General features: G+C 64.7%; 48 protein-coding genes and 2 pseudogenes (1 of these 50 running past the window's edge). 18 read left to right on the top strand and 32 right to left on the bottom strand.

Going from position 1 to position 57671, the window contains the following annotated elements; all coding sequences use genetic code 11:
• Nucleotides 1-92 precede the first annotated feature (92 nt).
• From FXB38_RS22155 to FXB38_RS22190, 8 genes are all read right to left on the bottom strand, one after another.
• Complete coding sequence (locus FXB38_RS22155; protein ID WP_148753102.1) at nucleotides 93-548, bottom strand: MarR family winged helix-turn-helix transcriptional regulator; 456 nt, start codon at nucleotides 546-548, stop codon at nucleotides 93-95.
• A gap of 14 nt (nucleotides 549-562) precedes the next feature.
• Nucleotides 563-1267, bottom strand: a complete 705-nt coding sequence (locus tag FXB38_RS22160) for an ABC transporter ATP-binding protein (RefSeq protein ID WP_148753103.1) — start codon at nucleotides 1265-1267, stop codon at nucleotides 563-565.
• Nucleotides 1264-2055 carry an ABC transporter ATP-binding protein gene (locus FXB38_RS22165; RefSeq protein ID WP_148753104.1) on the bottom strand — a complete coding sequence of 264 codons (792 nt, stop codon included), beginning with the start codon at nucleotides 2053-2055 and terminating at the stop codon, nucleotides 1264-1266. Before FXB38_RS22165 ends, FXB38_RS22160 begins: the two co-directional genes overlap by 4 nt.
• On the bottom strand, nucleotides 2052-3941 hold the full coding sequence (locus tag FXB38_RS22170; protein ID WP_148753105.1) for an ABC transporter permease: 1890 nt from the start codon (nucleotides 3939-3941) through the stop codon (nucleotides 2052-2054). Before FXB38_RS22170 ends, FXB38_RS22165 begins: the two co-directional genes overlap by 4 nt.
• 187 nt (nucleotides 3942-4128) lie before the next feature.
• The gene (locus tag FXB38_RS22175; RefSeq protein ID WP_148753106.1) at nucleotides 4129-5331 is read right to left on the bottom strand and encodes an ABC transporter substrate-binding protein; all 1203 of its coding nucleotides are present in this window, start codon (nucleotides 5329-5331) and stop codon (nucleotides 4129-4131) included.
• Between the two features lie 23 nt (nucleotides 5332-5354).
• Complete coding sequence (locus FXB38_RS22180; protein WP_148753107.1) at nucleotides 5355-5939, bottom strand: amino acid synthesis family protein; 585 nt, start codon at nucleotides 5937-5939, stop codon at nucleotides 5355-5357.
• 15 nt (nucleotides 5940-5954) lie between these two features.
• Complete coding sequence (locus FXB38_RS22185; protein WP_148753108.1) at nucleotides 5955-6851, bottom strand: UPF0280 family protein; 897 nt, start codon at nucleotides 6849-6851, stop codon at nucleotides 5955-5957.
• Nucleotides 6848-8305 (bottom strand): 6-hydroxynicotinate reductase, encoded by a 1458-nt coding sequence (locus FXB38_RS22190; protein WP_187435056.1) that lies wholly within the window; start codon nucleotides 8303-8305, stop codon nucleotides 6848-6850. Before FXB38_RS22190 ends, FXB38_RS22185 begins: the two co-directional genes overlap by 4 nt.
• A 238-nt stretch (nucleotides 8306-8543) precedes the next feature.
• On the opposite strand from FXB38_RS22190, the gene FXB38_RS22195 reads away from it, so the two are divergent.
• Both FXB38_RS22195 and FXB38_RS22200 read left to right on the top strand, forming a co-directional pair.
• Nucleotides 8544-9026, top strand: coding sequence for a (2Fe-2S)-binding protein (locus FXB38_RS22195; protein ID WP_148753110.1), 483 nt, complete (start codon nucleotides 8544-8546; stop codon nucleotides 9024-9026).
• Complete coding sequence (locus FXB38_RS22200) at nucleotides 9026-12538, top strand: molybdopterin cofactor-binding domain-containing protein (protein WP_148753111.1); 3513 nt, start codon at nucleotides 9026-9028, stop codon at nucleotides 12536-12538. Before FXB38_RS22195 ends, FXB38_RS22200 begins: the two co-directional genes overlap by 1 nt.
• Here FXB38_RS22200 and FXB38_RS22205 read toward each other — a convergent pair.
• A complete protein-coding gene (locus FXB38_RS22205; RefSeq protein ID WP_148753112.1) occupies nucleotides 12535-13503 on the bottom strand; it encodes a catechol 2,3-dioxygenase in 969 nt (322 codons plus the stop codon). The two genes, FXB38_RS22200 and FXB38_RS22205, sit on opposite strands and share 4 nt — an antisense overlap.
• Nucleotides 13504-13943: 440 nt before the next feature.
• Here FXB38_RS22205 and FXB38_RS22210 point away from each other — a divergent pair, with 440 nt between their 5' ends.
• The 4 genes from FXB38_RS22210 to FXB38_RS22225 all read left to right on the top strand — a co-directional run bounded on the left by FXB38_RS22210 (nucleotide 13944) and on the right by FXB38_RS22225 (nucleotide 17719).
• On the top strand, nucleotides 13944-15683 hold the full coding sequence (locus FXB38_RS22210) for an ATP-binding protein (protein WP_148753113.1): 1740 nt from the start codon (nucleotides 13944-13946) through the stop codon (nucleotides 15681-15683).
• Between the two features lie 210 nt (nucleotides 15684-15893).
• A complete protein-coding gene (locus FXB38_RS22215) occupies nucleotides 15894-16472 on the top strand; it encodes a peroxidase-related enzyme (protein ID WP_148753114.1) in 579 nt (192 codons plus the stop codon).
• Nucleotides 16469-16948 (top strand): MgtC/SapB family protein, encoded by a 480-nt coding sequence (locus FXB38_RS22220; protein WP_148753115.1) that lies wholly within the window; start codon nucleotides 16469-16471, stop codon nucleotides 16946-16948. Before FXB38_RS22215 ends, FXB38_RS22220 begins: the two co-directional genes overlap by 4 nt.
• A 111-nt stretch (nucleotides 16949-17059) precedes the next feature.
• Complete coding sequence (locus tag FXB38_RS22225) at nucleotides 17060-17719, top strand: flavin reductase family protein (RefSeq protein ID WP_148753180.1); 660 nt, start codon at nucleotides 17060-17062, stop codon at nucleotides 17717-17719.
• Nucleotides 17720-17729: 10 nt separating this feature from the next.
• On the opposite strand, the gene FXB38_RS22230 is transcribed toward FXB38_RS22225, so the two are convergent.
• The 3 genes from FXB38_RS22230 to FXB38_RS22240 all read right to left on the bottom strand — a co-directional run bounded on the left by FXB38_RS22230 (nucleotide 17730) and on the right by FXB38_RS22240 (nucleotide 19666).
• Nucleotides 17730-18461 carry a Crp/Fnr family transcriptional regulator gene (locus FXB38_RS22230; RefSeq protein WP_148753116.1) on the bottom strand — a complete coding sequence of 244 codons (732 nt, stop codon included), beginning with the start codon at nucleotides 18459-18461 and terminating at the stop codon, nucleotides 17730-17732.
• 260 nt (nucleotides 18462-18721) lie between these two features.
• Complete coding sequence (locus FXB38_RS42900) at nucleotides 18722-18865, bottom strand: hypothetical protein (RefSeq protein ID WP_187435057.1); 144 nt, start codon at nucleotides 18863-18865, stop codon at nucleotides 18722-18724.
• 171 nt (nucleotides 18866-19036) lie between these two features.
• The gene (locus FXB38_RS22240; protein ID WP_148753118.1) at nucleotides 19037-19666 is read right to left on the bottom strand and encodes a ParB-like protein; all 630 of its coding nucleotides are present in this window, start codon (nucleotides 19664-19666) and stop codon (nucleotides 19037-19039) included.
• A 314-nt stretch (nucleotides 19667-19980) separates the two neighbouring features.
• On the opposite strand from FXB38_RS22240, the gene FXB38_RS22245 reads away from it, so the two are divergent.
• The 6 genes from FXB38_RS22245 to FXB38_RS22270 all read left to right on the top strand — a co-directional run bounded on the left by FXB38_RS22245 (nucleotide 19981) and on the right by FXB38_RS22270 (nucleotide 24800).
• Nucleotides 19981-20325, top strand: a complete 345-nt coding sequence (locus tag FXB38_RS22245; RefSeq protein ID WP_148753119.1) for a hypothetical protein — start codon at nucleotides 19981-19983, stop codon at nucleotides 20323-20325.
• Between the two features lie 265 nt (nucleotides 20326-20590).
• Entirely contained in the window at nucleotides 20591-20878 is a 288-nt protein-coding gene (locus FXB38_RS22250) for an acyl carrier protein (RefSeq protein ID WP_007592476.1), read from the top strand.
• A gap of 10 nt (nucleotides 20879-20888) precedes the next feature.
• Nucleotides 20889-21359: a 3-hydroxyacyl-ACP dehydratase FabZ family protein gene (locus tag FXB38_RS22255; protein WP_148753120.1), complete on the top strand. Its 471-nt coding sequence runs from the start codon at nucleotides 20889-20891 to the stop codon at nucleotides 21357-21359.
• Entirely contained in the window at nucleotides 21356-22558 is a 1203-nt protein-coding gene (locus FXB38_RS22260) for a beta-ketoacyl-ACP synthase (protein WP_148753121.1), read from the top strand. Before FXB38_RS22255 ends, FXB38_RS22260 begins: the two co-directional genes overlap by 4 nt.
• A 20-nt stretch (nucleotides 22559-22578) precedes the next feature.
• Nucleotides 22579-23856, top strand: a complete 1278-nt coding sequence (locus FXB38_RS22265; RefSeq protein WP_148753122.1) for a beta-ketoacyl-ACP synthase — start codon at nucleotides 22579-22581, stop codon at nucleotides 23854-23856.
• Nucleotides 23857-23864: 8 nt separating this feature from the next.
• Complete coding sequence (locus FXB38_RS22270) at nucleotides 23865-24800, top strand: lipid A biosynthesis lauroyl acyltransferase (RefSeq protein ID WP_148753123.1); 936 nt, start codon at nucleotides 23865-23867, stop codon at nucleotides 24798-24800.
• 3 nt (nucleotides 24801-24803) lie between these two features.
• Here the strand turns inward: FXB38_RS22270 and FXB38_RS22275 are convergent, their stop codons facing one another.
• Nucleotides 24804-26507 carry a winged helix-turn-helix domain-containing protein gene (locus tag FXB38_RS22275; protein ID WP_148753124.1) on the bottom strand — a complete coding sequence of 568 codons (1704 nt, stop codon included), beginning with the start codon at nucleotides 26505-26507 and terminating at the stop codon, nucleotides 24804-24806.
• Nucleotides 26508-26693: 186 nt separating this feature from the next.
• Between FXB38_RS22275 and FXB38_RS22280 the strand changes: the two genes are divergently transcribed.
• Both FXB38_RS22280 and FXB38_RS22285 read left to right on the top strand, forming a co-directional pair.
• A complete protein-coding gene (locus tag FXB38_RS22280) occupies nucleotides 26694-31538 on the top strand; it encodes a beta strand repeat-containing protein (RefSeq protein ID WP_148753125.1) in 4845 nt (1614 codons plus the stop codon).
• 30 nt (nucleotides 31539-31568) lie between these two features.
• Nucleotides 31569-31916: pseudogene (locus FXB38_RS22285) on the top strand (autotransporter outer membrane beta-barrel domain-containing protein); the annotation flags it as partial.
• Nucleotides 31917-32090: 174 nt separating this feature from the next.
• Here FXB38_RS22285 and FXB38_RS22290 read toward each other — a convergent pair.
• The 12 genes and pseudogenes from FXB38_RS22290 to FXB38_RS22345 all read right to left on the bottom strand — a co-directional run bounded on the left by FXB38_RS22290 (nucleotide 32091) and on the right by FXB38_RS22345 (nucleotide 46288).
• On the bottom strand, nucleotides 32091-33215 hold the full coding sequence (locus FXB38_RS22290) for a polyamine ABC transporter substrate-binding protein (protein ID WP_148753127.1): 1125 nt from the start codon (nucleotides 33213-33215) through the stop codon (nucleotides 32091-32093).
• A gap of 7 nt (nucleotides 33216-33222) precedes the next feature.
• Nucleotides 33223-34401, bottom strand: a complete 1179-nt coding sequence (locus FXB38_RS22295) for an aminotransferase (protein ID WP_148753128.1) — start codon at nucleotides 34399-34401, stop codon at nucleotides 33223-33225.
• A 7-nt stretch (nucleotides 34402-34408) separates the two neighbouring features.
• The gene (locus FXB38_RS22300; protein ID WP_148753129.1) at nucleotides 34409-34735 is read right to left on the bottom strand and encodes a rhodanese-like domain-containing protein; all 327 of its coding nucleotides are present in this window, start codon (nucleotides 34733-34735) and stop codon (nucleotides 34409-34411) included.
• A 171-nt stretch (nucleotides 34736-34906) separates the two neighbouring features.
• Nucleotides 34907-36835 carry a potassium transporter Kup gene (locus tag FXB38_RS22305; RefSeq protein ID WP_148753130.1) on the bottom strand — a complete coding sequence of 643 codons (1929 nt, stop codon included), beginning with the start codon at nucleotides 36833-36835 and terminating at the stop codon, nucleotides 34907-34909.
• A 155-nt stretch (nucleotides 36836-36990) separates the two neighbouring features.
• Nucleotides 36991-38889, bottom strand: a complete 1899-nt coding sequence (locus FXB38_RS22310) for a potassium transporter Kup (protein WP_148753131.1) — start codon at nucleotides 38887-38889, stop codon at nucleotides 36991-36993.
• A 173-nt stretch (nucleotides 38890-39062) separates the two neighbouring features.
• On the bottom strand, nucleotides 39063-39890 hold the full coding sequence (locus FXB38_RS22315) for an OmpA/MotB family protein (protein ID WP_148753132.1): 828 nt from the start codon (nucleotides 39888-39890) through the stop codon (nucleotides 39063-39065).
• A gap of 23 nt (nucleotides 39891-39913) precedes the next feature.
• Entirely contained in the window at nucleotides 39914-40687 is a 774-nt protein-coding gene (locus FXB38_RS22320) for a motility protein A (protein ID WP_148753133.1), read from the bottom strand.
• A 213-nt stretch (nucleotides 40688-40900) separates the two neighbouring features.
• A complete protein-coding gene (locus FXB38_RS22325; RefSeq protein ID WP_148753134.1) occupies nucleotides 40901-41725 on the bottom strand; it encodes an SDR family NAD(P)-dependent oxidoreductase in 825 nt (274 codons plus the stop codon).
• A gap of 15 nt (nucleotides 41726-41740) precedes the next feature.
• Nucleotides 41741-42460, bottom strand: a complete 720-nt coding sequence (locus FXB38_RS22330; protein WP_187435058.1) for an RraA family protein — start codon at nucleotides 42458-42460, stop codon at nucleotides 41741-41743.
• Nucleotides 42461-42580: 120 nt separating this feature from the next.
• Nucleotides 42581-43462, bottom strand: coding sequence for a CDP-alcohol phosphatidyltransferase family protein (locus tag FXB38_RS22335; protein ID WP_148753181.1), 882 nt, complete (start codon nucleotides 43460-43462; stop codon nucleotides 42581-42583).
• Between the two features lie 87 nt (nucleotides 43463-43549).
• A pseudogene (locus tag FXB38_RS22340) lies at nucleotides 43550-44275 on the bottom strand (phosphatidylserine decarboxylase); the annotation flags it as partial.
• A 57-nt stretch (nucleotides 44276-44332) separates the two neighbouring features.
• Entirely contained in the window at nucleotides 44333-46288 is a 1956-nt protein-coding gene (locus FXB38_RS22345; protein WP_148753137.1) for an ABCB family ABC transporter ATP-binding protein/permease, read from the bottom strand.
• Between the two features lie 200 nt (nucleotides 46289-46488).
• Between FXB38_RS22345 and FXB38_RS22350 the strand changes: the two genes are divergently transcribed.
• Nucleotides 46489-47094: an LOG family protein gene (locus tag FXB38_RS22350; RefSeq protein ID WP_187435059.1), complete on the top strand. Its 606-nt coding sequence runs from the start codon at nucleotides 46489-46491 to the stop codon at nucleotides 47092-47094.
• Nucleotides 47095-47097: 3 nt separating this feature from the next.
• On the opposite strand, the gene FXB38_RS22355 is transcribed toward FXB38_RS22350, so the two are convergent.
• From FXB38_RS22355 to cysS, 4 genes are all read right to left on the bottom strand, one after another.
• Complete coding sequence (locus FXB38_RS22355) at nucleotides 47098-47475, bottom strand: VOC family protein (RefSeq protein ID WP_148753139.1); 378 nt, start codon at nucleotides 47473-47475, stop codon at nucleotides 47098-47100.
• 124 nt (nucleotides 47476-47599) lie between these two features.
• Nucleotides 47600-49198 (bottom strand): citramalate synthase, encoded by a 1599-nt coding sequence (cimA, locus tag FXB38_RS22360; protein ID WP_148753140.1) that lies wholly within the window; start codon nucleotides 49196-49198, stop codon nucleotides 47600-47602.
• A complete protein-coding gene (locus FXB38_RS22365; RefSeq protein WP_148753141.1) occupies nucleotides 49195-49704 on the bottom strand; it encodes a GNAT family N-acetyltransferase in 510 nt (169 codons plus the stop codon). The genes cimA and FXB38_RS22365 overlap by 4 nt, the downstream gene beginning before the upstream one ends.
• Nucleotides 49704-51101, bottom strand: a complete 1398-nt coding sequence (gene cysS, locus FXB38_RS22370; RefSeq protein WP_148753142.1) for a cysteine--tRNA ligase — start codon at nucleotides 51099-51101, stop codon at nucleotides 49704-49706. Before cysS ends, FXB38_RS22365 begins: the two co-directional genes overlap by 1 nt.
• Nucleotides 51102-51391: 290 nt before the next feature.
• Between cysS and FXB38_RS22375 the strand changes: the two genes are divergently transcribed.
• Nucleotides 51392-51697, top strand: coding sequence for a hypothetical protein (locus tag FXB38_RS22375; protein WP_148753143.1), 306 nt, complete (start codon nucleotides 51392-51394; stop codon nucleotides 51695-51697).
• Nucleotides 51698-51839: 142 nt separating this feature from the next.
• Complete coding sequence (locus tag FXB38_RS22380) at nucleotides 51840-53027, top strand: DUF2865 domain-containing protein (protein ID WP_148753144.1); 1188 nt, start codon at nucleotides 51840-51842, stop codon at nucleotides 53025-53027.
• Between the two features lie 135 nt (nucleotides 53028-53162).
• Here the strand turns inward: FXB38_RS22380 and FXB38_RS22390 are convergent, their stop codons facing one another.
• The 3 genes from FXB38_RS22390 to FXB38_RS22400 are packed head-to-tail and all read right to left on the bottom strand — an operon-like array spanning nucleotide 53163 to nucleotide 56691.
• Complete coding sequence (locus FXB38_RS22390) at nucleotides 53163-54920, bottom strand: NAD+ synthase (RefSeq protein ID WP_148753145.1); 1758 nt, start codon at nucleotides 54918-54920, stop codon at nucleotides 53163-53165.
• Nucleotides 54921-54944: 24 nt separating this feature from the next.
• Entirely contained in the window at nucleotides 54945-55298 is a 354-nt protein-coding gene (locus FXB38_RS22395) for a diacylglycerol kinase (RefSeq protein WP_148753146.1), read from the bottom strand.
• 4 nt (nucleotides 55299-55302) lie between these two features.
• Nucleotides 55303-56691: a class II 3-deoxy-7-phosphoheptulonate synthase gene (locus tag FXB38_RS22400; RefSeq protein WP_148753147.1), complete on the bottom strand. Its 1389-nt coding sequence runs from the start codon at nucleotides 56689-56691 to the stop codon at nucleotides 55303-55305.
• Nucleotides 56692-56872: 181 nt separating this feature from the next.
• Here FXB38_RS22400 and FXB38_RS22405 point away from each other — a divergent pair, with 181 nt between their 5' ends.
• Nucleotides 56873-57671, top strand: partial view of an alpha/beta hydrolase family protein gene (locus FXB38_RS22405; protein ID WP_148753148.1) — the 5' portion only. 98 nt of this gene lie beyond the right edge of the window; 799 of the gene's 897 nt are visible here — the first part of the coding sequence; the start codon lies at nucleotides 56873-56875; its stop codon lies beyond the right edge, outside the window.

A 57671-nucleotide genomic window follows, 5' to 3' on the forward strand; every position in this document is an offset into this window, starting at 1 on the left:
AGTCTCGAAGCGTGCCCACCACCGCGCCTGCAAAGCGATGAAGGATGGTGGGCACAGCGCTTTGCGCCTTTGCCCACCCTACGAGACCGGCTTCACCTCAGCTTATTGAGAAGCCCCATCAGCAGCTCGCGCTCTTTCGCGTCCAGCGGCGCCAGCGTCTCGCGGGTGATCGCAATCGCATTCGGCGCTAGCTTTTCCGCAAGCTGCTGACCGGCGCGCGTCAGGCTCACAAGCAGGCGCCGCCCATCCTCGGGATCCTGGCTCGTCTCGGTCAAGCCGCGGACCGTGAGGCGATCGATCACGCCCTTGATGGTCGCGACGTCCATTGCCGTGAGCCGTCCGAGCTGGTTCTGCGAGCACGGCCCGGTCTCGGCGAGCTTTGACAGCGCCGCCCATTGCGTCGGCGTCAGATTGGTGCCGATGTCGCGGGAGAAAATCGAGCTGTGGCGCTGCCAGACCTGGCGCAGGATGAAGCCGACCTGTTCGTCGAGCACGTAAGGCGGCTTGCCCTGCTTCAGGCTCTTCTTTGCCGTAACGCTTTTCGCCATCCGCTCCCCGCCTCTCACAACGACAGATGCGCGTCGCGGATATCCGGACGCGCATCGAGCTCGGCCATGGTCCCGCCAAAGCAGATGCGGCCGCGCTCGATGATATAGGCGCGATCGGAAATCAACCGCGCAAAGTGCAAATTCTGCTCGGAGACGACGATGCTGACGCCCTCCTTCTTCATGGTCAGGATGGCATCGACCATCTGCTCCACGATTTTCGGCGACAGGCCTTCCGAGGGCTCGTCGAGCAGCACCAGCGACGGATTGCCCATCAGCGTGCGTGCGATCGTCAGCATCTGCTGCTCGCCACCGCTCATGCGGCCACCGGGACGCCCCTTCATCTCGCCGAGATTCGGAAACAGCGTGAACAGCTTTTCGCGGGTCCAGTACGGCGCATTCGGGCGCTTCGGCTGGCGACCGACTTCGAGATTCTCTTCCACCGTCAGATCGGTGAAGATGCGCCGCTCTTCCGGCACATAGCCGAGGCCTTCGCGCACGATCTCATGCGTCGGACATGCCGAGACGTCCTTGCCCTCGAACATGATGCGGCCGGTGCGTTGCGCGACGAGTCCGACGATCGAGCGGAACGTGGTCGACTTGCCGGCGCCATTACGCCCGAGCAGCGCCACGACCTCGCCCTCGCCGACCTCGAAACCAATGTCGAACAGGATATGCGCCGGGCCGTAATGGCTGTTGAGGTCTTGCACCGTGAGCTTCATATGGAGGCCCCCTCGCGATGCCCGGCCTCGTAGAGCAGACCTTCGCCGAGATAGATCGCCTGCACCTGCGGATTGCCGCGCACCTCGGCCGGCGAGCCCTCGGCGATCAACGTGCCACGATTGAGCACGATGATGCGGTCGGCATGCTCGAACACCACGTCCATGTCGTGCTCGGTGAAGAGCACGCCAATCGATTTTTCTCGCGCGATTTGCGCGGTGAGCCGCATCAGCTCGACGCGCTCGCGCGGCGCCATGCCGGCGGTCGGCTCGTCCATCAAGAGCAGTTTCGGCTGGTTGGCAAGCGCGACCGCAAGCTCGAGGCGCTTGAGGTCGCCATAGGCAAGCTCGCCGCAGGGTCGATCCGCATAGCCGCTCATCCCGACCAGCTCGAGCAGCCGCCCGGCCTCGCCGCGGTCGACATTCGGCGCCGAGCCCCAGAGATTGAACAGCTGCTTGCCGTGCGAGATCAGCGCGACCTGGACGTTCTCGCGTACGGTCATGGTGGCGAAAGTGGCCGTGATCTGGAAGGTGCGTCCAACGCCCATGCGCCAGATGTCGCGCGGCCTCTTGCCGGTGGTTTCCTCGCCGAGCAGGCGGACATGGCCGGTATCAGGCTTGTTCTGGCCGTTGAGCATATCGAAGCAGGTGCTCTTGCCCGCACCGTTCGGGCCGATCAACGCCAGAATTTCGCCGGCACGCAGAGAGAACGAGACGCCGCGCACGGCGTGGATGCCGCCGTAGGATTTGGTCAGGCCTTCGACCGCGAGAAGTGGGGGTGCGGCGCTCATTCGGTGGACTCGATCGGCTTGGCAAGCAGGGAAGATCCCGGCGGCGATGACTTCCTGCGCCGCTGCGCCAGCAGCTCCAGCATGCCGACAATGCCCTTGGGGAAGACGACGACGATCAGCACGATGAAGCCGCCGAGCACCAGTTTTGACAGATCGGTCTGGCTCACCAGCCAGATGTTCAGCGCCTTGTAGACGATGGCGCCGATCACCCCGCCCGACACCGTCTCGACGCCGCCGAGCAGCACCATGACCAGCGCATCGACCGACAGCGAGATGCCGAGATTATCCGGGAAGACGCTGCCCTTGAGGTAGGCGAACAGCGCACCGCCGATGCCGGCGGTGGTGCCCGCAATCACGAACGCGGTCCACTGGATGCGCTTGGCGTTGATGCCGACCGCCTCGCTGCGCAGCACCGAGTCGCGCGTGGCGCGGAGCGCATAGCCGAATGGCGAGAACACCGCGATCCGGAGCGCAATGGTCACGAGCGCCGCGACACCGAGTGCCAGCCAGTAGAAATGCGACGGGCTCGCCGCCCATTTCTCCGGCCAGATGCTCAAAATACCGTTGTCGCCGCCGGTCACACTCACCCACTGGAACGCGATCGACCACACGATCTGTGCAAAGGCGAGTGTCAGCATGGCGAAATAGACGCCGGAGAGCTGCACCGCGAAGAAGCCGAATACCGCGGCGCCCATGCAGCCGAGCAGCGGTCCGAGCAAGAGACAGACGATCATCGGCAGCCCCGCCATCTTGGCGAGGAAGGCGACGCCATACGCGCCGAGGCCGAAATAGGCCGCATGGCCAAACGACGCAAGCCCGCCGACCGACATCAGGAAGTGCAGGCTGACGGCGAAGATCACGAAGATCGCGATCTCGGAGCCGACGGTGAGTGCGTAATTGCCGGCGAACAGCGGCAACGTCGCCGCGATGACGAGGGCTGCGAGCGCCGCCAGCCGCTCGTTCGACGTCAGCGGCCGCCAGGGATTGACGGTGAGACCCGGCGTCTTGCGCGCGGGCGCCTCGGGCTTGCCGAACAGGCCCCACGGACGGACGATCAGCACCACCGCCATCACCAGGAAGACCAGGATGATCGAGATCTTCGGGAAGATGAGGATGCCGAAGGCGTTCAGTTCGGACACGAGCACGGCCGCAACGAAGGCGCCGATGATGCTGCCAAGCCCACCGATCACGACCACGACGAAGACCTCGACGATGATGCGCAAATCCATGGCGTGATGCACGGCATCGCGCGGGATCTGGAGCGCGCCGCCCAACGCAGCCAGGAAGACGCCGACCGCGAACACTGAGGTGAACAGCCATTTCTGGTTGACGCCGAGCGCTGCGACCATGTCGCGGTCCTGCGTCGCCGCGCGCACCAGCACGCCCCAGCGCGTGCGCTGGAACAGCAGCCAGAGAATGCCGAGCACGACCGGCCCGAGCGCGATCAGGAACAGATCATAGCTCGGGATGTTCTGGCCGAAGAAATCGACCGCGCCCTTGAAGCCCGGCGCGCGGCGGCCGACGAGATCGTCGGGTCCCCAGATCAGCACCACGAGGTCTTCGACCATCAGGGTCAGGCCAAATGTACCGAGCAGCTGGAACAGTTCGGGCGCATGATAGATCCGCCGGAGCAGCACCATCTCGACAAGGACGCCGATCAGCGCCACGGCGAGCGCTGCCACGAGCACCCCGCCCCAGAAGCCGAACGCGCCTGAGAAGCGCTCGGTCAGCGTGAAGGCGATGTAGGCGCCGATCATGTAGAAGGCGCCATGCGCGAAATTCACGATCCGCGTCACGCCAAAGATGATCGACAGGCCCGAGGCCACCAGGAACAGCGACGCTGCGCTAGCGAGACCGGTCAGAAACTGTACGACGTAAAAGGCCATCGGCGGTCCGGGTTGGGTCTGAATTCACCTCTCCCCGCTCTTGCGGGGAGAGGTCGGATCGCCCTCGGCGATGCGAAGCATCGTCCGGTGCGATCCGGGTGAGGGGCTCTCTCCACCAGCGGGGGCGTGGAGAGAGCCCCTCACCCCAGCCCTCTCCCCGCGAAGAGCGGGGCGAGGGAGAAGATCATCAATCCTTCGGACGCAGCTTCTCGACTTCGGCATCACCAGGCAGATAGTCCGAGCCCTTCTTGTAGGAGAAGTCGACCATCACGCCCTTGCCGTCCTTCTGCGCGGTCTTGCCGACGAAGGCGCCAAGGGTCGACTGGTGGTCGATCTTGCGGAAGGTGATCTCGCCGAACGGCGACGGCATCGAAAGACCTTCGGCCGCTGCGATCATCTTGTCGGTATCGGTCGAGCCGGCCTTGGCGAGGATGGCGGCAGCCGCCTTGATGGTCTGGTAGCCGACGATCGAGCCGAGGCGCGGATAGTCGTTGTACTTGGTCTGGTAGGCCTTCAGGAACGCGTCATGCTCGGGCGTCTTGATCGAGTACCAGGGATAGCCGGTGACGATCCAGCCCTCGGGCGTCTCCTCCTTCAGCGGGTCGAGATATTCGGGCTCGCCGGTCAGGAACGACACGACCTCGCGTCCCTTGAAGAGCCCGCGGGTATTGCCTTCACGCACGAGCTTGACGAGGTCCGGGCCGAAAGTGACGTTGAGGATGGCTTCCGGATTGGCCTGCGCCACCGCCTGCACCACCGGGCCGGCGTCGATCTTGCCCTGCGGCGGCCACTGCTCGTCGACCCACTGGATATCGGGGCGCTTCTCCGACATCAGCTTCTTGAACACCGCGACCGCCGACTGGCCGTATTCGTAGTTCGGCGCGATGGTCGCCCAGCGTTTGGCCGGCAGCTTGCTGGCGGCTTCCACCAGCATCGCGGCCTGCATGTAGTTGGAGGGACGCAGGCGGAAGGTGTACTTGTTGCCCTTGGCCCAGGTCACGGCGTCCGTCAGCGGCTCGGCCGCGAGGAAGAACACTTTCTTCTGGTTGGCGAAGTCGCTGACCGCGAGGCCGATGTTTGACAGGAACGTGCCCGTCAGCATCGCGACGCCCTCGCTGGAGACGAGCTCGTTGGCCGCGGTCTGCGCATCCGCCGGCTTGCCGCCGTCGTCCTTGGAGATGACGACAAGCTTCTTGCCGTTGATGCCGCCGGCCGCGTTGATCTCTTCGACGGCGAGCTGCCAGCCCTTGCGATAGGGCTCGGTGAAGGCCGGCAGCAGCGAGTAGCTGTTGATCTCGCCGATCTTGATGTCCTGCGCCAGGGCCGAATGAGCCATGCCGCTTGCCAGCAGCGCGAACGCCGCGCCGACGAAGTAATTCTTTGCTCGCATCCCAACCTCCACTTTTTGAAAGATCATCTCAAACCGTCTTCGCCCTTGATCTCCGCAACCGTCAGCCCGCCGACGCGCGGCAGCGGACGGCCGCTGTCGGTGACGGCGACTGCGACCATGATCTCGTTGGCGCGCGGCGCGTCGTTGATCTGCACTTCCATGCCGTCGAAATGACTGCGCACGAAGGCCGCATCCTTGTGGCCGAGCGGAATGTCGAGCGTCGTGCCGGGGCCGCTGCGCTTCTTCGACGACGGAATCAGCGCCGCGCCCTTGCTCAGCACCTTGCGCACCGGCGCACCCATCTTGGGGTGGAGAATCGCTGCCGCATGTTCCAGCTCACCGTTTTCGCCGACAGCCGCGGCCTTGCCGTAGCTCTGCGCCTTCGTACCGTCGATGCCGAGTGCGGCGACCGCGCGTTTCGCCAGGAGCTCGCCGAGCTCCTCGCCGATCGCGATCAGCGGCGACAGGTCCTCGACGTATCGTCCGGCAAAGGGATTTTCGATCACGGCAATCGCCGCGGCGCGCCGGGTCGGCGGCGAAACCTGGCGGCCCATCTCCATCTGCGTCTCTTCGACGACGGTGACGATCTTGCGGATGATCGCGCTCATGCTTCGCTTCCCTGTTCAGGCACAGTCCGCGTTCTCCAGCGCAAGCTGACGCGGTCGCTGCTCTTCTATATCCCTGGTTCCGATGACAAGCATATCACCACAAAGCCGCAGCACGGCACCCTCGATCAGTCCGCGATCGAATAACTGCCGTGCACATTCCGCGCCAGATTCGAGCGCGGCTGCGATCTCGCTCTGCGACAATTCACCGACCGCACGGGTGACGAGGTGCGCGCCGAGATCGCTGTCGGGCTGAAGCTCGTTTGCGGGTTGCCGGACGATGGCGGGATGCCCGGGCAGATCGACGGCATTGGCGATAACAGTCGCAGCCGCGTCGGCTTGCGACGCCGTCGCCGCCAGCACCGTCACCGCATCGGCGATGCCGAGTGAAAAGCTGCGGCCGTGACGGCCGCTGGTCGCGATGCCGTGCACCGGATCATCGGCATCGACCCTGATGGTGCGCATCACGCCGTCGCGGTCCGGCCGATCCATCAGCCCGATCGAAAAATGCTCGCCCCGCCCGAGATGCAGCGCGATATCGCCGCCATTGTTGACGTAGACCCGGTCGAGCGACGCAGCGTCCAGCATCGCGCCGAGAATCTCTTCCGCCACGCTGCCTGCCACCGCAGCCATCGGCGTGATGAAACAATCGGCGGCATGAGGCGCGACAGCGGCGTGCATCCGACGCGCCACCACGCCCTTCAGCGAGGTCAGCTTCTCGGCGCCAGCCCTCAGTTCCGGCAATTCCGCACAGAGCTCGTCGAGCAGACCGGTGAAGCGGCGCACTGCGGCCTCATAAGCCGCGCGCACCTCGTGCTCGCGTCCCCTCGCTTCGACGATCAGATCAATCGGTCCATCCTGCAAATGCAGCCGCCGACCATCAGACAGCAATGCGATTTGCGGGAGCCGTGTCATGCCCGCCGTCCCGGGATCGGGTTCTGCCAAGGCAGCTGACGGACATCGTCACCGCCCCTCACCTCGGACAGCGGCTTCACATAGTCCATGTGCCCGCCGAGCGCGGCATAGTCGGTCAATTTCATCGTGAACTCGATCGGCGCAACCAGCGCCGGCGTCGGCACGTAGCCGAACGCGCCTGACGGCATTTGCGTCACATCGACCATGTAGGTGATGCCGCCGCCCGGCCAGACATAGACCGCCGCGCCGCCGCTGGTGACACGCGTCAGCGCGTCCTTCACCGAGCGCGTCAGCCGCACCGGATTGTCGGTGACGCCGGCGCGCAACGACCCCCCCGCGCCGGCCATGAACAGCACGGTGCACAGCGCGGGCTCGCAATTCTCCTGGATGCGCTCGACCGAGAATTTCAGGTCATCAGGCATCTCCGTTTCGACCGGCTTCAAGGTTTCGTCGAGCACGTAGTAAGAGGAATGCTCGCCGGTCGTGGAGACCATCAGCATCGAGAGGCCGGGCTTTGCCTCCTTGGCGTCGAACGGCCCAAGGATCGCCAGCGGATCGGAGATGTCAGTGCCGCCCCAGCCGGTGCCGGGATCGGCGACCTGGAAATAGCGGCCGGGCGTCGAGCGCCGGCCCTTCATCTTGATGCCGGTATCGGCGATGTCGAGCAGCTTGCCGGCCTGGTGCTCGCTGAGCACGCCGGTGATGTGGTCATCGACCACGACGACCTCGTCGACCTTGCCGTGCCATTGCTTGGCGAACATGCCGATCGTCGCTGAGCCGCAGCCGACGCGCATGCGCTCTTCCTTCACGCCATTGACGATCGGGGGCCGGCCGGCCTGCACCACCACGCTCGCGCCACCGTCGATGGTGAGCTCCACCGCCTTGCAATTGGCGAGGTCCATCAACGTGTCGCAGGTGACGCGGCCCTCCTTCTTGGAGCCGCCGGTGAGATGATGCACGCCGCCGAGCGACAGCATCTGCGAGCCGTATTCGCTGGTTGTGACGTGACCTATCGCCTCACCCTGCGCGCGCACGGTTGCGGTTTCCGGGCCGAGATAGCGATCGGTGTCGATCTTCACCTTGATGCCGCAATAGGAGAAGATGCCCTCGGTGACCACGGTCACCATGTCGACGCCGTCGATCTCGGAGGAGACGATGAACGGCGCTGGCTTGTAATCGGGATAGGTCGTGCCCGCGCCGATCGCGGTCACGAAGGTGGAGGGCTCATGGACGATCTTGCCGTCCCAGTCTTCGGTGCGGCTGAACGGCACGAGCTTGCCGCCCTGCGAAACCGTGCGTTCGAGGATGATGTGCGGATCGACGCGGACAAGCTTGCCGTCGTGATTGGCATAGCGGTCGCAAGCGCCCGCCGCGCCCGGCTTGATGTAGCACATCACTGGACAGGCATCGCAGCGGATCTTGTCGATGGCAGCGCTCGTTGTTTCCATCACCATGTCAAAGCCAGCGGCGGTTATCATTCGTATACGAACGATGTTGCGCGCGGTCCTGAGTGCTGTCAAGCGGCGCCGCGAAGGAAAACGAGCGCCTGCCGAATAAAACCTCATTTGCCTCCCTGCCTTGTCCACAAAGCGGGCAGCTGCGCTGCACTGCGGCATGGCCGCTTGCACGTTTGTGTACAAACGGTATCGTCGCGACGTACAATTTTTGCGATCGCAGGGTTTGGGAACGAGGATGACGCAGACACCGATCCGCCTCACCGTGAACGGCAGGATCCACGACGTCACGGCAGAGCGCCAGACGCCGCTGCTCTATGTGCTGCGCAATGATCTCGGCCTCAACGGCCCAAAATATGGTTGCGGCCTCGGTGAATGTGGCACCTGCACTGTCCTGATCGACGGCGCGGCCGCACGCTCTTGCGTCATTCCAGTGGCCGGCTGCGCCGGGCGCGACATAGTCACGCTCGAAGGGCTCGGAACGCGCGACAAGCCTGATGTGGTGCAGCAGGCCTTCATCGCCGAGCAGGCCGCGCAATGCGGCTACTGCCTCAGCGGCATGATCATGACCACCAAGGCGCTGCTTGCGATCAACCCGCAACCAACCGAGCAGGAAGCGCTCGCTGCGCTGCGCTACAATCTCTGCCGCTGCGGCACGCACGTCGAAATCCTGCGCGCCGTGATGCGCGCATCGGGCCAGCTTGCCGAGGCCGGTGACTGATGGCCTCGCCTCTCTCGAACGGAACTGAGCGGGGTTCGCTCGTCGTCGTCCGCACCGTGGACGAGATTACGTCCGAAACCTTCGTCCGCATCACCGCGGATGGGTCGGTCACGGCCTATAACGGCCATGTCGATCTCGGTACCGGCATCCGTACCGCACTCGGCCAGATCGTCGCCGAAGAGCTCGACGTCTCCTTTGCGCGCGTGGTCGTGGTGCTCGGCGACACTGCCATCGTGCCGAACCAGGGCCCGACGATTGCGAGCGAGACCATCCAGATCACTGCCGTCCCGCTGCGCAAGGCCGCAGCCCAGGCGCGCCACTTCCTGACCGCGCGCGCGGCAGAGCGGCTGGAGCTCCCGGCTGCCGATCTCAGCATCGAAGACGGCCTCGTCCGCGGCCATAATCGCAGCGTCAGCTATGGCGAGCTGATCGGCGGCGAGACCATTCGCCTCGAACTCGCCGACGACGTCGCCGTCAAGGCCGCCAGCGACTACGCCATCGTCGGCCAGTCGCTGCCGCGCGTCGATCTTCCCGCCAAGGCCACCGCCGAGCTGACCTTCGTCCACGACATTCGCTTGCCCGGCATGCTGCACGGCCGCGTGGTGCGCCCGCCCTACTCCGGCGTCGATGCCGGCCCGTTCGTCGGCACCAGCCTGATCGCGGTTGACGAAGCTTCCGTGCGCCACATCCCCGGCCTTGTGGCCGTCGTCCGCATCGGCGATTTCGTCGGCGTGGTCGCCGAGCGGGAGGAGAATGCTGTTCGCGCGGCGGAACAGCTCGCGGTGACCTGGAAGCCGACGCCAGAGCTCGCCGATCTCGCCGATGTCGAGACCGCGCTACGCGCCCATCCGTCGACGCCGCGCACGCTGATCGACAAGGGCGACGTCGATACGGCGATATCAGGCGCGGCCAAGCCGATGCACCGCACCTATGTCTGGCCGTACCAGATGCACGCCTCGATCGGCCCGTCCTGCGCGGTCGCAGATTTCCGGGATGGCAATGTCCGCGTCTGGTCCGGCACGCAGAATCCGCACCTGCTGCGCAGCGATCTCGCTCTGCTCATCGAGCGTCCGGAGAGTGAGGTCGAGGTCATCCGGCTCGAGGCCGCCGGCTGCTACGGCCGCAATTGCGCCGACGACGTCAGCGCCGACGCGCTGTTGCTATCCCGCGCGGTCGGCCGGCCTGTGCGCGTGCAGTTGACGCGCGAGCAGGAGCACGCCTGGGAGCCCAAGGGCGCCGCGCAGCTCATCGACGTCAACGGCGGCCTCGATGCCGACGGCGGCATCGCGGGTTACGATCTCGCCACGCGCTATCCATCGAACGCGGCACCGACGCTCGCGCTGCTGCTGACCGGCCGAATCTCGCTTGAACCTGCCGTGCTCGAGATGGGCGACCGCACCGCGATCCCGCCCTATGATTACGACAACATGCGCGTCGTCGCACATGACATGGCGCCGATCGTGCGCGCGTCCTGGTTTCGCGGCGTCTCGGCGCTGCCGAACACCTTTGCGCATGAATCCTATATCGACGAGGCCGCGACCGAGGCCGGCGTCGATCCCATTGAATATCGCCTGCGCTATCTCAAAGACCAGCGCGCCGTCGATCTCGTCAATGCGGTAGCCGAGCGCGCGGGCTGGACGCCGCGGCCGGTCCGCGAGGAGAAAGACGGCGAGGTCGTGCACGGGCGCGGCTTTGCCTATGCGCTCTATGTTCACAGCAAATTTCCGGGCTATGGCGCAGCCTGGTCGGCGTGGGTCGCCGACGTCGCGGTGAATAAGACTACCGGCAACGTCAGCGTCACCCGCGTCGTCGCCGGACAGGATTCCGGATTGATGATCAATCCGGACGGCGTGCGCCACCAGATCCACGGCAACGTTATCCAGTCCACCAGCCGCGCTCTGATGGAGGAGGTTTCGTTCGAGCGCGGCGCCGTGGCGGCGCGGGAATGGGGCGCCTATCCGATCATCCCCTTCCCCGACGTGCCCAAGATCGACGTGCTGATGCTGCCGCGGCCGGACCAGCCGCCGCTCGGCGTCGGCGAGTCCGCCTCAGTCCCGAGCGCAGCGGCGATTGCGAATGCGATCTTCGATGCCACCGGCGTGCGCTTCCGCGAGCCGCCGTTCACGCCGGAGCGGATCCTCAGGGGATTGCACGGCGAGACATCGCCCGTGCCGCAGGCCCTGCCCGCCCCCGCCACGCCGCCGCCGTCTCGCATCTGGGAAAATCCGTTCGCCAAACGCGCCGGTATTTTCGCAACGGTTGCGGCCGTCTGCACCGCCGCGATCGGCATCGGCGCGGCGCTTCTGCCCGGGCGCGCCATTGCGCCCATCGCGCGGCCCGATGCATCAGTCTATTCCGCCGCGACAATCGCGCGCGGCCAGCAGCTTGCGGCCCTCGGCAATTGCGCTGAGTGCCACACCAGCCTCACGGGCGTGCTCAACGCCGGCGGTCGCGCACTGGAGACGCCGTTCGGCACGATTTATTCGACCAACATCACGCCCGACGTCGAGACCGGCATCGGCGCCTGGTCGTATCCCGCCTTCGAGCGCGCGATGCGCGACGGGCTGCATCGCGACGGACGGCAGCTCTATCCCGCCTTCCCTTACACCCACTTTTCGAAGACCGATGATGCCGACATGCAGGCGCTCTACGCCTATCTGATGGCGCAGCCCGCGGCGCGCGCGAGAGCTCCGGCGAACAATCTGGCCTTCCCCTTCAATCTGCGCCCACTGCTCGCGGGGTGGAATGCGCTGTTCCACCAGACCAAGGAGTTCAAGCCCGATCCCGCCAAATCCGAACAGTGGAATCGCGGTGCCTATCTGGTCGAGAGCCTTGGCCATTGCAGCGGCTGCCATTCGCCGCGCAATGCGCTCGGCGCCGAGCAGCGCCAGGCCTATCTCGCCGGCGGCTCTGCCGAGGGCTGGGAGGCGCCGCCGCTGACCTCGCTCTCGCACGCGCCGATCCCATGGAGCGAGGACGAGCTGTTCGCCTATTTGCGCACCGGCCATTCGCGCTACCACGGCGTCGCCGCCGGGCCGATGGCGCCTGTTGTCAGGGATCTCAAAGCGCTGCCCGACCCCGACATCCGCGCGATGGCTGTCTATCTCGGCTCGTTCAACGACACGACGGCCGACGCGCCCGCCCTGGCAGCGAGGCTGGAGCGCGCGACGCAGGTCACCGTCGCCTCGTCCAGCGGCGCACGGCTCTATCAGGGCGCCTGCGCCGTCTGCCACGAGGTCGGCGGCCTGCCGCTGTTCGGCAGCCGTCCCTCGCTCGCGGTCAACAGCAATCTGCACAGTGCGACATCGGACAATCTCGTGCAGGTGATCCTGCACGGCATCGCTGAGCCCGCATCGAGCGACCTCGGCTACATGCCGGCGTTCAGGGGCAGCATGAGCGACGCCCAGGTCGAGGAGCTCATCACCTTCCTGCGCGGGCAGTTTGCGCCGGACAAGCCGGCATGGACCGGCGTCCGCGAGACGATCGCGCGCATCCGTGCGTCAGCACATTAAGCGTGCTTCTTCACTTCCACCGGCGGCGTGCCGTGGGTGTGGAAGGACTCGATCGTCTTCAATCCCCAAGCCTGGCCCTTCTTGCGCTCTTCTTCCGTCCACACGATCGGCTTCCAGTCCGGTGCAAGGATGAGGCGGGCGCCGGCGTTGGCGACCTCGACGCGGTTGCCGCCGGGCTCGTAGACATAGAGGAAGAAGGTCTGCTGGATCGCATGCTTGTGCGGGCCGGTCTCGATGTGAATGCCGTTCTCCAGGAAGATATCTGCAGCGCGAAGAATCTCCTCGCGGCTGTCGAGCGCGTAGGTGACGTGGTGGAAGCGGCCGGGCGTACCGGAATGGTCGAGCGAATAGGCGAAGTCATAGCTCTTGTTCGTCATCGTCAGCCACATTGCAGCTTCGCGGCCGTCATTGAGCACGATCTGCTCGGTCAGGCGGCAGCCGAGATAGTTCTCGAAGAACTCGCGGTTGGCCTTGATGTCGACGGCAAGGCAATTGAGATGATCGAGCCGGCGGACATTGACGCCGCGCGCGGGAAAGCGCTGCGCCTGGTTCTTGAGTGCGGGTTTGAGCTCCGGTGGCGCCTGATACCATTCGGTCTCGTAATAGAGCTCGACGATGTGGCCGTCGGGGTCGCGGCAGCGAAAGGTCGGCCCCTGCCCCATGTCGCCGTCGATCCAGCCGATGTCGAAGCCCGAGCCTTTGAGCGCGGCGACGCGACGCTCCAGCGCCTGCTGGCTGCGCGCGCGTAGCGCCATGTGCTCCATGCCTGACGTCTTCGACGCCGTCAGCTTCAGCGAATAGCGCTCGTAATCGTCCCAGCCGCGCAAGTAGACCGACTCGCCCTTCTGCCCGCTGACCGTCATGCCCATGACGTCGACGAAGAATTTCAGGCTCTCGTCAGGCTTCGGCGTCAGCAGCTCCATGTGGCCGAGATGAGCGAGATCGAGGATCGGTTCGGGCTGCATGGGGTTCCTCCAAAATGTGGCTTGCGATCCGTCTCCCGGAATCGCGCAATCTGGCGCCAGGTGCAATTGGCGCATGCGCCGGGGCGGCACCGAGGCTGCTGGGTTCATTTGTACTAATGTACAAATGATTAGGTCTCGTCAACAAACCAAGGTGTGCCCTGCCCGGGACGAGCGCCGTCGCCGCCGTGAACGGCCGTCCCGCCGAATGGCGGACGGACTGCCCGAATGGTAAAATCTTCCTTAATTCGTTTCTGCGCCCGAAGGCCCCGCGAAGCAGCATTTCCCGGCCGATTTCGCCGACGAGCATGCATTGGGAACAAACCTACCAACCGAATTGTCGCAGATTTAACAAAGCCCCCGCGCCTGCCGTTTAACCGTTTGTCCAGCCCCGCCTCGCATAGTCGGGGTTAAACTCCTCGGACTTTCCAGGTTCATCCATCGTGACATCCTTTGGACGCGTGATTTCGGTTCGCGGGTCGCTCGCCCGGGTCGGGCTTCTGGCCGCAAGCCAGATGCCGGTCTCGGAGGTTCGGGCCACCGTCGGCCGCTTCGTCAGCATCCGCTGCGCCAGCTCGGTCATCGTCGCCATGATCACCGAGGTGTCCTGCGAAAATCTCTCGAGCACCGACAATCTGATCGCGATCGCGTCGGTCGATCTGCTCGGCGAAATCCTCAACGCCGCCGACAAGGCCAAGTTTCAGCGCGGCGTCACCAACTATCCGACCATCGGCGATTCCGTCGACCTGATCACCAGCCAGGAGCTGCGCACCATCTACGCGCCGACCGGTTCGGACCAGATCAATGTCGGCTTCCTCCAGCAGGACCGCTCCGTCGTCGCCTATGTCGATATCGAGGAAATGCTCTCCAAGCATTTCGCGGTGCTGGGGTCGACCGGCGTCGGCAAATCCACCGGCGTGTCGCTGCTGCTCAACGAGATCCTGAAAGCGCGGCCCAACCTGCGCATCTTCCTGCTCGACGTGCACAACGAATATGGCCGCTGCTTCGGCGACCGCGCGCTGGTGCTCAACCCGAGAAACCTGAAGCTGCCGTTCTGGCTGTTCAATTTCGAGGAAATCGTCGACGTGCTGTTCGGCGGCCGCGCCGGCGTGCCCGAGGAGCTCGACGTCCTCGCCGAAGTCATTCCGATCGCCAAGGGCATCTACACGCAATACCAGAACACCGATCGCCTCGGCCTGAAGCGCATCGATCCCAAGCAGATCGGCTTCACCGTCGATACGCCGGTGCCGTACCGCCTGGTCGATCTGATCTCGCTGATCGACGAGCGCATGGGTAAGCTGGAAAACCGGTCCTCGCGCATCATCTATCATAAGCTGATCTCGCGCATCGAGGCGGTCCGCAACGATCCGCGCTACGCCTTCATGTTCGACAACGCCAATGTCGGCGGCGACACCATGGCCGAAGTGATCAGCCATCTGTTCCGCCTGCCCGCCAACGGCAAGCCGATGACGGTGATGCAGCTCGCCGGCTTCCCGGCTGAGGTCATCGATTCCGTCGTTTCGGTTCTTTGCCGCATGGCCTTCGATTTCGGCCTGTGGAGCGACGGCGTCTCGCCGATGCTGTTCGTCTGCGAGGAAGCCCACCGCTATGCCTCAGCCGACCGCAATGTCGGTTTCGGCCCGACCCGCAAGGCGGTGTCGCGCATCGCCAAGGAAGGCCGCAAATACGGCGTCTATCTCGGCCTGATCACGCAGCGCCCCGCCGAGCTCGACGCCACCATCATCTCCCAGTGCAACACGCTGTTCACGATGCGTCTTGCCAACGAGCGCGACCAGGCGCTGCTGCGCGCCGCGGTGTCGGATGCGGCTGCGAATTTGCTGTCCTTCGTGCCATCGCTCGGCACCCGCGAGGTGCTGGCGTTCGGCGAAGGCGTCGCACTGCCGACACGGCTGCGCTTCAAGGAGGTGCCGCCGCATCAATTGCCGCGCGGCGAAGCCACCATCTCGAGCGTGCCGTCGGTCACCTCCGGTCACGACATGCATTTCGTCGGTGCCGTGCTCGAGCGCTGGCGCGGTGCGACCTCGCAGCGCGACGTCCCGAACGACCCGGTGTTCCAGGCGCCGCCGGCCAAGACGCTGGCGCCGGCCGAGACACCGATGCTGCAGCCCTCGATGGGCCTCGATCCGGACCGCTTCTCGCTGCTGAAGAAGCCACTGCGGTAACTCTCGTGTCCCGGACGCGCTGCAACGCTCTTGCGTTGCTGCGCAGAGCCGGGACCCATGCCGCACACACTGCTTTCTCGGAAATAAGGGCCCCGGCCCTGCAGCGCACCGCTGAAGAAGCGCTGCGCCGCGTCCGGGGCGCAGACCGGCACGTTGAGCCCGCCTCCCGCATCGACTATGGTTGCCGGCCCCTAGCCGGAATCCATGCCCATGATAAAGCCTGCGCAACGCTTCCCCGCACCCGCTCTCGACACGCTTCCTGACGACATCCGCACGCGTCTCCTCGCCGTGCAGGAAAAGAGCGGTTTCGTGCCCAACGTGTTTTTGACGCTGGCCTACCGGCCCGACGAGTTCCGCGCGTTCTTCGCCTATCACGACGCGCTGATGGAGAAGGACGGCGGCCTCACCAAGGCCGAGCGTGAGATGATCGTGGTGGCAACCTCGGCGGCCAACCAGTGCCAATATTGCGTGATCGCCCATGGCGCGATCCTGCGCATCCGCGCCAAAAATCCTGTGATCGCCGACCAGGTCGCGATCAACTACCGCAAGGCCGACATTACGGCGCGCGAGAGGGCGATGCTCGATTTCGCGATGAAGATCTCGGCGGACGCGCAGCGCGTCTCCGAGGAGGATTTCGCAAGCCTCGGTCCCCACGGCTTCAGCGACGACGACATCTGGGACATCGCCGCGATCTCCGCCTTCTTCGCGCTGTCGAACCGGCTGGCGAATTTCACCGGCATGCGGCCGAACGAGGAGTTTTACCTGATGGGACGTCTGCCGAAAAAATGACGGAGCTCGACTGGTCCGAAATCCTGCTGCGCCTCGGCGTCGCGACGCTCGCCGGCAGCGCGATCGGGCTCAACCGCGACCTGAATGGCAAGCCGATCGGGCTGAAGACGCTCGGCATCGTCGGCCTGTCCACCGCGACAATGGTCCTGCTGGCGCTGCAACTCGCGGAGCCCGGCAAGGCCGCCGATGCGACGAGCCGGGTCATCCAGGGCATCCTCACCGGCATCGGCTTCCTCGGTGCCGGCGTCATCGTCCATGAGAGCGAGCGGTTTCGTGTCCGCGGTTTGACCAGCGCCGCCTGCGCCTTCTTTGCCGCCTGCCTCGGCGTGGTCTGCGGTGGTGGGCAATGGAAGATCGTCGCAGTTGCGCTGGCGCTGGCCTTTGTGCTGCTCACGGTCGGCCGGCGCATCGAGCGCCACGTGCACCGCGCGCTTGGCGGCAAGGACGAGCCGCACGAGGACCAGCGGAAAACGTAGCGGCCTTTGCTCAAATCTTCCGCTCGCATATTGGTCTGAAGCGCTGATAATTGTTCCGAAAAAATTCGCGGTGGTCGCTGGTTCGATTGCCGTTCGGACCTGAGAGGCATGATGGACAGCGGTGCTCACGACCCCGGCGACGTGACGTTCGACTTCCGCGAACTGTCGGCGCGCGACAAATACAAGCTGCTGATCGGCACCGTCGTGCCGCGGCCGATCGCGCTGGTGACGACGGTCGATCCGGACGGGCGGATCAACGCAGCACCGTTCAGCTTCTTCAATTGCCTGTCGGCCGATCCGCCGATCCTTGCGCTCGGCGTCGAGAACCATCCGGATATGCGGTTCAAGGATACCGGTCTCAACATCCGCCTGACCGAGGTGTTCACCGTCAACATCGTCTCGCACGCAATCGCCGAAGCGATGCATGTCTGCGCCGTGCCGTTCTCGCCGGAGCATGACGAACTGAAGGCCGCGGGCCTGACCGCGATGCCCGGCAAGACCGTGGCGTCGCCCTGGATCAAGGAGGCGCCGGCCGCGTTCGAATGCCGCCGCCACATCACGCTGGAGCTCGGCAAGTCGCGGCAGATCATCATGGGCGAGATCCTGTTCGCGCATTATCACGCCGATGTCGTCGACGCCGAGCGCCTGCACATCGATCCGGCGCGGCTCGATGCCGTTGCAAGGCTGGGCGGCAGCACCTGCTCGACCATTCGCGACCGTTTCGACATGGCGACGCCGACCCTCGATGATTGGAGGCAGCGGGAGTCGTAAAGAACATCCATCAAAGCGTTGGCGACTGGTACAGATAACGGTCGTCGAAATCCGCCAATTCCAGAAACCTCCGCTCGTCGATCACGGTGACGCGTCCGCGATGCAGCTCGACGATGCCCTCCTCGCGCAACTGCCTGATCACACGATTGGCGTGCACCGCGGTAATGCCCAGCGCTTCGCCGATCTGCTCCTGGGTCAGCGGCATCTCGAAGCTGCCCTCGTCGACGCGCCCGATGATCCTCAGGCGTTCGCGCAATTCGACCATGACATGCGCAAGCCGCGCGGGCGCGGGCCGCTGGCCGACATTGACGATCCATTCGCGGAACATCGCCGCGTCGATCAGCGTGTCGCGCCAGAACATCTCGGCGAGAACAGGCCTGCGGCGATGCAGCTTTAGCAGCGCCTCGTGGCTGATGAAGCCGAGCGTCGCCGGCGTCAGCGTCGACAGATCATGGTCCATCACATGCAGGAACAGGCTCATCAGGTCCGGGATTTCGCCGGGGATGTCCAGCGAAAGGATTTGCCGCTTGCCGCTCGCGATCGTCTTGGAGCGCGCGCAGAATCCATCCGCGATCAGGCAGCAATCGGTCGCGCGCTCGCCGTCGCGCACCACCGCCGTCTCGGCGGGGTACTGCCGCACCGAGATCGGCAGGGCTTCGATCTCCTTGATGTCCTCGTCCGCGATCGCGGACGAGATGCACAGGCGCCTGATGAGCGCCGCGCGGATCTCATCGCTGGGCACGTCGGGTTGGCTCCGGTCGTGAGTATGGGACCCGGATTGGACTTCGAAAGCGCAATAGCGCCGTCACAGGGAAACCCGGGAGCCACCGCCCCGGTTCCAACAAAAGTTAAGGACGCCGGCGCCGAGCGCCACGCGCTGCTGCAGAAGGCCCGCGACGGCGACGCAGCCGCCGACATCGAGCGATTGCCGCCCTCGCCCACCCTGCAACACCCGAAGTGATTCCGCCGCGGCGTTGCTTGCAGCAACGAGACGCGATGCCGCTAGTGCTTCACCATCAGCGGAAGCGCCGGCGCAAAACGCTCGGCGAAGGTCGGTGTCCTGGCCTGGTGAACTGCGGCGAACGAGGCAGAGATTCCGGCCGAAGCCACTGCGAGCAGGGCAATTATGAAAACCAGACGGCGCATTTTCGCCTCCTGTGTGAGCTCGAAGCACAAGAGATGGGGTAGCTCTGTTTCAGGACCGTGTCGTCGGCGCGGAAAATGATGTCGCTCAAGCGGCTGTGATCGGAACTAGCCTATCGGGGCGCATGTCGTAACCAACTCATAAGGGTCGCGACTGATGCGAGCGCCAGCGCCTCAATCGTCCGACGCCGGGCCGCACCAGCCGGGCAGATAGACCGCGTCCTTGCTCTTGGCCGCGGACAGCGCCTTCTCCAGTGCCTTGTCGAAATTGGCATCGACCGCCTTGCGCGTCAGCTTGCGGCGCAGGAAGTCGGCCCAGAGAAACTCGGAGAACGGCGTGGTGTCCTTGGCGAAGCCGCCCATGCGGCGAAGCTCGCCGGCGAGACTGCGATAGGGATCGTCCTTGAGGTCAGCTACAGATTTCGGCAGATCGCGGAATGGACGTCGCTCGCCCTTGGAGTCGTAGGGATAGACCCAGCGCTTGTTGTCCATGACGCCCCAGAACGCTTCGCGGTCGACCATGCGTAGATCGCCGACGACGGTCACCAGCACCTCCTTGATGCCCTCGTCGTGCAGCGCGCGGCCAAGATGATGGTGATCGATGACGTAGTAGCGCCCGTCTGGTCCGGCGACGACCGGGATCATATGGGTGCCAAGCAGGTCGGACTGCTTCTTCTTGCCGTGCTCGCGCCAGCGCTTGCGCTTCTCCTTGACCTCACGCATGCCGACCGTCATTTGCGTCGGCCGAAGCGACAGGATCGACACCGGGTGCACTCTCGGCTCGCGCGCGTTGGTGGTGGTCATGGTCGAGGGCCTCTCGTCTGGTGGCGGCTTGCGGTCCAGGTTCCCGATTATGCCATGGGCGCTGCGGCGGCAATATGCGTTCGGAGCATGCTGCGCCATCGTCCCGGTTGTTGTTGCAGCGCAACCCGCGCGACCCCGACGCCGGAATGACAACCCGCTCCGACGAGCGTTCGCAGCGGTCAAGAGCGCCTGAAAAATGATCAGGAAAGATAGTGCGAATGCGCAATGCACGTGCGCGTTGAGAAGATTTTTCCTGCAAGGCCTGTGTCGCCTATGCTATCTAGAAACCGCTGCTTCGGAGTGATCCCCGCCCCATGAAATCTCAGCGGCCCATAACCTCGGACGACGAGCACCGGGTGCTCCAGTTCAGGCCGCGCAAGACAGCCTCCCCCCTGATCCACCGGGGCGGCGGCGTCGTACAGCCGCTGCACGCAACGGCTCCCGAACCGCTCGACCTGTCCCGTTACGAACAGCCCCGCGATCAGCCGGACGACTTCCGCCATCGCATGCTCGCCAATATCGCCGCGCTCGCCTTCACCATCGCGCTGACCGCGATCGGGATTTGGCTCGCCGTCAGCATCGCCGATTTGCGCCGGACCCAGGATTGCGTGCTGATGGGCCGGCGGGACTGCGTCAAGGTCACGACCCCGCACATCTAGGCAGGCCTTGTCGACGGGCCTTGTCGACGGACCTTGGCGCCGGAAGCCTTCCCACCGGCAGGTCATCGCCGGTGCGGCCTCCCGGATCGGCATCCCCAGGCCTGTCCCCACCCTGTCCGGCTCCATTGAACTCGGGGCGGCGCTCCGATATACGGGCTTTCGACCCGGCCAGAGGGGGTGAGGGCGTCACTCGGGGCGCGATGCCCGCCTGCCGTTCCACTCTGGACCACCTGACAAATACCAACAATATATCAAAGGCTTAGTGATGTCCTCCACATTCGATCAGGTCGCTACGATCATCGCTGAAACCTGCGACATCCCGCGCGACACGATCACGCCGGATAGCCATGCCATCGATGACCTCGGCATCGATAGCCTCGATTTCCTGGACATCGCGTTCGCAATCGACAAGCAGTTCGGTATCAAGCTGCCGCTGGAAAAATGGACCCAGGAAGTCAACGACGGCAAGGCGACCACCGAGCAGTATTTCGTGCTGAAGAACCTGTGCGCGCGCATCGACGAGCTGGTTGCCGCCAAGGGCGCGAGCGCCTGATCGGGCGATCATGCAACTCGAATACTTCCACATGATCGATCGCATCGTCGACCTCAACGTCGACGAGAAGAAGATCGTCGTCGAGGCCCAGGTCCCCAAGGAGAGCACCATCTTCGAGGGGCACTTCCCGGGCTATCCGCTGATGCCCGGCGTGCTCCTGATCGAATCGATGGCGCAGGCCTCGGGCTTCCTCCTGCTTGGCGTCTTGAAATTCGAGCGCATGCCGATTCTCGCCGCCGTCAAGGAAGCCAAGGTGCGCGGCTCGGTTTTGCCGGGCGAGCTCATGAGCATCGAGGCGAGCCTCGTCCATGAAGGCTCGGGCTACGCCATGACCGAAGCCAAGATCAGGGTCGGCGGCAAGCTGCGCGCGAATTCGACGCTCACCTTCACGCTGATCCCCTTCCCCAATGCAGATATCCGCGGATACATGGACGCGGTCGCAAAACGCGTCGGCTTTCCGCAACAGGCCGAATCGCCATGACCGACACTGCTTCGAAGCCCGGCCAGACGGAAGTCTGGATCACCGGCATTGGCCTTGCCACCTCGCTCGGCGAAGGTCTGGACGCCAACTGGGCCGCGCTCCAGGAGAAGCGCATCAATGTCGACGAGAAGGGCTTTGCGCCCTACATCGTCCACCCGCTGCTGCCTGTTACCTTCGACAGCCAGATCCCCAAGAAGGGCGACCAGCGCCAGATGGAAGCCTGGCAGCGCATCGGCGTCTATGCCGCGGGCCTGGCGCTCGACTCGGCCGGCATCAAGGGCAACAAGGATATCCTGTCGAAGATCGACATGGTCGTGGCCGCCGGCGGCGGCGAGCGCGATCTCAACGTCGACACCGGCGTGCTGACCGCCGAAGCCAAGGGCGCCAATGCGCCCGGCTTCCTCAACGAGCGGCTGATGAGCGATCTCCGGCCGACGCTGTTTCTGGCCCAGCTCTCCAATCTGCTCGCCGGCAACATTGCCATCGTCAACGGTCTCGGCGGCACCTCGCGCACCTTCATGGGCGAAGAGGTTGCGGGCGCCGATGCTGCCCGCATCGCGCTGTCGCGCATCGCCTCTGGCGAGAGCGACATTGCGCTGGTCGGCGGCTCGCATAATGGCGAGCGCAAGGACCTCATGGTCCTCTACGAATTCGGTGACTTCAATCTGAAGGACAAGTTCGCTCCCGTGTGGCAGCGCAAGGACCACGCCGGCTTCGCGCTCGGCTCGGCCGGCGCCTTCCTGGTGCTGGAATCGAAGGCGCACGCCGAAGCGCGTGGCGCAAAACCGTTCGCAAAGCTGTCGAGCGTCGTGACGGATCTGGCCCGCCGCAAGCAGGCCGGTGACATGGAAGCGACGCTGGAGAAGCTTTGGGCCAAGCTGCCGAAGCGCGATGGCAAGGGCGCGATCATCTCGGGCGCAACCGGCGCGGAGCCGGCGACGTCGGAGGAGCGCGGCTTCCTGAAGAAGCACGCCGACTTCCCGGTGCGTTCGACCGGCACGATGTTCGGGCACACCATGGAAACGCAATTCCCGCTCGGCATTGCGCTCGCGGCGCTCGCGATCTCGCGCGGCGCGCTGTTCCCGCCGAACGATTCGACCGGGACCGAGATTGAAATGCAGGGGGCGCCCACCCAGATCGTAGTGGTGGGAGCCGGACACTGGCGCGGCGAAGGCATGGCGCTGGTCGAGGCAGTTTAGCTCATTCGTTTGGGGGACACATGACTGCACCACGCGACAAACTCGGGCGTCCCGTTGTCGTCGTCACCGGCATGGGCATCACGACCTCGCTCGGCGCCGGCAAGGCCGACAATTGGTCGAAGCTCGTTGCGGGCGAATCCGGCATCCGCACCATCACGCGCTTTCCGATCGACGGCCTGAAGACCACGATGGCCGGGACGGTGGATTTCGTCAGCGTCGATCCGTTCTCCTCCACCGGCCTCTCCGAGCGGATGGCGGAGCTCGTCACCCAGGAAGCCCTCGAGCAGGCCGGCATCGGCGCCAGGGGCGATTTTCCGGGCCCCCTCTTCCTCGCGGTTGCGCCGGTCGAGGTCGAGTGGCCGCAGCGTCGCGAGCTTGGCCGCGCCGTCGGCGCCCCCGACTTCACTTATGACGATCTGCTGCGCATTTCCGGCGGCGGCAAGTACAGCGCCTATCACCATCGCTTCATGTTCGGCTCGGTGGCCGCGCATCTTGCCGAGGCCTTCGGCACCAAGGGCTCGCCGATCTCGCTGTCGACGGCCTGCGCATCCGGAGCCACCTCGATCCAGCTCGGCGTGGAGGCGATCCGCCGCGGCGAGACCGATGCCGCTCTGTGCGTCGCAACCGACGGCACCGTGAATCCGGAGGCGCTGGTGCGCTTCTCGCTGCTCTCGGCGCTGTCGACCCAGAATGATCCGCCGCAGGCGGCCTCCCGCCCGTTCTCGAAGAACCGCGACGGCTTCGTCATGGCCGAAGGCGCCGGCGCGCTGGTGCTGGAGAGCTATGAGGCGGCGACCGCGCGTGGCGCAAAAATCCTCGGCGTCATCGCCGGCTGCGGCGAGCTCACCGATTCCTTCCATCGCACCCGCTCGTCTCCCGACGGCAAGCCGATCATCGGCTGCATGAACAAGACGCTGGCCGATGCCGGCATGACGCCGGACCAGATCGACCACATCAACGCGCACGGCACCGCGACGCCCGAGAACGACAAGATGGAGTACAACACGACATCGGCCGTGTTCGGCGATCTCCTGCAGAAGATTCCGGTCACCTCCAACAAGTCGATGGTCGGCCATACCATCTCGGCCGCGGGCGCGGTCGAGGCGATCTTCTCGCTGCTCACGCTGGAGCATCAGCGCATTCCGCCGACCATCAACTACGACAATCCGGATCCCACGATCCTGTTCGACGTGGTCGGCAACAAGGCGCGCGATGCCCGCGTCACCGCTGTCATGTCGAACTCGTTCGGCTTCGGCGGCCAGAACGCATCGCTGATCCTGACCCGCGAACCGGCCTGACCGGACGCATGGCGCTAAGCATTAAGGCCCGCGCGCGGGTGGCCGCGAAGCAGGCTGCCAAATCGCTCGGCGGAACGCTGATCGGGGCTGCCACCGTCGGCATGCTGCGCACCACGCGCTATTTCGATCCGGTCAAGACCTCGGACTTTTTCGCGCGCGTCACCAAGACCATCGGCCCGCGTCTGCGCGAGCACCGCATCGGCCGCGCCAACCTCGCCGCCGCCTTTCCCGAGAAGTCGCCGGAAGAGATCGAGCAGATCCTGATGGGCGTGTGGGACAATCTCGGCCGCGTCGGCGCCGAATTCGCCCATATGGACCACGTCTGGGACTACGACCGCGAGCATCCCGAGAACAGCCGGGTCGAGCTGCCCAAGCGCAGCATCGAGCTGTTCGACCAGATCAGGGACGACGGCAAGCCGGCGCTGATCTTCACCTCCCATCTCGCCAATTGGGAATTGCCGGCGATCGCCGCCGTCGCGCATGGACTGGACGCCGCGATCCTCTACCGTCGCCCGAACATCGCATCCGCCGACCGCATCATCCAGGAGATGCGCCAGGTCAACATGGGCACGCTGATCCCCGCGGGCCGCGACGCCCCGTTGCGGCTCGCGCAGGCGCTGCAGGACGGCAAGCATGTCGCCATGCTGATCGACCAATATCTCACCGGCGGCGTCGAGGTCACCTTCTTCGGCCGCAAGACCCGCGCCAATCCGATGCTGGCGCGCCTGTTGCGCCAGGTCGAATGCCCGATCCACGGCGTGCGCGTCATCCGCAAGCCCGGCGGCCGCTTCGCCGCGGAGCTGACCGAAGAAGTCCCGCCGGTGCGCGATGCCGACGGCAAGATCGACATCCAAGGCACGACGCAGGCGATCACGAGCGTGGTGGAAGGCTGGGTGCGCGAGCATCCCGAGCAGTGGTTGTGGCTGCACCGCAGGTGGCGGTGAGGCTTACTGCTCCGGCAATCCTGCATCGACCTCGGCCTGAACGATGCGCTCCCAGGCTGCGATACATACCGGACTCACGTTCTTCATCGGCGGCCCGACGCTGAGCCTGGTCGTGCCGGGCCGCAACCTCAGTCCCTCCGCAATCGCCGCCCTTGCCTCCTCGAACCGGCCCGATCTCTGGTAGGCGGCGGCGAGCAGCAAATGCGAGCGGCCGGTCGCCGGCGTAACGGCGATCGAACGTTGCAGCCACGGCAGCGCCTCCTCATCGCGCCCCATGAAGAGATTCGCCATGCCGGCGCCGAGCAGCCAGGTCCAGCGCGAGGCCGGCGGCGTGTCGTAACGGTCGGCTTGCTGGAATGTCGCGAGCGCATCGTCGAAGCGGCCGAGAAAGATTTGGCCTAAGCCGATCAGATAGAGCGCAGAGCCGTTCCACGGATCGAAGCTCAAGGCCCTGGCGCAGGTGACGAGACTTTCCACGAAATGGTTGGTCGCGCTGAGAAACCGGCAATAGGCCTCCAACACCGGAATGGAATTCGGCTTCGACCGCAACGCCTGCTCGAGCGTCGCATTGGCCTTCGCTTCGACCGTAACAGCCTCCTCCGGGCTGAACCAGACCATCTGGATGCCGCGCATCTGGAGCGATGACAGCGCGACGGCGATGTCGAGATTGTCGGGGTCGTCGGTGAGCGCCTTTTGCAGCATGGCCTGCGCCGCGCCGAAGCGCTCGCGCGTGGTCTGGTTGATCGAGGCGAGCGCCTGCTCGACGGCCACCTTGTCGCCGCCGGTCGACGATGTGCGGCGCGCGGATGACGATGCACTCGGCCCCAGGATTTCATTCAGGCGGCGCGCAAGCACATGGCCGACGCCTGCGGCGAGCCGGGATTGCGCAAGCTGCGCGTCCATCGCGTCAGCGTTGACTGACGCCGCGACGACCGATTGAACCTCGCCGCTGCCCGCCTTGATGATGCGCGCCCGCAGCGTCCAGGATTGATCGCTGAGCTGCAACTCGCCGCGCAGTTCATAATCGGATGACGTGGCCGGCGCGGCGGTGCTGTCGCCGCCGGCGACTGCCGCCAATCGCGGCGCCACCACGCTGATGTTCTGGATCTTGGCAAAACCGTCCGTCAGGCGGCCGGTGACCTCCGCTGCCATCGCCGTGCCGCGGGAATCGTTGCTGGCATCAACGATCGGCATCACGGCGAGCCGCGGCGGCGTTCGCCTGAACAGCAGGTCCGGCTTCAGCACCGGCGCGGCAACCGCTAGCCCCACGACGATCACACAGAGCCCGGCCACTGCGGCGACCATGGCCCGCCGGCGCAAACCGACGCTGGCATGCTGTGGCATCGCGGCGACTTCGCCGGTCGGAGCCGAACGGGGCACCTCGACTTGTGCCGCGACCTCCGGCGCAGCCACAACCTCCGCCGCCAGCAGATAGCCGCCGGCGGAGGCGAGCTTGATCAGCTGCCGCCGCTCGTCGCCGAGCGCGGTGCGAAGCTCGCGGATGCATTGGAACAGGCTGTCCTCGCCGACATGGACGTTGGGCCAGACCGCCTCCATCAGCTCCTGCTTGCTCAGCACCCGGCCACCGCTGGTCGCGAACAACCGCAGCATCTCGAGCGTCTTGGGCCGGAGCTTGATCGGCGTGCCATCGGCCCCGCTCAGCTCGGCGCGCTGCTGGTCCAGCTCGAAGCCGGCGAAACGAAGCAAGCTATCCCCCAAAGCGTCTCTCAAGGCGGCTCATATAGCGGAAGTCTGCCGAAAATGCCCGAAAATCGGGTCTGAAACGAAAATATCAGAAACTTTCAGAAACTAGCCAACCCCTTATCAGGACACCCCTCCGCCCCGATGCGATGAATCCAGTTGAGGACTCGAGACCGCGTGCTGGGAGAAGTGGTGAGGACGGGGAAAGATTGTTTCAGGGCGACCCGCCGGCTGCGGGCCGGACTCCTGACATCGTCGGCGCTGGCCTTGGCCTGGGCGCTGCCGGCGACGCCGTCACGCGCGCAGGACGCCACCTGGCGCACCTCTCCCGTTAGCGTTTCGTATGACGATGGGAGCAACTGGGACACCGGGAGCGTCCCTTCCGGCACCGCCTACTTTGGCACGTCAAACACGCCATCCCTGTCTATCGGCAGCAACACCTCGGTCGGCGGCTGGACCTTCAATGCAGGCGCCTCGAACTACCTCATCCAGAGCGCCAGTCCCGGGCTCACTTTCACGGGCGCAGGCATCGTCATCAATGGCGGCAGCCTCAACTTCACCACCAGCGTCAGCTCGGTAACCACCTTCCAGAATTCCAGCTCTGCCGGCACCGCCACGATCGGTAATGTGGGCTTGATGGTTTTCGCGAACAACAGCACCGCCGCTGGCGCTTCGGTGTCCAACGGAGGTATCCTGACCTTCCAGGACAACAGCACCGCCGCCAACGCTGTCATCACCAATAACTATATAATGGGCTTCGTCGGCTCGAGCACGGCCGGCAACGCCGTCATCGCCAACAACACCTTGCTGAATTTCAACAACACCAGCACGGCCGGTAACGCGACCATCACCAACAACAGCGGTGGACGCACCACTTTCAACGATAACAGCACCGCCGGCAACGCCACGATCATCATCAACAGTGGCGGACTCCTCTCCTTCTACGGCAACAGCACGACCGGCAACGCGACCATCATCAACAATGCCGGGGGCAACATCTATTTTTCAGGAACGGGCCCCGCTGGTGACGGCAAGCTCTCGGTCCAGTCGCTCACAGGTGCCGGCACCTCCTATCTCGATTTCATCGAGCTGACGCTGGGCTCCAACAACCAATCGAGCGAGGTGAGCGGCGTGATCACCGGCACCGGCTCGCTGGTCAAGGCCGGTTCGGGCACGCTGACGCTGTCGGGCGGGAACAGCTATGTCGGCGGCACCACGGTCACTGGCGGAACTCTCCAGCTCGGTACACTCGCCAATACCGGCTCCATCATCGGCACGGTTGACGTCCGCGCCGGAACCACACTCAACCTCATCAACAGCGACGGCAACGGCATGGCCGTCACCGCAGATGCCGGCAGCACGGTGGATTTCTCGAACTCTGCGGGTCCCGCCGGCGATCACAGGCAGACGGTCGGCTCGATCGCAGGCGCCGGCAGCTACCTCATCGGCGCCAACGAGCTCACTGTCGGCTCCAAAGGTCTACCGACCGAGGTGAGCGGCGTGATCTCCGGCATCGGCGGCTCGCTGGTCAAGATCGGCGCGGGTACGATGACGCTGACGGCAGCGAACACGTATACGGGCGGTACCACGGTCAACGGCGGCACGCTCCAGCTTGGCTCCCTCGCCAGAGCCGGATCGGTCGTCGGCGCGATCAGCGTCGGCGCCGGAGGCGCGCTCAGCATCGTGAACACCGGTGCGATTTCCGCCATATCGAACGCCGGACTCACGTCCTACAGCAACGGAATGTCGGCCGGTCGCACCGCGATCACCAACAGCGGCACACTTGAGTTCGCCGATACGACAACGGCCGGCAGCGCCCAGATCACCTCCACCGGCACCGTGAACTTCCGGAACACCAGTTCGGCCGGCAACGCGACACTGAACATCAATAGCGGTACCGCCAATTTCTACGACACGAGCACCGCTGGCAGCGCGACCATCACCGTCAATGGTTCATCTCAGTTGCAGTTCAACGGCAATAGTAGCGCCAGCAACGCAACGATCACGAACAATGCCACGACCATCTTTACGATTGGAAGCAGTGCCGGCAGTGCCACCATCAACAACAGCGGTAGTTTGACTTTCGAATACTATAGCACAGCCGGCAATGCCGCCATCACCAACACCAGCGCGACAGCATTGACTCAGTTCTCCTCAATTGGACCTGCCCATGACGGTGTGATCAGCGTCGGTTCGATCGCCGGCGAAGGCACTTTTCTTGTGTACGGCTCGTGGCTCAAGGTCGGTGGCAACAATGCGTCGACCGTCGTGAGCGGGACCATCTCGGTACACGGCGACCTAGAGAAGGTCGGCACGGGCACCCTGACGCTGACCGGGACAGCCACATTTTCCAACGCCAGTGGCTCCACCTCCACCACATTCGTCAGCGGCGGCACGCTTCAGCTCGGCAACGCCAGCACGGCCGCCACATTCGGTGGCGAATCCATCAGCGTTGGCTCCGGCGGAACACTCGATGTCGTCAACACCGGTCCCCTCAATAATCTTTACCAACTGACAAACGCCGGATCCACGATCTTCCGCAACAGCACCGGCATCGACAGCAATTACAGCACCTTCATCAGCAATACCGGCACCTTCTCTTTCCTCGATACCAGCACGGCCGGTACCGCCTATATCGACAACAATGGCACGCTAGCCTTCAGCGACCACAGCTCGGCCGGCGTCGCAACGATCAACAACTACGCTAGCCACACCCTGAGCTTCAACGGTTCAAGCACAGCCAGCAGCGCCACCATCACCAACGATGGCACCCTGTTCTTCAACAATTCGAGCGCGGCCGGAAGCGCAATCATCACCAACAACCACACCGCATACTTCAACGACTCGAGCACGGCGGGAAGCGCAAGCATCACCAACAACATTGGCGGCACCGTAGTCTTCGACGACATGACGACGGCAGGAAGCGCTGGCATCACCAACAGCGGCACGATTTATTTCTACAGCCACAGCACGGCCAGCAGCTCGACCATCACCAACAACGGCAATATCGAGTTCTGGGCCAACAGCACGGCCGGAACGGCCACGATCGTGAACAACGGCCCCCATCTGTGGTTCACCCAGAACTCCAGTGCCGGCAACGCGACGATCACCAACGCCGGCACCGGCACGTTCGAATTCCACGACACCAGTACCGCGGTCAGTGCGACCATCAACAACAACGGCCAGATGCAGTTCATCGACGGCTCGACGGCCGGCAACGCCAGCATCACCAACAATCATCAACTGACGTTCGACGACAACGCCACGGCCGGCAGCGCCACTATCACCAACAACCAACAGGTCCGGTTCACCTCCTCCGCCACGGCCGGCACCGCCACCATTACCAACAACAACCAGCTGACCTTCGACGCCTATGCCAGGGCCGGCAACGCCATCATCGTCAACAACGGCAACGTTCTGTTCGACGGCGACTCGACGCCCGACAACGCGCAGCTCACCAATGTCGCGCCCAGCGCCGTCATCAATTTTTACACCCCCGGCCTGAACAGCGACGGCAAGATCAGCGCCGGCTCAATCGCCGGCAATGGCCGCTTCGACCTCAACGGCGCAGAACTGACGGTCGGCGGCAACAATCTGTCGACCGTTGTCACCGGCGTGCTCACCGGCGACGGGAGCATTACCGGAACATCGCTGGTCAAGGTCGGCACCGGCAGGCTGACGCTGTCGGGCGTGAACACCTACACCGGCGCCACCACGGTCGACGGCGGCACGCTTGCGGTCAATGGCTCGATCGCATCGTCGAGCGGCGTCACCGTGAACAGCGGCGGCATTCTCGGCGGCACCGGCATCGTCGGCAACACCACGATTGCGAGCGGCGGCACGCTCGCGCCCGGCAATTCGATCGGCACGCTCACCGTCAGCGGCAACCTCACCTTCAGTGCCGACAGCTCCTACACGGTCGAGGTCTCCACGACCGCGGCCGACCGCACCAATGTCACGGGGACCGCGACGCTCACTGGCGCCACCGTACAGGCGGTGGCGATCCCCGGCAGCTTCCGCGGCCAGACCTACACCATTCTCACGGCGACCGGCGGCCTCGGTAGAACGCAATTCGCAGGGCTGAGCGTCAGCGGCACGTTCAGCCCTGCCCGCAATCCGCACCTCACCTACGACCTCGACAAGGTCTATCTCGTGCTCGATCCCGGCAAGATCGTGCTGCCGGCGGGCACGAGCGGCAATCAAACCAGCGTCGCCAGCGGCATCAACAAGGCGGTCGAAGGCGGCGCGACGCCGCCGGCCGGGTTCGATACGCTGCTCAACATGAGCGGTGCGCAACTCAAGCGCGCGCTCAGCGAGGTCTCGGGCCGGCCCGGTGCTGCCAGCACGCAGGCGGCGTTCGGCGCCATGCAGCAGTTCATGGGCTTGCTCGATCCGGTCAATGGCGGCATGGACGGCGGACGCAGCACGGGCCACGCCGGCGGCGGAGCGCTGGGTTATGCCCCGGACGACGCCCAAAACCACGACGCCCAAGGTCACGACGCCGGAGTCCGCGAAGCCTATGCCGCGGTGACACCACGTGCGGCGAGCGGCGATGTCATCGACAGCCGCTGGGGCGTGTGGGCCTCCGGCTATGGCGGCGCCAGCAATTTGAACGGCAACGCCGCGACCGGTTCGAGCACCACCACCAGTCGCATCTACGGCACGGCGGTCGGAGCCGATTATCGCCTCTCGCCGGACACGCTGGTCGGCTTCGCGCTGGGCGGTGCCGGCTTCAACTTCTCGGTGGCAGATAGCCTCGGCAGCGGCCGCGCCGATGTCTTCCAGGCCGGCCTCTATGCCCGCCACAACTTTGGCCCCGCCTACATCTCCGCCGCCCTCGCCTATGGCTGGCAGGACGTCACCACCGACCGCACCGTGACGGTGTCAGGCACCGACAGGCTGACTGCGAACTTCAAGGCGAGCACCTTTGCCGGCCGCCTCGAAACAGGCTGGCGCTTCGCACCGGTTCCCGCCTCGAGCTTCGGCGTGACGCCTTACGCGGCGGTGCAGGCCACAACGTTCCACCTGCCCGGTTAGGGCGAGACCGCACTCGCCGGCAGCAACCAGTTCGCCCTGTCCTACAGCGCGCAGGACACCACCAATGTCCGCACCGAGCTCGGCGCGCACACCGACCAGCGCTTCCTGGTCGACGACGGCGTGGTCACTTTGCGCGGCCGGCTGGCCTGGGCCCACGACTCCAACACCAACCGCCTCGTCAACGCCGCCTTCCAGACACTCCCCGGCGCCGCCTTCACGGTCAACGGCGCGCGCCCTGCCGCAGACTCCGCACTCGTCGGTGGTCGCGCGGAAATGAAATGGCGAAACGGTCTCTCGCTTGCGGGCACCATCGAGGGCGAGTTCTCCCGGAGCACGCAGACTTATACGGGTAAGGGTACGGTTCGGTATGAGTGGTAGATGGCGCCCTGCTTTCGCGATGCTTCGCAATGAGAGCGGTGTCTGGACCTGATGGCGACGATGCCATTCTGCCGGTGTTTTGCCCGACGTGTCAAATGGCCGGGGCAAAGCAGCGGTTCTACTGTGCATGGGGTTGTTTTGCGGAAATCAGTTTCCGGGTTGCCCCGGAAACGACTACCGCCCCGTCTTCACCTTGGTCCAGAGCCGATTGATGATGCGCTGGGTCGCCGGATCGCGGGCGGTGATGACGAACAGCTTTGCGAGCGTCGCGTCGTCCGGATAGATATTTTTGTCGTTCAAAATTTTCGGATCGACCAGCTTCTGGCTGGCGAGGTTGCCGTTGGCGTAGGACAGGAAGTCCGAGTTCTTGGCGGCAACGTCGGGGCGGTAGAGATAGTTGATCAGCTCGTAGGCTTCCTTGACGTTCCTGGCATCCGCGGGGATCGCGAGATTGTCGAAAAACATCTGCGCGCCCTCCTTCGGGATCGCATAGCCGATCTCGATGCCGCTGCTATTGTCTTTCCTGGCTTCGGCGGCGCGGGCGCGCGCCTGCATGATGTCGCCGGACCAGCCGACAACGAAACAGATTTCGCCGGTGGCGAGTGCGCTCAGATATTCGGATGAGTGAAATTTTCGAACCGACGGGCGAACCTTGGCGACGACATCGGCGGCTTTCTCCAGATCAGCCTGCTTGGTCGAGTTCGGATCAAGCCCGAGATAGCTCAGCGCCGCCGGAAAGATGTCGTCGGCGGAGTCGAGCATGTGCACGCCGCAGTCTCTGAACTTCGCGAGGTTCTCCGGCTTGAAGACGATGTCCCAGCTGTCGATCCTGGCGTCGGGCCCGAGAATCTGCTTCACCTTGGCGACGTTGTAGCCGATGCCGGTCGTGCCCCACATGTAGTTCACGGCAAACTCGTTGCCGGGATCGTAGGTCGCGAGATTCCTGGTCACCATCGGCCAGGCGTTGGCGAGGTTCGGCAGCTTCGACTTGTCGAGCTTCTGGAAGATGTTCGCCTTGATCTGGCGCTGCAGGAAATAGGCGGTGGGCACCACGACGTCGTAGCCGGACTTGCCGGCCATCAGGCGCGTCTCCAGCGTCTCGTTGGCATCGAACGTGTCGTAGACCACCTTGATGCCGGTCTCCCTGGTGAAGGCCTCCAGGACGTCGGGCGCCATGTAGTTCGACCAGTTGTAGAAGTTGACGACCCGCTCTTCGGCTCCCGCCGGAGGCGAGAGCAATGTCAGCGCTGCGGCGATTGCAAAGCCAAGGCAAAGCCCGACACGGCCGACGTTCGTCATCTTAGGTCTACCTCTTGCGTCCGCGTACCGCGTCCGACAGCCGATCCAGCGCGGTGTCGAGCGTCTGGTCCTTCTTGGCAAAGCAGAAGCGGACCACCGATGTCACCGGGTCCTGCTCGTAGAACGCCGAGACCGGAATCGCGGCGACCTTGTAATCCCTGACGATGCGCCAGCAGAACTCGGCATCGCTCTCGTTGAGCCCGAGCGGCGACAGGTCGACGGTGAGGAAGTAGGTGCCCTGCGACTTCAGCACGGGGAAGCCGAGGCTCTCCAGCCCCTTGGTCAGGCGGTCCCTGCTCCGGGCCAGATCCTGGCGCATCGACAGGAAATACTCGTCGGGCTTGCCGAGGCCATAGGCGACGGCGGCCTGGAGGTTCGGCGCCGTCGTGAAGGTCAGGAACTGGTGCACCTTGGCGGCGACGCGCAAGAGCGGCGGCGCGGCGCAGACGAAGCCGATCTTCCAGCCCGTCAGCGAGAAGATCTTGCCGGCCGAGCCGACCTTGATGGTGCGGTCGCGCATGCCGGGGATGGTGATCAGCGGGATGTGCTTGTGCGCGTCGAAGGTGACGTGCTCCCAGACCTCGTCGCAGATCGCGATGACGTCGAACTCCTGGCAGTAGCGCGCCAAGAGCTCGAGGTCCTCGCGCGGATAGACCACCGCGGAGGGATTCAGGGGATTGTTGAACAGCACCGCCTTGGTCTTTGAATTGAAGACGCTTTTCAGCATGTCCTCATTCAGCCGCCAATGCGGAGGCTCAAGGCGCACGAGCCGCGGAATGCCGCCGGCCTGGCGGATGATCGGCAGATAGGAATCATAGACCGGCTGGAAGCAGACCACCTCGTCGCCGGGCTGCACCACCGACAGGATCGCCGAGGTCAGCGCCTCGGTGCCGCCGGAGGTCACCATCACCTCGCTCATCGGATCGAGCTTGAGGTTGTGCCAATGGCCGTAATGGGTCGCGATCGCCTGGCGCAGCTCCGGGATGCCCATCATCGACGGATACTGGTTGTAGCCGTTGAGCGAGGCGTCGGCGGCGGCGCGGCGGATGTCCTCGGGGCCGGGATCGTCAGGAAAGCCCTGGCCGAGATTGATGGCGTTGTTGTCGCGCGCGGCCTGCGACATCGCCTCGAAGATGGTGACGGGAAGATCGGCGAAGACCTTGTTCAGCGAAGAGCTCTTGGTCATCGCGTCGTTAGCCACCGACCTTGCTGGGAAGGCCCGCCGCCTTCCAGCCGAGCATGCCGCCGGCCAGATGCTTGTCGTAAGCCAGGCCCGCCGCCTGCGCCGCCAGCGAGGCCGTGACCGAGCGCTTGCCCGAGCGGCAGGCAAACACGACCTCTTTGCCCTGCGGATCCGGGATCGTCTTGGGATCGAAGGTCGAGAGCGGCACGACCACGCCATAAGGGTAGGCCTCGGCCTCGACCTCGTTCGGCTCACGGACGTCGACGAGAAGATAGCGCCCTTCCGCGACACCCTTGGAGACTTCGTCCGGGGTCAGATCCTGTACTTGATTTGCCACATCATCCTCCAACGTCGCAGGGCGCCGCCGGGGCGATCCCGGCCGGCGGGCAACCTCGCCTCTCGGACGCCGAAAATCAAGCGCTACAAAGGCTTGAGCTGCCTTGCGCAAGTTAAAGCTAAATTGCAGCGACTTGAAGTGCGCTTTGAATCCCGGTCCATCATCGTCAGCCTAGATCGTGACCTGCGTACCGACCTCGACCACGCGGCCGCTCGGGATCTGGAAATAGTCGGTGGCATCGTTGGCGGAGCGGCTGAGCGAGATGAACAGCCGGTCCTGCCAACGCGGCATGCCGGAATGAGCGGCGGGCTTGAGCGCCCTGCGCGACAGGAAGAACGAGGTCGACATGATGTCGAACTGCCAGCCGAGCTTGCGGGCGATCGCCAGCGCCTTCGGCACGTTGGGCGATTCCATGAAGCCGAACTTCAGCGTCACCTTGGAGAAGGTCGGGCTGATCTGCTCCAGCTTGACGCGCTCGGCCGGATCGATGCGCGGTGTCTGCGCGGTCTCGATGGTGAGAATGACATTCTTCTCGTGAAGCACTTTGTAGTGTTTCAGACTATGCATCAGCGCGGTCGGTGCGCTCAGGGGGTCGCTGGTCAGGAATACGGCGGTACCGGGCACCCGCTGCGGCGGCCGCTTCTCCAGCATCGCCACGAGGTCGGCGAGCGGGAATTCGAGCTTTCGCGACTTCTCGAACAGCAGCCGGCTGCCGCGGCGCCACGTGTACATCATGAGGATCATGAGTGCGCCGAGCGCCAGCGGCACCCAGCCGCCCTCGAACACCTTGAGCAAATTGGCGGCCAGGAAGGTCAGGTCGAGGAACAGGAACGGCGCGATCAGGGCGGCCGCCGACCACGGCGACCACTTCCAGGCCTTCCAGATCACCACAAATCCCATCATCCCCGTGACGACCATCGTGCCGGTCACGGAGATACCGTAGGCGGAGGCGAGCGCGCTGGAGGAGCGGAACAGCAGCACCATCATGATCACCGCGACCAGCAGCAGCTGGTTGATGCGCGGGATGAAGATCTGGCCGGAATGAGCTTCAGAGGTATGGCGAATTTCGAATCGGGGCAGCAGCCCGAGCTGGATCGCTTGCCGCGTCAGCGAATAGGCGCCGGTGATGACGGCCTGGCTCGCGATGACGGTGGCGGCCGTGGCCAGCACGACCATGCAGCCGCGAATAATGCCTTGCGGGAAGAGCTGGAAGAACGGGCTCTCGATCGCGCCGGGATCGCCGAGGACGAGAGCGCCCTGCCCCAGATAATTCAGCGCCAGCGACGGCAGCACGATGAAGAGCCAGGCGGTCTGGATCGGCCGCTTGCCGAAATGGCCGAGATCGGCATAGAGCGCCTCGGCGCCTGTAACGGCCAGGAACACGGCACCCAGCGTCACGAAGCCGATGATGCCGTGGTGGAACATGAAGGACACCGCATAGAACGGGTTCAGCGCCAACAGCACCTGCGGCTGCTCGATGATCGGATGGATCGCCGCGACCGCGATCACCGCGAACCAGACGCACATCACGGGTCCGAAGAACGCCGCAACGCGGGCGGTGCCGCGCGATTGCACGGCGAACAGGACGACCAAGATCACCACGGTCAGCGGAACGATATAGGGCTCGAACCTCAGCGTGACGTCCTTCATGCCTTCGAGGGCCGACAGCACCGAGACCGCCGGCGTGATCACGGCATCGCCGTAGAACAAGGCGCCGGAGATGATGCCGAGCAGGACGATGGTCGCCCCGCCGGTGCCGACAGCGCGCTGGGCCAGCGCCATCAAGGCCAGCGTGCCGCCCTCGCCGTTGTTGTCGGCACGGAGCAGGATCACGACGTATTTGAGCGTCACCACGACGATCAGCGCCCACAGGATCAGGGACACCACGCCGAGAACAGCCGCCGACGTTGGCGCGCCTTCCGCGCCCGAGGCCGCCATCACCGCCTCGCGGAACGCGTAGAGCGGGCTGGTGCCGATGTCGCCGTAGACCACGCCGATGCTGCCGAGCGTGAGCGCACCGAAACCGGCGGTAGTGTGGGCGTCGCCATGCCCATTGGCCGCCGCCGTTTCCGGGGCGGGAACTGCTACGTCACTTGTCATGGGAGAGCCTGGTGGCCTCTAAAAATGCTTCACTGCACAATGGCGGAGGAGCGCGCGCGGCTTATAGTCCTGCGCTGGTGGCATAGCCTAGCCCGATTTTGGGCCCTTGGCATGCAAATCCGCATGGGTCCGCCAATTGCGTCCCTATGGAAGGCTCAAATGGTGACTTGGGTTCCGACTTCAACCACCCGCCCGGTCGGAATCTGGAAATAGTCGGTGGCATCGTTGGCTGAGCGGCTGAGCGCGATGAACAGGTGATCCTGCCAGAGCGGCATGCCCGACTGCGCCGACGCCTTCAGCGAGCGCCGAGACACGAAGAACGACGTCGACATGATGTCGAACTGCCAGCCCTGCTTGCGCGCAATCGCGAGCGCCTTGGGCACGTTCGGTTGCTCCATGAAGCCGAAGCGCAGCCGGACCTTGGAGAACTTCTCGCTGATCTTCTCCATCTTGAAGCGCTCGGAGAGATCGACCCGCGGCGTGTGCGCGGTCTCGATGGTCAGGATCACGTTGTGCTCGTGCAGCACCTTGTTGTGCTTGAGATTGTGCAGGAGCGCGGTCGGCACGAAGGCGGGATCGCTGGTCAAAAACACCGCCGTGCCCTTGACGATGTGCGGCGGCCGCTTCTCCAGGCTGCGGATCAGATCGTCCAGCGGCACCTCGATCCGGCGCGTCTTCTGGATCAGAATTCCCGAGCCGCGCCGCCAGGTCCAGATCGTCCCTGCCATCGCCGCACCGAACAGCAGCGGCACCCAGGCGCCTTCGAGCAGCTTCAGCAGGTTGGCGCTGAAGAAGGTCATGTCGACCATGACGAAGGGCAGGATCACGACCGCGGCCGTCGCCGCGCGCCAGTTCCACAATTTCCAGATCACCACAAAACCCATGATGCCGTCGGCGACCATGGTGGTGGAGACCGCGATGCCATAGGCCGAAGCCAGATTGCTGGGCGTGTGGAACAAGAGCACCAGCAGCATCACGCCGATCAGCAGCAGCCGATTGACGCGCGGCAAATAGATCTGGCCGGCATGGGACTCGGAGGTGTAGCGCACCTCGAAGCGCGGCAGGAGGCCGAGCTGCACCGCCTGATAGACCAGCGAATAGGCGCCGGTGATCACCGCCTGGCTCGCGATCACGGTGGCCGCGGTTGCAAGGCCGACCAGCGGCAGCAACAGATGCTCCGGCACCATGCGATAGAACGAATGCTCGATCGCGCTTGGATCGGACAGCACCAGTGCGCCCTGCCCGAAATAGTTGATCAGCAGCGACGGCAGCACGAAAAACATCCAGGCCGACTGGATCGGCTTGCGGCCGAAATGGCCAAGGTCGGCATAGAGCGCCTCGCCACCGGTTACGGCGAGGAAAACCGCGCCGAGCGTCACCAGGCCGATCGTGCCGTGCGACAGCAGGAATTGGAACGCATAATAGGGATTGATCGCGGCCAGCACGGACGGATCGTCGGCGATGTGAATGACGCCCAGCACCGCCAGGACGGTGAACCAGATGACCATCACCGGCCCGAAGGCCGAGGCCACCAGCGCGGTCCCCTTGCTCTGGACCGCGAACAGCAGCACCAGGATCAGCACCGTCAGCGGCACGACATAGTGCTCGAACGCCGGCGTCGCGAGCTTGAGGCCGTCGACCGCCGACAGTACCGAGATCGCCGGCGTGATCATGGAATCGCCGATGAACATGGAAGCGCCGACCACGCCGAGCGCGAGCAGGAACCAGCTCCGCCGCCCCAGCGCGCGTTGGCCGAGCGCCATCAGCGAGAGGGTGCCGCCCTCCCCGTTATTGTCGGCCCGCAGCAGCAGCAGGACATATTTGGCGGTGACGACGATCAGAAGCGCCCACAGGATCAGCGAGAGCACGCCGAGCACCATGATCCGCGTCACCGGCTCGCCATGGGCCGCGCCCCTGACCGCCTCGTGGAACGCGTAAAGTGGCGAGGTGCCGATGTCGCCGAAGACGACACCGATGCTCCCGAGCGTGAGGGACCAAAAGCCGGAGGTGACCGGCCCTTCCTGGGTCTCGGTCGATGTGATGCTCGCCGTCATGAGGGTGGAAAACGCTTCGTCCCTGGAATTGATCCGGCGCCTTTTGAAGCTTCCGGCGCGCCTGTCAATCGGCCCCCCACCATAGCAGGCGCGGAGCGAGATGCTGTAATGGCGCGGCCACGTTCGTCGTCTTCGCGACGAATAGCCTCAGGTAAAATGGTAGCGCAAGAGGTTTAGGGCTTCAAGTTCGGCGGCAGCGGCGGATCCTCTCGCATCAAGGTGATGGTGACGCGGCGGTTCGCCGCCAGCGACGGATCGTCCGGGAACAGCGGCTGCGTGTCCGCCTTGCCGGAGACGGCGAAGATATGCGACGGCGGCAGGCCCTCGCGCTCGAGGATCTGGCGCACGGCGTTGGCGCGGTCAGCCGACAGGTCGAAGGCACCGTAGTCGCTGCGGGTCGGCACGAAGCCGGCCGCAGTGTGGCCGGCGATCGAGACGCGCAAGGGGGTCGCCTTGAGGGGCACCGCGAGCTTCTCGATCAGGCGGCGGGTGCGGTCGTAGGGCACCTTGGAGCCGTCCGCGAACATCGAGCGGCCGTCCTGGTCGACGATCTCGAGATTGAGGCCCTGCTTGGTCTCCTCGAACATGATGTGCTTGGACATCTCGGTCAGCTCCGGCAGGTCCTGCAAGGCCTGTCGCAGCGAGGCAGCGGCGAGCGCGAAGTTGCGGTCGACCTTGATCTTGGCGCCGGACGTCTTGTCGCGATCCTCCTGGTCCGGTGTCGGCGTGTTGGAGGCCTCCTCAGGCTGGATGTGGTCGACGTTCTTCAGCCGCGCGCGGGTCGGCAGGCCGTCGGATTCGATGATGCCGGCGTAGCGCGCTTCGCTCTGGACGCCGAAGGCCTCGCGCATGGAGCCTGCGACGATCTTCAGCTTGTTGGCGTCCTGGGTGGAGAATGCGACCAGCATCACGAAAAACGCCAGCAGCAACGCCATCAGATCCGCAAACGTCACGAACCAGCCATGGCCGCCATGTGCTTCTTCGCGTTTTTTCTTTGCCATCGGTCAGGTCCCGACGTCCGGCGTTACGCCGGAACCGGCTCGCCTTCGGCGTGGCGGTGCTTCTCGGGCAGATAGGCCAGAAGCATTTCGCGCACCAAAGTCGGGCTCTTGGAGTCGCGAATCATCAGAATGCCGTCGATGATCAGCGTGCGATTGGTTTCCTCGTCGATCAGCTTGCCATGCAGCTTATCAGCGATCGGCAGGCAGAGCAGGTTCGCTACCAACGCACCATAGAGAGTTGCCAGCAGGGCGGTCGCCATGAACGGGCCGAGCTTCGAGGGATCCGACATGTTCGAAAACATCTGCACCATGCCGATCAGCGTCCCGATCATGCCGAATGCAGGCGCGCAGTCGCCGACGGCGCGGTAGATCTTGCTGCCTTCGTTGAGATGCAACAGGAAATTGTCGCGATCGCGCTCCAGATTATCCCTGATGAAATCGAGATCGTAGCCGTCGGCGACGTAGCGGATGCCCTTGGCGAGGAACGGCTCGTCGGTCTCGACCTTTTCCAGGCCGACCGGGCCCTGCTTGCGCGCGATCTCGGCGATGCGGGCGAGCTCGTCGACGAGATCATGGGCCGACAGACGGCTCATCGTGAAGGCGAACTTGGCGCCAAGCGGCAGGCCGTGCATCAGCGCCGAGAGCGGAAAGCGGATCATGGTCGCTGCGGCCGATCCTCCGAAGATGATGATCATCGCATGATCGCTGATGAACATGTGCAGATCGCCGCCGAGAAACACCATCGTCGCGATGACGATCATGCCCGCCAAGAGGCCGGCGCCCGTCATAATATCCATGGGAGTCTCCAAAGCGAACGCAACAACGGCCGTCCTGGCCGGTGGCGCGGTCCAACCCCGAACCGCATCGGAAACCCTAAAGACCCGCCCTTAAAGCCGCGTAAAGGTTAAGTTCAGCCGATGCGACGGAGCGGCGCGGTGCGCGGAAATGACGGCGGCTTTGCCGTTCTGCGACACCAATCTCAACGTTCTGCTAACCATGAATGAGGCGCGTCAGGACGACAGTCCTGTCAGCTCCAGGCTGAGCGCGCGCAGGCGCCTGCGCGCATCGGCGTCATAGGCCTGCGGATTGGCGCGCGCCTCGTTCATGCCGTTGAAGAACAGGCCGCTCTTGCCCGCGACATCGTCGCCCTGGACCAGATGCAGGATGGCAGCACCACCTTGCTCCACCGTCGACATCGGCGTGATGCCGCCGGCGCGTACCATCGTGGTGTTCATATAGGTCGCCGGATGCAACGAATTCACGGTGATGCCGACGTCCTTGAGCTCGGCCGCGAGATCGATGGTGAACATAATCTGCGACAGCTTGCTCTGCGCATAGGCGCGCGAGCCGCTGTAGCCCTTCGTGATCATGACGTCGTCGAAATCGATCGGATGCTGGCCGAGCGACACGACATTGACGATGCGCGAGGGCGGGGCGACTTTCAGCAACGGCAGCAGCAGATGGACGAGCAGAAAACCCGAGAGATAGTTCACGGCAAAGCGCAGTTCGTGACCGTCGCGGCTCTCCTGACGCTGCGGACCGCCGTTCTGCGAGCCGATGCCGGCATTGCTGACGAAGACGTCGAGACGCTGATGATCGCGCGTCACGGCGTCGGCGAGCGCGCGCGTACCTGCCATCGACGACAGATCGGCTTGATAGAAAGTCGGCGCAGTGTGGCCGGCCTTCACGATCTCGTCGATCAGTGATTTTGCACGCTCGTCACTCCGGCCATGGATCAGAACGCGTGCGCCCTCGGCGGCAAGGCGGCTTGCGACATAGCGCCCGACACCATCGGTCGAGCCTGTGATCAGAACCGTCTTGCCGCGCATGTCCATGGAGCTACTCCGAGATTAGTGGATCTCCGCCGAGCGCTTCAGCGCGGCCTTGAGCTTCTCCAGGGAGAAGTCCGGGCTGCGTGCGATCTCGAGGATCGGCGTCTCGCGGCGGCCGCAGAGTTCGGCGGCCTCGGGGAGCTTCGCGGCAATGTCGAGCGGGATCACGATGGCGCCATGCTGGTCGGCGTGGATCAGATCGTCGGACTTCACGGTCATGCCGGCGACGCGCACCTCGCCGCCAAAGCTCTCCGCGTGCACCCATGCATGCGACGGGCCGATCGAGCCCGCGAGCGCCTGGAAGCCCGGGGCCCATTGCGGGATGTCGCGGATCGAGCCGTCGGTGATGACGCCGAGGCAGCCGAGCGCCTTGTGCACGTTGCTCTGCACCTCGCCCCAGAACGCGCCGTAGCCGGCGTCGGGACCGTCGATGTCCTGGATCACCGAGACGCGCGGCCCGTGGCCGGTGCCGACATATTCGTAATATTCGATGCGGCGCTTCGACTGTTCTTCGGCCGGCAGCGACGATTTCAACACCGAGCGGATTGCGACGGTGCGGGCGTAACCGACGATCGGCGGCAAATCCGGGAACGGGCAGACCAGCTGCTTGGTGGTGTAGCCGATCAGGCGGCGCTCGGGCGCCACGATCTCCATGGCGTTGCAGATCGTCGGCGTGTCGTAGCGGCCCAGCGCTTCGAGGACGGAAGCGGGCAGCGGCCCGGTCGCGGTATTGGTCACGGCGTTATCTCCCAGATTGGCGGCTGATTGACGCGATGCCGCCGTCACAGGGCGATATAGCCGAGATCGGGTCTCAACCCAACTCGGGCGCACTCATGGCAGATATCCGCGCGCGATCGCTCAGTGCAGCCGTCCGGGCCGGTCGTCGTCGTGTGGCGGCTCGGACAGGCTTGCCATTGTCGGCGCCGAGGGCGGCGACGAGACCTCGCTCCCCGCAGGGGCGATGGCTTCCATCGCACGCGCCTGGTCGCGATAGGATTTGTAGCCGAGCGGCAGGCCAAGCAGATAGAGTACCGTGCCGATCGAGAGCACGTGCCAGGGATAGGCGATCACAAGCGCGATGAAGAAGATCACCGCGACGAACGCCGGCAGCACCAGCTCCGGCGGCACGCGCATCCGCTTGGTCTTGCCGGAGAACACCGGCAGGCGCGAGACCATCAGGAAGGCAATCAGGAGCGTATAGGCCGCTGTCACCGCCGCCGGTGCGCGACCGAGATCGAGGAAGGCGACGTAGATCGGCAGCAGCACGGTGATAGCGCCGGCCGGCGCGGGCACGCCGGTGAAAAAATTGGCGGCGAAAGCGGGCTTGTTCGGATCGTCCATGGTGGCGTTGAAGCGCGCGAGCCGCAAGCCGCCGGAGATCGCAAACACCATGGCGGCGATCCAGCCGGCATTGCCGAGCTCGTGCAGCTGCCAGAAGTACAGCATCAGGCCGGGCGCGACGCCGAAATTGACGAAGTCGGCAAGGCTGTCGAGCTCGGCACCGAATTTGGACTGCCCCTTGATCAGGCGCGCGACGCGGCCGTCGATGCCGTCGAGCGCGGCCGCGAACACGATGGCGTAGACGGCGAGCGACATACGCCCCTCGATCGAGAGCCGGATCGAGGTCAGGCCGGCGCAGATCGCCAGCAGCGTGATGACGTTGGGCACCAGCATCCGCACCGGGATCGGGCGGAACCGCCGGCGGCGAACATCGGGATCTCTGTAGTCGTAGGGCGTCATTGGCGCGTCCTCACCTGCAGGCGAGATATAGCAAGCCATTTCCCCCTCCGCCATTGCGGCGGAAGGCCCCCGACAGCGGCTTCTTGGTTAATTGGCGCGATAGGAGCGGTTCGGGTCGTCTCCGGTGAGATCGGCCAGGATGGTCTCGCCGGCGATCGCCGTCTGCCCTTCCGAGACCAGCGCCTTGGTGCCGACTGGCAGGTAGACGTCGAGCCGCGAGCCGAAGCGGATCAGGCCGAACCGCTCACCGGCGCCGACCGCCTGCCCTTCCCTAACGAAGCACACGATGCGCTTGGCGATGAGACCAGCGATCTGGATCACGCCGATACGGCCCTGCGGCGTCGAGATCACCAGCGAATTGCGCTCATTGTCCTCGCTCGCCTTGTCGAGCTCGGCATTGATGAACAGGCCCGGCCGATAGGCGATGCGGTCCACCCTGCCCGCCACCGGGCTGCGGTTCACATGGCAGTTGAACACGCTCATGAAGACCGAGATGCGCGGCAGCGGACGGTCGCCGAGCCCGAGCTCGGCCGGCGGCAGCGCCATGGTGATCATCGAGACACGGCCGTCGGCGGGCGACACCACGAGCCCGTCGCGCACCGGCGTCACGCGCACGGGATCGCGGAAGAACAGCGCGCACCATACGGTGAGGATGGTGCCGATCCACCCCAGCGGCGACCACAGCCAGAACAGGACGAGGCTTGCCAGCGCAAAGCCGCCGATGAAGGGATAGCCCTCTTTGTGGATCGGCGGGATCTGACGCTGGATCGAATCGAGAATGGACATCGCTATCTGCCGCTCAGGGGTTGATGGCGCGGGTCGTCTCGCGCACCGGGGTTGTTTAGGCCAGAGTTGGGATCGGAGACAAGCTCACTCCGCGGCCGCTTGCGCCGTGAGGGCGTCCTCGACCGGCGGCGGCTCCCGGTTGGGCGCATCGCTGCTGTCGGCCATCCGGGCCAGTTTCTCGCGTGCGGCCTCGGCCTCGCGCTGCCTGTTCCACATGCTGGCGTAGAGACCGCCCTGTACGAGCAGGCTGGCATGGGTGCCGCGCTCGGCGATGCGGCCCTGGTCCAGCACGATGATCTCGTCGGCACCGACGATGGTCGAGAGCCGGTGGGCAATGACGAGCGAGGTGCGGTTCTTGGCCACACGGTCGAGCGCGCCCTGGATCTCGTGCTCGGTGTGGGTGTCGAGCGCAGAGGTCGCCTCGTCCAGCACCAGGATCGGCGGCGCCTTCAGCACGGTGCGCGCGATCGCGACGCGCTGCTTCTCGCCGCCCGACAGCTTCAGCCCGCGCTCGCCGACCTGGGTCTCGTAGCCCATCGGCGCCATGCGAATGAAATGGTCGATCTGCGCCAGCCGCGCCGCCTCCTCGACCTCGGCATCGCCAGCGTCCCAGCGGCCGTAGCGGATGTTGTAGCGGATAGTGTCGTTGAACAGCACCGTGTCCTGCGGCACCATGCCGATGGAGGCGCGCAAGCTCGCCTGCGTGACCTCGCGGATGTCCTGGCCGTCGATCAGGATCTTTCCGCCGGAGATGTCGTAGAGGCGGAACAGCAGGCGCGAAATGGTCGACTTGCCGGCGCCGGACGGGCCGACGATCGCGACCGTCTTGCCGGCCGGCACCTCGAAGCTGATGCCTTTCAGGATCGGCCGCGCCGGCTCATAGGCAAAGCGCACGTCCTCGAAGCGCACCGTGCCGGCGGAGACGACCAGCGGCTGCGCGCAGGGCTCATCCTTGATCTCGGCCTCGCGGCCGATCACGCCGAACATCTTCTCGATGTCGATGATCGCCTGCTTGATCTCGCGATAGACCATGCCCATGAAGTTCAGGGGTTGGTAGAGCTGGATCATCATGGCGTTGACCAGCACGAAATCGCCGACCGTGTTGGTGCCGTTGCGCACGCCGATCGCGCACATCAGCATGGTCGCGGTCAGGCCCAGCGTGAAGATCACGGCTTGCCCGGTATTGAGCACGGCCAACGAAGTGTAGGCGTGGACGCTCGACTCCTCGTAGCGCGCCACCGAACGGTCGTAGCGCTGCGCCTCTCGCGCCTCGGCGCTGAAATATTTCACGGTCTCATAGTTGAGCAGCGAGTCGATCGCCTTGGTGTTCGCCTCAGTGTCGGAATCGTTCATCTTGCGGCGGATGCCGATCCGCCATTCGGTCGCGACGTAGGTGTAATACATGTAGACCGTGACGGTGATCAGGGTTGCGACCACGTAGCGCCAGTCGAACTGCCACAGCAGCACGGCCAGCAGCAGCGAGACCTCGACGATGGTCGGGATCAGCTGCAGGATCACCATGCGCACGATGACCTCGATGCCCTCGCGGCCGCGCTCGAGCACGCGCGTCAGGCCGCCGGTCTTGCGCTCGAGATGAAAGCGCAGCGACAGCTCGTGCATGTGGACGAAGGTGATGGTGGCGAGCTTGCGCACCGCGTGCATGGCGACGCGCGCGAAAATGCCGTCGCGCCATTGCGTCAGCACCGCCATCACGATGCGCATGACGCCGTAGCTCGCGGTCAGCAGCAATGGCGAGGCGATCACCCAGAGGTGCCAATTGTCAGGCTGCACCGGCGCGGTGTTAGCGCCGGTCAACGCATCCGTCGCCCATTTGAAGCTGAACGGCACCGTCAACGTGATCAGCTTGGCGGCGAGCAGCAGCACCATCGACCAGACCACCCGCATCTTCAGGTCGACGCGGTCGCCCGGCCAGATGTAGGGCCACAGATGCGCCAGTGTGCCTATCAGGGTGGCCCGCTCCAGCGGTCCGCCTGAGGGATCAGGCACGTCGGGGACGTCTGGCGAATGAGGTGGGCTCATCAAGAAACCTGAAGGCCCGCCGGATGCGGGCGCGTTGCGATTAACTGTTTTCGCTCGTCATATAGAAGCTTCCGGGGGCCAGCGCACCCCGCCAGATGGCGAATCTTCGATTGTTTGTCGCCATTTACCGGTAGATTTGCGGGCGGTCCGAATCACCGATTGGGCTTGACGCCCATTCGCTGCAATGCATCATGGCGCCAATGAGCACGATCAAAACCGTCTGTGTCTATTGCGGCTCCGGTCCCGGAACCAATCCCCACTTCACCGAAGGCGCCAAGGCATTCGGCAAGGCGCTCGCCGAGAGCAACATCCGCCTGGTTTATGGCGGCGGCTCGCTTGGCCTGATGGGCTCGGTCGCGACCTCCGTGCTCGATCACGGCGGCACCGTCACCGGCATCATTCCCGAATTCCTGCGAAAGCGCGAGAATGCGCTGACCCGCGTGCAGGAAATGATCGTCACCCCCGACATGCACGAGCGCAAGCGGCTGATGTTCGAGCGCTCCGACGCCTTCGTGGCGCTGCCGGGCGGCGTCGGCACGCTGGAGGAGCTGGTCGAGCAGCTGACCTGGAAGCAACTCGGCCGTCACGCCAAGCCGGTGCTGCTCGCCAATTTCGACAATTTCTGGGAGCCGCTGTTCTCGCTGCTGTCGCATATGCGCCAGACCGAGTTCATCCGCGCCGGCCTCTCGGTCGATATCCTCAAGGCCGATCGCGTCGAGGACATCTTGCCGAAGCTGAAGGCCGCCGTGGCCCAGCTCGCCGAGGCGGAAAAGCAGCTCGCCCCGGAAGTGGCGCGCAAGCTTTAAGCCTCACTCGCTCGGAAACGTCACCGCCTCGATCCGGTTGCCGTCGGGATCAAGGACGAAGGCTGCGTAGTAGCGCACGCGGTCGTGCGGGCGAATGCCCGGCGCGCCATCCGATGCGCCGCCTGTCGCAAGCGCGGCAGCGTGGAATGCATCGACCTCGGCCGTCGTCTTCGCCCGCAGGCAGATGTGCACGCCGCTCTCCGGCGGCACAGGCGGCATGGCCTCGCGCAGATTGATCCAGAACTCGGGATAGGCCTTGCCGAAGCCGACCGTGCGCGGCCGCGTGACGAGGCGGGTGAGGCCGAGGGCGGCGAGCGTGGCTTCATAGAATGCGGCGGAGCGCTCGATATCGCTGACGCCGACGGAGATGTGGTCGATCATTGCTAGCGCTCCCCTCTCTCCTCGTCATTGCGAGCGAAGCGAAGCAATCCAGAGTCTTTCCGCGGTGACAGTCTGGATTGCTTCGCTACGCTCGCAATGACGGCGTTTGTAGCACCGCCGCGCCCTACGCCGGCGCGCCCGACTTCACGAGCTTGTAGATCACCGAATCCATCAGCGCCTGAAACGATGCATCGATGATGTTCGGGGACACGCCGACCGTGGTCCAGCGATCGCCGGTCTCGTCCTCGCTCTCGATCAGGACGCGCGTCACCGCACCGGTGCCGCCGTTGAGGATACGCACGCGGTAATCGATCAGCGTCAGGCCCTCAATGTACTTCTGGTATTTTCCGAGATCCTTGCGCAACGCGACGTCGAGCGCGTTCACCGGGCCGTTGCCCTCGGCTGCCGAGATCAGATGCTCGCCTGCAACGTCGACCTTCACCACGGCCAAGGCGACCGTGACGCGCTCGCCAAGCGCGTTGTAGCGCTGCTCGACATTGACATCGAACTGCTCGACCTCGAAATATTGCGGCACTTTTCCGAGCGTGCGGCGCGCCAGCAGATCGAACGAGGCGTTGGCGGATTCATAGGCGTAGCCGGCAGCCTCCCGCTCTTTCAATTCCTCGACCAGTCGGGTCAGCTTCGGATCTCGCTTCTCGTAAGCGATACCGGCGCGGTCGAGCTCGGCCATGACGTTGGAGCGGCCGGCCTGGTCGGACACCAGCACCTTGCGGTGATTGCCGACGGTCTCCGGCAACACATGCTCGTAGGTCTGCGGATCCTTCATCACGGCGGAGGCGTGAATGCCGGTCTTGGTGACGAAGGCGCTCTCGCCGACATAGGCGGCATGGCGGTTCGGCACGCGGTTGAGCATGTCGTCGAGCGTACGCGAGACCTTGACCAGCGTTGCAAGCTTTTCCGGCGTGACCGAGATATCGAAGGTGTCGGCGAATTCCCGCTTCAGCTTCAAGGTCGGAATCAGCGAGCAGAGGTTGGCGTTGCCGCAGCGCTCGCCGAGTCCGTTCAGCGTGCCCTGGATCTGCCGCGCCCCGGCGCGCACCGCGGCGAGCGAATTCGCCACCGCCTGCTCGGTGTCGTTATGGGCGTGGATGCCGAGATGGTCGCCGGGGATGTGCTTGGTCACCTCGGTGACGATCGCCTCGATCTCGTTCGGCATGGTGCCGCCGTTGGTGTCGCACAACACCACCCAGCGCGCGCCGGCCTCATAGGCGGCCCTGGCGCAGGCGAGCGCGAAGGTCGAATCTTCCTTGTAGCCGTCGAAAAAGTGCTCGCAGTCGAGCATGACCTCGCGGCCGGCGGCCTTTGCCGCTGCGACGCTGTCGCGGATCGAGGCAAGATTTTCCTCTTTCGTCGTCTCCAGCGCGACGCGTACCTGATACGCCGAGGACTTTGCCACGAAGCAGATCGCGTCCGCCTTCGCGTCCAGGAGCCCGGCGACGCCGGGGTCATTGGAGACCGAGCGGCCTGCCCGCCGCGTCATGCCGAAGGCGGTGAAGCGCGCATGGTTCAGCTTCGGCTTGTTGCCGAAAAATTCGGTGTCGAGCGGATTGGCGCCGGGATAACCGCCCTCGACATAGTCGATGCCGAGCTCGTCGAGCATCGCTGCGATGACCTGCTTGTCGGTCAGCGTGAAGTCGACGCCGTTGGTCTGCGCACCGTCGCGCAGCGTGGTGTCGAACAGATACAGACGCTCCTTGCTCATTGCAGCGCTCCCGATGCGGGTCCGGTGCCGAACGTTTTCTGCATGGTGGTGTTGGCGAGCCACTCGTCGTTGACGGTGATGCTATTGCGCTGCATGGCGATATAACCGCGCTTGGCGAAGAAGCCTTCCGCCGTATCGCTGGCGTCGACCGTCAATTTTTCCGCGCCACGGCCGCCGGCGAGCTTTTCCAGCGCGTCGACCAGCATGGTCGCAATGCCCTGCCCCGCCACGGCCGGATGAACGTAGAGCATACGGATGTGATCCTTGCCGCGCAGCGAGGCGAAGCCGACGGGCGAGCCGTCGAGCGTCGCGATCAGCGTCAGGTCGGCCGCCAGCCGCTTGCCGAACTCCTCGTCCTCCGCCGCCGCCATCCAGGCTTCCTGCTGCGCCTCGCTGTAGTCGTCGCCGGTCAGCTCCTGGATGCTGGCGGCGAAGATCGCGGCCAGCATGGGAACGTCATCAGGCAAAAACGGCCGCAAGCCGGGCTTGGGATGCGCTTGTGCCATCACGCGAGCTCCCAGGTCGTCACCGGCTTGCCGTCGGAATCCTTGCCGTCCTTAATGACGACGCCCTTGGCCGCGAGCTCGTCACGGATGCGATCGGATTCCCTGAAGTCTTTTCGCGCCCGCGCAGCCGTGCGCTCCGCGATCAGGCGATCGATCTCGCCGGCATCGATGCCACTCGCCTGGCGCTTGCGACCCTCCCATTGCGCCACACTCTCGGACAGGAAGCCGAGCAGACGCAGCGACGCGGAAAGACCGGCCGCATCGGACGAATTGCGCAGACCATGCAGCGCCGCGATCGCCTGCGGCGTATTGAGGTCGTCGAGCAGGGCTTCGACCACGGACGCCGCCGGCGTTGACGGCGCGACGTCAGCGGCAAAGCGATACCAATCGTTGAGCGTCTTGGCGCTCTCCTCCAGCGACTTCATGGTCCAGTCGATCGGCGAGGTGTAGTGCGTCTTCAGCATGTTGAGGCGCAGCACCTCACCCGGCCAGTCCGCGAGCAGCTCGTGGATGGTGATGAAGTTGCCGAGGCTCTTCGACATCTTCTCGCTCTCGACCTGCAGAAAGCCGTTGTGCATCCAGTAGTTCGCCATGCGCTGCTGGTGAAAGGCGCAACAGGTCTGGGCGACCTCGTTCTCGTGATGCGGAAACACGAGATCGATACCGCCGCCATGGATGTCGAACTGCTCGCCGAGATGCTTCCAGGCCATGGCCGAGCATTCGATGTGCCAGCCCGGACGTCCCTGCGCGGCGATGCCGGCCGGCGACGGCCAGGACGGCTCGCCGGGCTTGGACGGCTTCCACAGCACGAAGTCGGTCGAATCCTTTTTGTAGGGCGCGACCTCGACGCGCGCGCCGGCGATCATTTCGTCAAGCGACCGCTTCGACAGCGCGCCATAGCGCGGCAGCGTGGAATTGGCCGCGTTCATCGCCTGCGGCGAGAACAGCACGTGGTCCTCGGCAGCGTAGGCAAAGCCGCCGGCAATGAGCCTTTCGATGATCTCGCGCATCTCGCCGATATGCTCGGTCGCGCGCGGCTCGACGCTCGGCCGGAGCGCGCCGAGCGCATCGACGTCGGCGTGAAACTGCTTGCCGGTCTGCTCGGTGACCTTGCGGATCGCCTCGTTCAGCGGCAAGCCGGGAAAATCCCGCGCGGCGCGATCGTTGATCTTGTCGTCGACGTCGGTGATGTTGCGGACATACTTCACGTGCGCCTCGCCATAGAGATGGCGGAGCAGCCGAAACAGCACGTCGAACACGATCACCGGCCGCGCATTGCCGATATGGGCGAAGTCATAGACGGTCGGTCCGCAGACATACATGCGGACATTCTTGGGATCGATCGGCTCAAACGGCCGCTTCGTCCTCGTCATCGTATCGTAAAGACGCAATTCCATATGGATACCCGTCGGCTGTTGGCCGGGCGTCCAGTGCTCTCAACGGTTTTGAGAAAAGACGGCTCCAGCCAGCGAATCGCTAGCTCGTAATCTCGCGGCAAATAATGCAGATGGCGAGGAGACCGTTCATGCGGCGACATATGGGCCACGAAGGCGCCTTTCGTCAAGAGAGCCGCGAAAATGCCGCTTTATTTCCGCAATGCGCGGCCGCACCGCCTTGATGGTTCGTCATCCTTAACCTTTTGGGTTTAATTCGGAACCCGGTGGTCCCCCCAGCCCCCGGTGCACCCATGCGATCCCTGCTCGCGCTTGTCTCCTGTGCCTCTCTTCTCGCGGCATCCAGCGCTTTCGCCGAGACCCGCGTCTTCATCATCGCCAACCAGGCCGACGGCTACGGCGTCGACCAGTGCCTGGCCAAGGGCGAGAAGTGCGGCGCGCAGGTCGCCCGCACCTACTGCCAGTCACGGGACTTTGCACAGGCATCAAGCTACCGCCGGGTCGATCCCGACGAAATTACCGGCTCTGTCCCCAAATCCGGCGCAAACTGCTCCCATGGCCATTGCGACGAATATGTCGCAATCACCTGCCAGCGCTGAATTCGCTCGGAGCTGGCGGACCTTAGGACCCGTTTACCGCCCCTGAAACGACGTGACGCTGCCGCAGGAAGCGGCTATTGGAGGGCGCGCTTCGGCCCCCAAATCACATTGAAAAGTCACTTGGGGCCGTGACCTCGCTAGAATGGCGGATATGCCTGAATTTTTGTCCCTGTCCCGTCCCCGCTCCTTCCTTGCCTGCACCGTGCTTCTGAGTGCGATCGTGCTCGCCACTGACGCCTTTGCACAGGCTGGCCCGCCCGGAGCACCGCCGCCTCCGCCCACCCAGGGCGGGCTCGGGCCGAACCCGATGTGCGTGCGGCTCGAAGGACAACTCGCCGCGCTCAACGGTGGGGCGAGCGGCGATCCCGCGCGCGACGACCAGATCCGCCGCTACCAGGATTCCCAGACCCGCCAGCAAGCCGAGCTCGACCGCGTCACCATGCAGGCCAAGCGCATGGGCTGCGATTCCTCCGGCTTCTTCTCGCTGTTCAACGGCCAGTCGGCGCAATGCGGTCCGGTCAACACCCAGATCCAGCAGATGCGTGCCAATCTCGACCAGATCACCGGCAATCTCGAACGCCTGCGCGGCGGCGGTGCCGGCGGCAGCCCTGAGCGCGACAGCCAGCGCCGCTCGGTGCTGATTGCGCTCGCGCAAAACAATTGCGGCCCGCAATACGCCAACGCCGTGCAGTCGCAGGGCGGCAACTTCCTGAGCAATCTGTTCGGCGGCAATAACGCCAACAATCCGCCGGGCGCGCCGCCCTCCGATCTCGGCGGCCCGCAATCCGGCACCTACCGCACTGTCTGCGTGCGCACCTGCGACGGCGCGTATTTCCCGATCTCGTTTGCGACCGTGCCAGCGCGCTTCCCCGATGACGAGAGGACCTGCAAGGCGCTGTGCCCGGCGGCCGAAGCCGCGCTCTACGCCCACCGCAATCCCGGCGAGGACATGAGCTCCGCGGTCTCGATCAGCGGCCAGCCCTACACGGCGCTGCCGACCGCCTTCAAATTCCGCAGCGAGTTCAACCCGTCCTGCTCGTGCAAAGCGGCGGGCCAGACCTGGGCCGATGCGCTGAAATCGGCCGACGACAAGGCGGCCGTCGAGCAGCAGGGTGACATCATCGTCACCGAGGAGAGCGCCAAGAAGATGCAGCAGCGGCAGCTCACCAAGGGCGCGCCGGCGAATGCCAAGAAGGGCGCAGCTCCTGCGCCGACGACGGCCACGGCACCGGCCGCCACGCCGCCTGCGGATGCGAGCACCGCGGCCACGTCGGAGAACAAGCCGATCCGCTCGGTGGGCCCGAGCTTCCTGCCGCAGCAGCAGAAGTAAGCGGCTCCAAACTCAGTGTCATGCCCCGCGAATGCGGGGCATCCAGTACGCCGCAGCAGCAGTCGGTTTTCGCGATTTCCGCCGCGGAGTACTGGATCATCCGCCTTCGCGGATGATGACAGCGGAATGGATCGCCTACCCCTCGAACGCGTCGATCGACGCCTTGCTGCCGGGCGAGACCAGCGTCTCGTCGGGCGCGGGCAACTTCTCGCCTCTGTCGCGAAAGCGGTTGGTGATGGGATAGCGGCGGTCGCGGCCGAAGTTCTTCCGCGTCACCTTCACGCCGGGGGCGGCCTGGCGGCGCTTGTATTCGGCGACGTTGAGAAGATGGTCGATGCGGGTCACCGTCTCGCGGTCGAAGCCCGCGGCGATGATCTGGTCGAGTGGCTCCTCGCGTTCGACCAGACGCTCCAGGATCGCGTCGAGCACCTCGTAAGCCGGCAGTGAGTCCTGATCGGTCTGGTTCTCACGCAGCTCCGCAGTCGGCGGTCGTGTGATGATATCGGGCGGGATCACCTCGCCCGCCGGTCCGAGCGCGCCGTCCGGTTTCCATGCATTGCGCAGCGCCGCCAATCGAAACACCTGCGTCTTGTAGATGTCCTTGATCGGATTGAAGCCGCCGTTCATGTCGCCATAGAGCGTGGCATAGCCGACCGACATTTCCGACTTGTTGCCTGTCGTCACCACCATCAGCCCGGTCTTGTTGGAGATCGCCATCAGCAGCGTGCCGCGCGTCCGGGCCTGGAGGTTTTCCTCGGCGATATCGGGCGGCAGGTTCTTGAAGATGCCGGACAGAATGGTCTCGAAACCATTCACCGCCTCCGCGATCGGCAACACCTCGTAGCGGATGCCGAGATGGCCGGCGAGCTCGCCCGCATCGGCAATCGAGTGTGCCGCCGTGTAGCGATAAGGCAGCATCACGCCGTGCACCTGGTCGGCGCCGAGTGCGTCGACCGCGATCGCCGCACAGAGTGCGGAATCGATGCCGCCCGAGATGCCGAGCAGCACACCGGGAAAGCCGTTTTTGGTAACGTAGTCGCGCAAGCCCAGCACGCAGGCGGCATAGTCGGCCTTATCGCCCTCGGGCTGCTCCGCGATCGGACCCGTGCAACGCCAATCGCCGCCGTTTCTGATGAAGCGCAACGTCGTGACGTTCTCCTCGAACGCGGGCAGTTGCGCGGCAAGCGAGAGATCGCCATTGAGCGCGAAAGACGCGCCGTCGAACACGAGCTCGTCCTGGCCGCAGACCTGGTTGAGATAGACCAGAGGCAGGCCGCTCTCGGTGACCCGCGCGACCGCCACCGACAGACGCACATCGTTCTTGTCGCGGCCATAGGGCGAGCCGTTCGGGACCAGAATGATCTCGGCGCCGGTCTCGGCCAGCGTCTCGATCACGTTCTCGTAGTCCTCGGACTCTTCCAGCCAGATGTCCTCGCAGATCGGCACGCCGATCCGCACGCCGCGCACGGTGACCGGACCAGCAGCTGGCCCGCGCGCAAACAGCCGCTTCTCGTCGAACACACCGTAATTCGGCAGGTTGCATTTGAAGCGCAACGCGGCGATGCGCCCGCCGTCGAGCAGCGCACAGGCATTGTAGAGCTTGCCGTCCTCGACCCAGGGCGTGCCGACCAGCAGCGCCGGGCCGCCGTCGGCGGTCTCGCGCGCTAGCGCTTCGATGACGGAACGGCAGGCGGCCTGGAAGGCAGGCTTCTGCACCAGATCTTCCGGCGGATAACCGGCGATGAACAATTCCGGAAACAGCACCAGATCGGCACCATCGGCGATCGCTCGCTCGCGTGCCGAGCGAACCTTCGCGGCATTGCCCTCGATATCGCCCATGGTCGGATTGAGCTGGGCGAGCGTGACCGCGAATGCGTCGAGACGTTCGGTCATGGCCACCGCACTCCAATTTCGTGGCTAGAGGAATCCCAGACGCTCGATGATCGCGATGATCCAGAACGCGCCGGCCATCAGCAGCGCGACGCCGACCGCGGCCGAGCCCATGTCCTTGACCCGCCCGATCTGCTTGTCGTGATCCATGGTCAGGCGATCGGCGAGCTTCTCGATCGCGGTGTTGAGCAACTCGACCACCAGCACGAAGGCGACCGAGCAGACCAGCTCGACCGCGCGCGTCGCGCTGGCGGCGACGAACCACGCCACCGGCAGCGACAGGAGCAGCGCAAAGATCTCCTCGCGGACGGCCTGCTCCGAGTGGAACGCAAAGGCCAGACCGTTGCGGGAGTTGATCGTGGCCTTCCAGATCCGCAGCAAGGATTTAGAGCCCCGCTGCAGCCGGCATCGGCCTGACCTTGCCGGCGCGTTCCTGCTTCAGCAGTTCGGCGACCAGGAAAGCCATATCGATGGATTGCTCGGCATTGAGGCGGGGATCGCAAACCGTGTGGTAGCGGTCGTTGAGATCCTCGTCCGTGATGGCGCGGGCGCCGCCGATGCACTCGGTGACGTCCTGGCCGGTCATCTCCAGATGCACGCCGCCGGCGTGGGTGCCTTCCGCGGCGTGGATCGTGAAGAACGACTTCACCTCCGACAGCACGCGGTCGAACGGCCGCGTCTTGTAGCCCGACGTCGAGGTGATGGTGTTGCCGTGCATGGGGTCGCACGACCAGACCACCACCCTGCCCTCGCGCTTCACCGCGCGGATCAGGCCCGGCAGATGGTCGGCGACCTTGTCGGAGCCGAAACGGTTGATCAGCGTCAGCCGGCCCGGCTCGTTGTCAGGATTGAGCACGTCGATCAGCTTCAGCAGCTCGTCGGGCTTGAGCGACGGGCCGCACTTCAGGCCGATCGGGTTCTTGATGCCGCGGAAATATTCGATGTGGCCGTGATCGAGCTGGCGGGTGCGGTCGCCGATCCAGATCATGTGGCCCGAGGTCGCGTACCAGTCGCCGGTCGTGGAATCGACGCGGGTCATGGCCTGCTCGTAGCCGAGCAACAGCGCCTCATGGCTGGTGTAGAAATCGGTAGCGCGCAGCTCGGGATGGCTTTCGAGATCGAGGCCGCAGGCACGCATGAAGTTGAGCGCGTCCGAGATGCGGTCGGCCAGTTCCTTGTAGCGGCGGGACTGCGGCGAGTCCTTGAGGAAGCCGAGCATCCACTGATGCACGCTGCCGAGGTTGGCGAAGCCGCCGGTGGCGAAGGCGCGGAGCAGGTTCAGCGTCGCGGCCGACTGGCGATAGGCCATTAGCTGGCGCTGCGGATCCGGCACGCGCGCTTCCCTGGTGAAGGCGATGTCGTTGACGATGTCGCCGCGATAGCTCGGCAGCTCGACGCCGTCGATCTTCTCGGTCGGCGACGAGCGCGGTTTTGCAAACTGGCCGGCGATGCGGCCGACCTTCACCACCGGCACCGCGCCGGCATAGGTCAGCACCACCGCCATCTGCAGCAGCACGCGGAAGAAGTCGCGGATGTTGTTGGCGCCGTGCTCGGCAAAGCTCTCGGCGCAATCGCCGCCCTGCAGCAGGAAGGCGTCGCCGGCCGCAACGCGCCCCAGCGCCTTCTTCAGATTGCGCGCCTCGCCGGCAAACACCAGCGGCGGAAAGGTTGCAAGCTGCGCCTCGACGTCGGCCAAAGCCTTGGCGTCGGGATAATCGGGCACCTGTAGCACCGGCTTGCTGCGCCAGGACTCGGGCGTCCACCGCTCGGACATCGCAATCTCTCCGTGAAGCAAAAAGTGCAACCTGATCTGTGGGTTGCGAGGGCCGCCTTATACACAGGCTGGCGCGACACCGCCAGTTGTAAATCCATTCCGCAATGCAAACCCTTGCGGGCAAAGCCGAATTCGCATTTGCTGGGGGTGGCAGAGGAAACCGGCAAGACAGCTTCGATCCATGGACGCGGCACTGGACGACGTTTTCATCGACGAGATCAGCTTCCCGGCGACCGACGGGTATGCGCTGACCGGCACCCTGTTCCTGCCGCGCGGCGCCAAGCGCCATGCCGTCCTGATCAATTCGGCGACTGCCGTCCCGCGAAAAATCTATCGCGGCTTCGCCTCCTATCTCGCCCACCGCGGCTGTGCGGTCCTCACTTACGACTATCGCGGCATCGGCGACTCCCGCCTGCCGGCCATGGTCGGCTACAACCAGCCGAAATCGCTGGTCGGCTTCAAGGCCTCGATGTCGGACTGGGCCGCGCTCGACATCACCGCCGCGGTGAGCTGGATGCGCGAGCGTTACAACACGCTCCCCCTTGCCTATTTCGGCCATTCCTTCGGTGGCCAGGCGCTCGGGCTGATCGCGAACAACACCGACATCTCGCGCGCCGCGTTCGTGGCCTCGCAGGCCGCGACCTGGCGGCTGATGACGTCGCCGGAGAAATACCGCGTCTTCGCATTCATGAATTTCGTCGGCGTCCCGCTGGTCCACGCACTCGGCTACGCGCCGGGCTGGGTCGGCATCGGCGAGGATCTGCCCAGGGGTGTCTTCCTGCAATGGGCGGACTGGGTCTCGAGCCCGCGCTATCTGTTCGATTCCAAACTGCCGGCGCTGGCGAATTTCGCAAAATTCAAGGGCGAGCTGCGCGCGCTGTGCTTCTCCGACGATCCTTGGGCGACGCGGCCGGCGGTCGAGCTGCTCACGTCAGGCTTCACAGCGATCAAGCCGGAGGTGCTGACGGTGAAGCCGTCCG

Source organism: Bradyrhizobium cytisi (genome assembly GCF_008123515.1).
Classification (GTDB): domain Bacteria; phylum Pseudomonadota; class Alphaproteobacteria; order Rhizobiales; family Xanthobacteraceae; genus Bradyrhizobium; species Bradyrhizobium cytisi.

Bases quoted from the DNA above. Each gene is read 5' to 3' on its own strand.
- FXB38_RS22155 (WP_148753102.1), bottom strand. From the start codon at position 548: ATGGCGAAAAGCGTTACGGCAAAGAAGAGCCTGAAGCAGGGCAAGCCG.
- FXB38_RS22160 (WP_148753103.1), bottom strand. From the start codon at position 1,267: ATGAAGCTCACGGTGCAAGACCTCAACAGCCATTACGGCCCGGCGCAT.
- FXB38_RS22165 (WP_148753104.1), bottom strand. From the start codon at position 2,055: ATGAGCGCCGCACCCCCACTTCTCGCGGTCGAAGGCCTGACCAAATCC.
- FXB38_RS22170 (WP_148753105.1), bottom strand. From the start codon at position 3,941: ATGGCCTTTTACGTCGTACAGTTTCTGACCGGTCTCGCTAGCGCAGCG.
- FXB38_RS22175 (WP_148753106.1), bottom strand. From the start codon at position 5,331: ATGCGAGCAAAGAATTACTTCGTCGGCGCGGCGTTCGCGCTGCTGGCA.
- FXB38_RS22180 (WP_148753107.1), bottom strand. From the start codon at position 5,939: ATGAGCGCGATCATCCGCAAGATCGTCACCGTCGTCGAAGAGACGCAG.
- FXB38_RS22185 (WP_148753108.1), bottom strand. From the start codon at position 6,851: ATGACACGGCTCCCGCAAATCGCATTGCTGTCTGATGGTCGGCGGCTG.
- FXB38_RS22190 (WP_187435056.1), bottom strand. From the start codon at position 8,305: ATGGTGATGGAAACAACGAGCGCTGCCATCGACAAGATCCGCTGCGAT.
- FXB38_RS22195 (WP_148753110.1), top strand. From the start codon at position 8,544: ATGACGCAGACACCGATCCGCCTCACCGTGAACGGCAGGATCCACGAC.
- FXB38_RS22200 (WP_148753111.1), top strand. From the start codon at position 9,026: ATGGCCTCGCCTCTCTCGAACGGAACTGAGCGGGGTTCGCTCGTCGTC.
- FXB38_RS22205 (WP_148753112.1), bottom strand. From the start codon at position 13,503: ATGCAGCCCGAACCGATCCTCGATCTCGCTCATCTCGGCCACATGGAG.
- FXB38_RS22215 (WP_148753114.1), top strand. From the start codon at position 15,894: ATGATAAAGCCTGCGCAACGCTTCCCCGCACCCGCTCTCGACACGCTT.
- FXB38_RS22220 (WP_148753115.1), top strand. From the start codon at position 16,469: ATGACGGAGCTCGACTGGTCCGAAATCCTGCTGCGCCTCGGCGTCGCG.
- FXB38_RS22225 (WP_148753180.1), top strand. From the start codon at position 17,060: ATGGACAGCGGTGCTCACGACCCCGGCGACGTGACGTTCGACTTCCGC.
- FXB38_RS42900 (WP_187435057.1), bottom strand. From the start codon at position 18,865: ATGCGCCGTCTGGTTTTCATAATTGCCCTGCTCGCAGTGGCTTCGGCC.
- FXB38_RS22240 (WP_148753118.1), bottom strand. From the start codon at position 19,666: ATGACCACCACCAACGCGCGCGAGCCGAGAGTGCACCCGGTGTCGATC.
- FXB38_RS22245 (WP_148753119.1), top strand. From the start codon at position 19,981: ATGAAATCTCAGCGGCCCATAACCTCGGACGACGAGCACCGGGTGCTC.
- FXB38_RS22250 (WP_007592476.1), top strand. From the start codon at position 20,591: ATGTCCTCCACATTCGATCAGGTCGCTACGATCATCGCTGAAACCTGC.
- FXB38_RS22255 (WP_148753120.1), top strand. From the start codon at position 20,889: ATGCAACTCGAATACTTCCACATGATCGATCGCATCGTCGACCTCAAC.
- FXB38_RS22260 (WP_148753121.1), top strand. From the start codon at position 21,356: ATGACCGACACTGCTTCGAAGCCCGGCCAGACGGAAGTCTGGATCACC.
- FXB38_RS22265 (WP_148753122.1), top strand. From the start codon at position 22,579: ATGACTGCACCACGCGACAAACTCGGGCGTCCCGTTGTCGTCGTCACC.
- FXB38_RS22270 (WP_148753123.1), top strand. From the start codon at position 23,865: ATGGCGCTAAGCATTAAGGCCCGCGCGCGGGTGGCCGCGAAGCAGGCT.
- FXB38_RS22290 (WP_148753127.1), bottom strand. From the start codon at position 33,215: ATGACGAACGTCGGCCGTGTCGGGCTTTGCCTTGGCTTTGCAATCGCC.
- FXB38_RS22295 (WP_148753128.1), bottom strand. From the start codon at position 34,401: ATGACCAAGAGCTCTTCGCTGAACAAGGTCTTCGCCGATCTTCCCGTC.
- FXB38_RS22305 (WP_148753130.1), bottom strand. From the start codon at position 36,835: ATGACAAGTGACGTAGCAGTTCCCGCCCCGGAAACGGCGGCGGCCAAT.
- FXB38_RS22310 (WP_148753131.1), bottom strand. From the start codon at position 38,889: ATGACGGCGAGCATCACATCGACCGAGACCCAGGAAGGGCCGGTCACC.
- FXB38_RS22315 (WP_148753132.1), bottom strand. From the start codon at position 39,890: ATGGCAAAGAAAAAACGCGAAGAAGCACATGGCGGCCATGGCTGGTTC.
- FXB38_RS22320 (WP_148753133.1), bottom strand. From the start codon at position 40,687: ATGGATATTATGACGGGCGCCGGCCTCTTGGCGGGCATGATCGTCATC.
- FXB38_RS22325 (WP_148753134.1), bottom strand. From the start codon at position 41,725: ATGGACATGCGCGGCAAGACGGTTCTGATCACAGGCTCGACCGATGGT.
- FXB38_RS22335 (WP_148753181.1), bottom strand. From the start codon at position 43,462: ATGACGCCCTACGACTACAGAGATCCCGATGTTCGCCGCCGGCGGTTC.
- FXB38_RS22345 (WP_148753137.1), bottom strand. From the start codon at position 46,288: ATGAGCCCACCTCATTCGCCAGACGTCCCCGACGTGCCTGATCCCTCA.
- FXB38_RS22350 (WP_187435059.1), top strand. From the start codon at position 46,489: ATGAGCACGATCAAAACCGTCTGTGTCTATTGCGGCTCCGGTCCCGGA.
- FXB38_RS22355 (WP_148753139.1), bottom strand. From the start codon at position 47,475: ATGATCGACCACATCTCCGTCGGCGTCAGCGATATCGAGCGCTCCGCC.
- cimA (WP_148753140.1), bottom strand. From the start codon at position 49,198: ATGAGCAAGGAGCGTCTGTATCTGTTCGACACCACGCTGCGCGACGGT.
- FXB38_RS22365 (WP_148753141.1), bottom strand. From the start codon at position 49,704: ATGGCACAAGCGCATCCCAAGCCCGGCTTGCGGCCGTTTTTGCCTGAT.
- cysS (WP_148753142.1), bottom strand. From the start codon at position 51,101: ATGGAATTGCGTCTTTACGATACGATGACGAGGACGAAGCGGCCGTTT.
- FXB38_RS22375 (WP_148753143.1), top strand. From the start codon at position 51,392: ATGCGATCCCTGCTCGCGCTTGTCTCCTGTGCCTCTCTTCTCGCGGCA.
- FXB38_RS22380 (WP_148753144.1), top strand. From the start codon at position 51,840: ATGGCGGATATGCCTGAATTTTTGTCCCTGTCCCGTCCCCGCTCCTTC.
- FXB38_RS22390 (WP_148753145.1), bottom strand. From the start codon at position 54,920: ATGACCGAACGTCTCGACGCATTCGCGGTCACGCTCGCCCAGCTCAAT.
- FXB38_RS22400 (WP_148753147.1), bottom strand. From the start codon at position 56,691: ATGTCCGAGCGGTGGACGCCCGAGTCCTGGCGCAGCAAGCCGGTGCTA.